The organism is Thermoplasmataceae archaeon, assembly GCA_038729425.1.
GTDB lineage: Archaea > Thermoplasmatota > Thermoplasmata > Thermoplasmatales > Thermoplasmataceae > B-DKE.
This window is the reverse complement of the sequence record JAVYSB010000002.1, coordinates 171,052-225,982: the sequence shown is the minus strand read 5'-3', so window position 1 is coordinate 225,982 and position 54,931 is coordinate 171,052. Positions and strand designations below refer to the sequence as shown.

Genomic DNA, 54,931 nt, shown 5'->3' with positions numbered 1-54,931 from the left:
AAACATGATAGCAGACGTTATATTAAATTGCATTCCGATCTGAATGTGCTCATACAACCTGTCCTATGAATCTTTGAGATTGAAAACAAGCAAGCATTGAGGGATAAGCATAAGATTAATTCGACATTGAGAAATCTGGCAATAGGTAGTATAATGAAGGTTATTGTCGACGGAGAGGAAAAGAACCTGTTTGCTGTATGGTATGAAAATGATACAGTAAGGCTTGTAGATCAGAGAAAACTCCCGGAAAAGATTGAAATTTTCGACGCCAAGAACACTGACGACATCGTCCATGCCATAAAAGATATGCTTGTTCGCGGTGCTCCCGCGATAGGTGTAACTGCCGCGTTTGGTTTGGCTATGGCAAAACACAATGAAGAAAACATGGACTCCGCAGTGGACAAGATCTCAAAGACAAGACCCACGGCGTTTGACCTTTTTAAGGCAATAAAATACATGAAAGAAAATAATTTCGATCTGAGCTCAGCCAGGAGATATTCAAACGAAATCTCCGGTAGAAGCAAGAGGATAGGTGAATTTGGAAACAATCTTATAAGGCAGGATGGTAGAATCCTCACTCACTGCAATGCTGGAGCACTCGCGGTTGTTGATTGGGGCACTGCACTTGCCCCCATCAGGATTGCAGCCAGGCAGGGAAAAAAGCCGTTCGTATTTGTGGACGAAACCCGGCCAAGGCTTCAGGGCGCCAAGCTCACGGCGTGGGAGCTTCAGCAGGAAGGCATAGACCACGCGATCATTGCGGACAACGCTGCCGGATATTTCATGAAGAAAGGCGAAGTTGACATTGTGATAGTTGGGGCTGATAGGATAGCCAGAAACGGAGACTTTGCCAACAAGATTGGAACGTACGAAAAAGCAGTGGTTGCCAAGGCTAACGGAATCCCGTTCTACGTGGCTGCTCCCGGCAGCACCTTTGATTTCTCAATCGAGACGGGGGATGACATTCCCATAGAAGAGAGAGGCCAGGAAGAAGTGCTTCTTGTTGGTGATACCCGCATCGGACCCTCCGGGAGCATGGCAAGAAATCCGGCTTTTGACGTTACCCCAAATGAGTACGTTTCCGGATTCATAACCGAATATGGCATTTTCCGCCCGTCGGAGCTTTCAAGAATGAGAAGCATGATGGCAAATGACCTGTTCATGAGATGAAGCCACGCCAATCACCCTCCACATTTTTCCACTCATCCCAGTAAAAAATTATAAGAAAATTACCAATCCCCGTTAATGCTTGAAGACTTATTCACCCCAGAGTCTATCGCCGTTATAGGTGCTTCTAAGGACGAAACCAAGATAGGCCATGTTATTCTCAAAAACCTCGTAACTACAGGATTTTCAGGTAAAATATACCCGGTGAATCCTTCCTCATCAGAAATACTTGGACTGCAATGTTATAAGTCTCTTACTGAAATTAAAAAGCCGGTAACGGTTGCAGTAATCATCCTTCCTGCTCGCCTTGTGCCTGGCACGGTTGAAGAATGCATAAGATCACGAGTGAGTTTCGTAATAATTATCAGTGGAGGCTTCGCCGAAACTGGAGAAGAAGGTAAAGAACTATCAGAAAGAATTTCCGGTATGTTGAAAGCTTCCGAGACCAGAGTTATAGGGCCAAATACCGTCGGCATCTACCTGCCCTATTCAAGAGTCAATACAACTCTGACGTCTTCGGACCGCGTTGCATTTCCTGGCCCGGGAAATGTAGGATTTATATCGCAGAGTGGGGCTCTTGGACTTCTGACCATGGATACGATCTCCGAATATGGCCTTGGGATATCGGCATTCATAAATCTCGGAAACCGTATTGACCTCACGGAAAGTGACTTTCTTGAACACTTCCTCTCTGACAGTAATACCAGAAGCATAGCCATATACATGGAAAGCGTGTCTTCCGGCAGATCATTTTATGAAATGGTGAAGCGAATCAACACATTGAAACCCATAGTTGTTCTAAAAGCAGGAAGAACCGAACAGTCAGCAAAGGCAGCTTCACTTCACACGGGCGCAATGGCCTCAAATGATTCAGTCTTTGATGGCATGCTCGCACAGGCTGGATGCGTGAGGGCGTTTGATGAAACAGAACTTATGGATTATGCTAAAGTGCTTGCATATTCCAAGTTAATGGGTGGAAACCGGATTGCCATCCTGACGACGGCTGGCGGTGTGGGTGTAATCTCTACAGATCAAATATCGGACCTGTCCCTGAGACCCTCATTGCAGATGGCAAAACTTGCTGAAGACACAAGGTCAGATGTCAGGGGGACAATTGTGGCATTCGGATCTGCTGAGAATCCTATTGATTTGACAGCTGACGGAAGCGTGGACGATTACGACAGGGTACTGAGCATTGTAACCAGAGATCCCGGAGTAGACGCCGTTCTTGTCTATGCATTACCCCAGACGCCAAAAATGGGGCCGGCGGTCGTGGATGTTGTGGAGAGGCATATGAAGTCCGGAAAACCAATAATTGTCGGTGTTCTTGGCTTCAAAATGGCGAAAGATTTGCTCAGGGAATTCGAACGCAGGCAGATACCTGCGTATCCTACCGTATCGAGAAGCGTGAAAGCTTTGAGAGCCCTATACGCATACAGCCGTTTCAGGGGTGACAGACTTTGAGTTCAGTCCTACTAGACAGTATTTTAAAGGGTCCTGATCCGGATGAATATACAGTAAAGAAACTTATCCGGGAATATGGAATACCCGCCCCCCGTTCCGTCCTCGCAGTTGAATCAACAGATTACTCGAAACTCAAATTTCCCGTTGTGATAAAGGTCTCAGATCCCAGAATACTCCACAAATCTGATGTTGGTGGGGTCGTGACTGGCATACAGAATATTGATCGCCTTATAGATGAAATACGTAAAATGCAGAAGAAATTTCCCAATTCAAGGATATTAGCGGAGGAAATGGCCTCTCCTGGATTGGAAATAATCATAGGACTAGTCAAGGACATAAATTTCGGCAACGTGATAATGCTCGGAATGGGCGGAATCTACACGGAACTTTACCATGACGTTGTGTTCAGGCTCACCCCAATAGACAGGAAGGATGCCGGAGACATGATTGATTCAACAAGCATTCGTATATTTGAAAAGAGTTTCAGAGGGATAACGGTGAACAGGAACTCTGTTATCGATGTTCTCATGAGCGTCTCCAGGTTGTCTGTAGACATAGGAGAGAGTCTGGAAATGCTAGACCTGAATCCTGTAATTGTGAATGCAGATATGGCAACGGCAGTTGACGCTAAGCTGATCTTGACGCGAAGAACTACTTCATAAAGTTCTTCCCTGTTGAATTCCATTCAGATCGTCCAATGGCATAGTAATATGCGGCATGAGACGAAATAGCACGACCTATAATTCAGGCTCTCATTTGAAATAGTTAAAAGTTATTTTAAATTGATTATCATGAACAAGTTTAAACAACTCCTCTCCGGTAAGCCGAGTGAAAAACTTTTCCTTCTTGGTAACGAAGCAATAGCTCGGGGAATAATTGAAGCCGGAGTCAAAACTGCAACTACCTATCCCGGAACCCCTTCTAGTGAAGTGGGGAACGTACTCTATGAAATTGCAAAGGAGGCGGGAATTTATTTTCAATACTCAATCAATGAAAAGATTGCGACCGAGGTGGCATTTTCATCAGCCATTTCCGGATTAAGGTCATTCGTATTCATGAAGCACGTCGGGATGAATGTGGCTGCTGATCCACTAATGAGCATTGCCTATACCGGGATAAGAGCTGGCATGGTCATAATGTCAGCCGATGACCCTTCCATGTTCTCGTCCCAGAACGAGCAGGACAACCGAAACTATGCAGAAATGGCTCATATCCCATTGGTAGAACCGTCAACATCGCAGGAAGCGAAAGACTTCCTGAAGTACGCCTTTGAAATATCAGAGAAAGAACTGGTTCCTGTTTTGTACCGCACCACGACAAGAGTAAGTCATCAGAGGGGTATGGTCGAACTGGGTGAAATCCCGCAAAACAAGACGAAAGGATATTTCCCGAATGAACCTGGAAGATATGTGGCATTGCCAGTCAATTCCATGGGTTTCAAGGAAAAACTTGTAAAAAAAATGGAGAGGCTCAAGTCCGTCTCAGAGACTTCTCCCCTTAACCGGATAGAAACCTATGGATCTGGTAAATATGGCATCATTACTTCAGGTGAAGCTTACAATGTTCTTATGGATGCCGTGAGAAAGTATAGACTTGACGTTTCAGTCTTGAAGCTCGGTTTCACAAATCCTCTACCAGAATCAATGATTACCAAATTTCTCAACGATCATGGGGATGTAATAATCGTGGAAGAACTGGATCCGTTCCTTGAAACAAAGGTAAGGATGATGGCCCAAATGCATTCCTTGAATACACGGATTTATGGAAAGATAGATGGTTTCTTCTCCATGAGCCATGAATATAATCCCGTTACTGTGGCGGCATCTCTATCCAAGATCATCAAATTTGAAACGGAGAAGCTGCCAGTAGAAATTGACATTTCAGAACTCCCTCCCCGCCCACCTGTACTGTGCCCGGGATGCCCGCACAGGGCAACCTACTATGCCGTCAAGCGTGCTGTGAAGATGTCGAACATAAAAGACCCCATTTATTCGTCTGACATAGGGTGTTACTCTCTCGGTGTATATGATCCATATGATGAAGCGGATATTATGATTGAAATGGGTTCATCCATTGGCGTAGGGGGAGGAATTTCAAAGGTTACTAATCAGAAAGTCATTGCCTTCATAGGAGATTCAACCTTTTTCCATTCCGGGCTTACTGGGTTGGCGAACGCGGTTCATAACGAATCCAATCTTCTCTTGATGGTCCTTGACAACAGGACAACTGCAATGACTGGACAACAACCACACCCCGGGATTGAACTCAATGGCATGGGGGAACCTGCTCCGGCTCTGTCAATAGAGGCTATTGCACAAAGCATGGGTGTAAAGTATATCAAAACTGTCGATCCATACGATCTTAAAAGTACCCTACTTGCCGTATCTGGAGCCCTAAAAAATGAGGGAGTTTCAGTGGTTATTGCTAGAAGGGAGTGTGCTATCCTTAGAGATAATGAAATGCGGGCAAAGAAAACCTGGAAGACCTATCAGGTAAACACTGAGAAATGCGGGCTCTGTATGAACTGTGTCGAGAATTTTTCATGCCCAGCGATTTCAATCAAAGGCGGCGTGATAAATATTGATCAGGACATATGTGACGGCTGCGGAGTCTGTGCCGAGACATACGTATGCCCATTCAGGGCGATAGAGGAGGTCCAGTGAAATGATAAAAAACGTGATAATAGCAGGGGTTGGCGGACAGGGTGTCGTTACGGCTGGCCTGTTAATGTCCGAGGCAGCTACCGAGAATGGAATAAATGTCGTAATGTCTGAGATACATGGACTTGCCCAGAGAGGTGGATCGGTTTCCGTGGATGTTAGAATGGGAGATGTTTATGGCTCCATAGTCCCGAAAGGAGGCGCGGATATCATTATTGGATTTGAGCCTATAGAGACCGTGAGGGCCCTTTCAAGGGCAGGTAGGGAAACTCTTGTTATAATGAATACAGAAAAAAAGACCCCGATTTCTTTAAGCATGCATGACAAGGAATATCCTCCAATGGAACAGCTCTTGAAAATAGCGCCAGATGGGATGGTAATCCATCAGATAGATGCAGTATCACTGGCAAAAGAGGCAGGAAATTATAGATCTGTCAACACTGTCATTTTAGGGGCGGCCCTGGCGCTCGGCGTACTTCCTTTCAGCAGGGAGAATGCAATGTCTGCGTTGAAAAGGAGATTTAGCGGGGGGCTTTATGAAGTCAACGCAAGGGCTCTTGACCTGGGAATAGAAGAAATCAAGGGGCAGAGGAATATCGCTTAAAAATAATATTTACAAGCCGCTTTAATAATAGCCTAATGGATAAAGTGCGGAATATCATTAACACAGAAACGTAGCCCAGCAGAAGTTTTTGAGTCTTTACACCGGCACCTTCAAAAATGAACATAAAATGTGACAGCGAATCGTATTTCCCATGCCCTCGCGGAACATAGTACATGTACGAAACACAGCGGGCTTTACCGTCGGGTTCGGGATGAGACCTGGTGTGACCCCACTGTTATGGCCGTCACGTTCCAGTTATTTCTATGTCATATATAATTATTTCATTGTCCTTGATCTTGCCCCTTTCTAGGTTGAATAATAATCATTTGTACTTACTAGATGGTATTTCCTACCCTCAAATATTAGGCAACGGATTTATCAATTATATTCAAATGCAAGATTATGCATATTGGATCTGGTATTCTTCAGATTCCTTCAAGAAATAAATCGATAATCATCGTTTCAGCACTGGTAATAATAATTGCAGTTTCACTGATCATGTTCAATGATTTTGTAACGTTCAATACTCCTGAAGATGATGAGGTAAAGCTCTATTCATTTGCACTCGTAGGTGTGACAATTTCCTTTGCAGTCCTTTTTCACTTCTGGCGGGTAGGTAGAGGATTATCAGAATCTAGAAATGAAAAAGTCGGGAACTTCCTCAGATTAAGCTTTGGATCACTTTGGGTACTAGATGGCATTCTTCAACTTCAGCCTGAAATGTCGAACGGGTTCATCTCCAATGTCGTTTTACCAGTCATAAACGGGTTTCCCGCTTTTCTGCGACCATATTTTAACTTTATAACAGTAACGTGGATGGCTCATCCAGTATTGTACGATTCATTTTCGGCAATTATCCAGATTGCAATAGGATCTGGAATGCTGATCTTCCGAGGAGGCCACAGGCTTAATGCGATACTTCTTTTATCCATAATCTGGGGAATTATAGTCTGGGTATTTGGAGAGGGGTTTGGAGGAGTAATCTCTCCTGGTGCTTCATTTCTTACGGGTTTTCCCGGATCAGCTTTGGTATACGTCATGGTATCCTTCGTGCTTCTTCTGAGACTAGAAGAACATTCGAAAACTAGGGTTATTTCCCTGTTCATGGTCATTGTTTTCTCGTTGTCAGCGCTGGAACAAGCCCTGCCCTCAAACGGTTTCTGGGCATATGGCGGAATCCCTCCTATACCGGGTGGAATGGCCTCCAATGTTCAGCCATTTCAGTTGCAGAACTTGCTTTACTGGTTTTCATCAGTGTTTTCTGGTAGCTTCACAATCTGGAATTCAGTTTTTGTGGCATTATTTGTGGCAATTGCAATATTCTGGCTTTTTAACCTCCGATTCGCTCCATACCTCACGATCCTTGCATCCATTTTTATCTGGTGCGTATTCCAGGATTTTGGGGTATTAGGGGGCTTTGGCACAGACCCTAACACCGCGCTACCCATGTTATTGTTGTCTCTTTCTGTGATCATTTCACAGCATCCGCCCAACGTTTATTTAACTCAGGAAAGGTACAAAAATACCCAATCTCAATGAATTCGTTATGTGAGAGATAGTTTGATAAGCCAAGCAAAACTTATTTTATTAAAACTGCACCACTTAAATAATATATCCTGATATATGTACATGGCTTATCTCATTGTCACAAGCCGCTCGCCCTTGAGCCACGATCGTATTAGTGGAAGAAATTTAACAAGAGACAACATTGGCGGAGTAGTTACTGCCATGAGACGGGTTATGCAGAACGAGGGCGGAATTTGGGTCTGCTGGGGTGATGGTAAACTAGACGAACAGTACAGGCACGAAGTGGTCGGGAACTACACCATTGAAAGGATTATGCTCTCCAAGGCAGAGAAAAGTGGATTTTATGACGACTTTTCAAACGGCACCCTCTGGCCCCTATTCCATTACTTCAGAGAAAGGATAAATTTCTCAGCATCCGGATACAATTTCTTCTTTGAAGTAAATAAAAAATTTGCAAATGCCGTGGTGAATAACCTCAAGGACGGCATGACAATCTGGATACATGATTATCAACTCAGCCTTGTCCCAGGCATTCTCAGGCAGATGGGAGTAAAAAACACAATAATATTCACCTGGCATATACCGTGGGTTGCAGCTGAATTCTTTGCGACCCTCCCAAAATCGGAAGAAATTGTAAGAAGCATAGGAAAGGCTGACGTTATAACCTTTCATAGTGAAACCTATGCAGATAATTTTATCTCCAGCTACATGTCAATGGAGGGCAGTTCAGGCGACATTCGACACAAAGTGCACTCCATTCCTCTTGGAATAGATACGTCGTATTACTCTGCATCAGACATTAAACCGTTAGGTGGGCATTCTTTCAACGGCAGAAAGGTCATTTTCTCAATAGACAGACTTGATTATACTAAAGGGCTTACGAAAAAGGTGTTGACAATAGAGAGTCTTTTGAGAACCCATCCGGAATACAACGGGAAATTTGTCTTCCTGATGATCGTCACGCCTAGCCGGGCAACCGTTCCGGAGTATGCCGCAATGAAAAGAGAGCTTGAAATGACAATTGGCCGAATCAACGGTGAATATGGGTCATTGAACTGGTACCCTATAATATACATTTATCGGAGAATAACGCAGAAGACACTGTTATCTTACTACGTTTCTGCTGATGTTGCTCTTATAACCCCCTTGATCGACGGGCTCAATCTTGTGAGTAAGGAATTTGTGAATGCAAATAGGAATGGCGTCCTTATTATTTCAAAATTCGCAGGTTCCTCAGCAGATCTGAAAGATGCAATAGTTGTGAATCCTAACGATCTTGGAGGTACAGCAGAGGCAATAGTCTACGCTTTGCGAATGAGTGACCAGGAGAAAACTGAAATGCTAAAGAAGCTGAAGAGAAACGTTGAAACGCGTGATATAAACTGGTGGGTCAGAAAAATCAAGGGGCTTTCCAGCAGAGTATCTATGTGATCATTATGGCATCTGCTTATGATGTTTATGACGCTTTCAGGAGTATATCGTCACTTAATCCCATGATTTTCCTTGATTATGATGGGACTCTCGTAGATATAGTCTTAAACCCGTGGGAAGCTGTTGCGGATCGAGATCTTCTTGAGCTGCTCAGCGATCTTTCGAATAGGTACGAAACATTCCTGGTGACTGGTCGTTCGCTCAGTGACATAGAAACTCTGGTTCCCATTGAAATAAACTTGATTGCGCTTCATGGTTCAGTTACGAAGGTTAAAGGAAAATCCCCCACATTTGTGCCGGGTTTCAACCGGTACGTGGCACTGTGCCGCCAGTTGATGGAAAAATATGAGGGGCTCCCTAAAATTTATCCTGGCCTCCGCATTTTTGACAAGGGAGGAGGCTTGCTTTTCCATACTGGCCTGATGGACAAGAAACTTGAGAAGGACTTGCATCTGAAGCTTTCAAATATGGCTTCAGAAGCTGGAATGATTCTTTATTCAGGGTATAACATTTTCGAGTTAAGAATCCCCAGAGTGTCCAAGGGAACCGCAATAAGAAAGCTTAGGGTTGGAAATAGGAACGCAATGATAGCTGGTGATGAGGGCACAGATGAGGAGGCATTTGAGCTCAATATTGACGCTCTAAAGGTGAAGGTTAGGGAGGGTAATACAATTGCAGACTTCACTCTCCATGACGTTAAGGAGATGAGAACTGCACTCAGCCTCATAGCGTATTCTTGATCTATCGTCCCTTGACGTCGTATATATCCAGGCGCCTGGCTTTCAATACAGGTACTTCACTGAGATACTTTTCGATTGTTGAGAGATCTATTTCATTGACAAGCACAGTTTCCTCTTCTCCCGCTTCAGCGACTACATCTCCATATGGAGATATTATCATCGAGTGACCTGTGAATTTCTCTCCACACTGCGCCGAAGCTACGATGTATATTCCGTTCTCAATTGCCCTTGATCTTAGAAGCGTACGCCACTGATCAAGCTTTCTTTCTCCCCTGAACCAGCCTGCCTGATATATGATAATTTTTGCACCTTGCACAGCCAGAAGTCTGGCTGCTTCCGGAAATCTGAGGTCATAGCATATCTGTGCACCAATAGAGAAATCTCCGAGGCTGAAAGGTACGGGAGGCGCAAAACCCATTGTATAAGCTGAACTCTCACTCTTTCCAAGCGCATCGAAAAGATGGAGCTTTCTGTATTTACCTGAAATATAGCCATCACTATTAATCAGTACGGAGGTATTATAGGGCCTGGGTACTCCAAACTCTGATTCCGCGATATTGCACAGTATGTTTACCCTGTTTTTTGAGGCGTACTTGATAAAAGATTCAACGAACTTACCATCGCATGATTCGGCGTTCTCACGTATATACTGCCATTTCGAATAGTCAGTAGAGATCATGTTATACTCTGGAAAGACAATAATATCTGGTTTTCTCAGTACTATCGAATCCATCAATCGAATACTTTTAGTTCCATTTTCTACCTTGTTTTCAGAGGATGACATTTGAACGACTGCAATACTGACCTTCTTCTCTTTCACCTTAGCCCACCTACCTCTGCAAGTTTTTCTGGCAAGTAAGTATCGGTAACATAATTGAGTCCGTACTTAGCAAGTGCCTGCTGCTCTGCTTTCTTGTTAATCTGCAGCATCGTCTCGATTTCAGATTTCCAGAAATCCGTCTGGAACCTTGGGTCCTTGAGTTCTGAATTCAATGCCGCTATATCCTTATCTGTCAGCTTATCAGTGGGAAGGTCATAGTTAAGAATATCAGAGGCTGTGACACCAATGAATTCCGCTGTCGGAACTGCAAGATACTCAGATATGTGTGCAGTCTTAATAGCCCCGTAGGCTATGGAGCTAAAAATCCTGAACGACCAGGGATCACCGTCGGTAAACACAAATATTGGGAGGCCCATCTCATTATTGAGCCTTTTCAGTACCCTCCTTGTACTTCTTGCGGGTTGCCCCTTAAGGTGGACAAGTACACAGTTGAACCTATCATCAAAACCGTTCTCCACGAGTCGATCAAACATTCCACCAGTTTCCAGCGCGAGAACGAATTTTGCATTTGTGGATTTTATCTTGAGTTTCTCGCTTTCCACGTTATTTGGTATTGTGTATCCGGCTTCACCCACATCATCCCGGCAGTTTATCTTTTTGAAGTCCCCCTTCCTGCTCTTCTCCTCAATGGTAAGGTCTCCGATGATACTAGCGCCGTTCTCCTCAGGCCTGAGCCTGAAATCTTCCCTCAGCAATGACGTGATGACCTCGAGGTCCTCGGCCATCATGTCGGATTCATCCTGCGTACCGAATTTACCCAGCCCCCACCCCTCGGAGATATAGTACATCTCCCTCAACGTGGAGGTTTTCCCATCTCTCAGCATTTCCAGTATAAAATCGATCATATAGATATTCTTCAGCATATAATTCGCGCCATCAGCAGTCTTGAGGGTTCTGGAAACAGTAGATGGCCCATACTTCCATACTGATGAAATCTGGTCAAACACTATGTTGTCCCTGTTTCTTGAGGACATCCTGATCTCCGGCACCTCTCCTTCAGAAAGAGAATTGTATATCCTGTTTACCATTGATTCCAGCACTTTCTTGACGTCATTGTTCATCTTCCTCTACCTCCTCCCTTATTGACCAGTCGCCAGGAAGTGGCTCGGCGCCGTGCACAAGCACCGGGTCTATCCCGGATGTGAAGTATTCAGTCCCGGAGTACCTTTCCGCTTCTGTTCTCACTCTGAATTTTATTTCCCGCACCGATGCCGGAGGTATGGATTCAATAGTCCATTTGGCCTCTCCCTCCACTTCTCCGTCAAAGGGTTCAGCGTAGAGATCAAACGATCTTTCCTCTGTGGTATAATTGAAAATCTTTGCCAGAACGTCAAAGCAGTTCTCATTCTTCGAATGTGTCTCGTTTATGAATACCGTATTTGCGATCCTGGAAATCACCATGTCTATCTTTGGCTCCTCCTTTCCGAGTATACTGGCACACTTCCTGCCTATGGAGGGAATTATGTTCATGACAAGGTCAAATTTTTCACTGGCCTTTTCCCGCCTCTCATTCTTGTTCATGAAGGATTTGAGCCCACGCGCGACGGATTTAAGGGCAAATTTGATTTCTTCCGAGATTTCCGGTACTGCGGCTATTGCCTCCTTTGATTCTGAAGTGTACGGAACCCTCGTACTGAACACATGGACCAGAATTATCATTGGTCCAAAGGGAATTCCTATGCCCTGTTTCTGGTCCATGCCATAGGGACGCCAGTCTACCTCTGATATTGCCTTCGTGATGGCACAGGCTCCGGCCTGATAGAGAAGTGGGACTTTGTTAGCGTACCTAATGATCTTGACCTGGTCATCGGCCTTGATTTCTCCGCCGTAAACTATGCCAACTTCTACTGAAAAGGGATTGCCGCTGTAAACTGAGACCGGTCTCATCACGGGCTTGGAATAAAAAGCCGGATGCATTTCTTCGTAAACTGTTCTCAACCCTCTCCTGATATACTCTTCCCCCAGCGGTGAAAGGCAGTCTACAGGCGGTGGCATAAGCTTAACTTTCCTGAATGCCTGTTGCAGTTTTATCGCACTCTCAGCCTTCAACGACTTTGGGTCTGCTTCCGGGCCCACTCCGGAAATTGTTAGTATCTCTTGCGCGACACGTTCACTGACCCTGTTGAATTCACCAGAAAGAAATAATTTCATGCTTTTTTCCGTTGATGTGGATGCAAGTCCAATGATTTCCCCTGGCTCAAGCCCCAGAGGGTGTGGTTTTATGGACACCGAGGGTTCGGGTAAGACTTCAGTACTCCGCTTGAATATGGTTTTCCTTCCATCAGGATCAACAAATGTGAGATTCATGTCGGGGTTGACGACCGCAGTTTCCTTTAAGTATTCAATTACGGATTGCTTTCCCACCTGGTATTTACCTTTGGCGGTTATGGTTATCTCGGTTCCATGATCATAGTTAACGATTACTGGCTTTTCTGAAATTACATTTCCCCTGTTTTCCCTGACATTTATCTGCAGAAATATCTCGAAGCCGACGTCAGAATCCGGCGTTCTTGTTACTATGCGCGAGGATTCCCCGGTTGTAATCTGGCCATAAAGGATTGCTGCTGTTATTCCTATACCCTGCTGTCCTCTTGACTGTCTTACAGAATGAAAGCGTGATCCGTAGAGCAGCTGGCCAAATACTTTTGGAATTTCGAGTCTCTCAATGCCCGGCCCGTTATCCCTTACCGTTATTGCGAATACATCCTCTGCTTTGCGTGAAATTTCAACGTATATTTCTGGCAGATATCTCCCTTCTTCACAGGCATCCAGAGAGTTATCCAGAGCTTCTTTCACGATCATGAAAACAGATTTCTGTGGAGAGTCAAAGCCGAGTATATGCCTGTTCTTCTCGAAAAATTCTGCTATGGATATCTCTTTATAATGTGAAGATGGTGGCTTGGAAACCATAGTATTCCTATGAGTCCCCTGCATATATTTTTTCGCCGGGAATTACTTTTTTTCTGACCACTCACAAAGGGCTTATCACTTGCAGGCGGGAACTCTCCTCGTCGAGTCATGGGGATTAAAGCGAGATAGAGATTTTTACTATAAATTAACATGCAATAACTATGTCTTACGGCCCGGATAAAGGCGCACATTCTGAATATTCGTTACAATATGACTTTATCCCGGATCTGAAATATCGAAATAATTTACTTACGAATCACACAACCGTCGATCTCCTCAAAATAAAGGTCAGAAGTAGCTCTGATACATAAGATGCAGAGATCAAGGGAATAGAATGTCATTAGGATCACTTCCACAAGCTTTTCAGGACCACACAAAGTCTAAACATTACGCAGTTCATCAACATGATCTAGACGATGACGTAAAGGAAATGCAGCAAGTGAGGTTGGTGAAAGATGATCTGAAGCTTTCGGATCGCATCTTTCATTGCAATGAGGCAGTCTAGAGATCAACAAGGGATCTCAACGCAGCCAACAGCGTTTACAAAAGGGGTATGAAAAAGAGGGAGGCACCCCCGAATTTATGCCTGCGAAGATCGTGGCTCTACCCGCACAATGGCTACTCCGGTCTCAGAGGCAGGAAGCCCCATCCCATAGGTGGGGAGGATGTCACCGGAAGTATCCCAGGTCTTCCTTCGGCTGGTTCTTGCCCTGAACCTCTTCCTGCATCTTCTCAGTAATCTGCTCGATCTGTTTGCTTCTTTCCTCTATATCGGAAAGATCAATTTCCACGTCAAGGATAGTGGAAAGGACCTTCAGCATTTCCCTTGCTCCTTTTGGATCTGCAAAATAGCCTGAAGTCTCCCCCATCAGGCAGGCTCCGTTTATTGAGAATATTTCCTTTGCGAGCCCCAGCATTACGCCGGCGGAGCCAACTATTCCACCACCCGGTTCACCCTTTGGAAACACGACCCCACTGTCCTGAAGTGGTTTCTTCAACTCTATATTGGTAACTGCTCCTAGTATTCTAGGAGATTCTATGATTTTTCCAATGCTGTATCCACCTAGGGTGTAAAGCATACTTACGTTGTTCTTCCTAGCTATCTCAAGTACAGTGTGTGACATTTCGTACTGCCCTTCCTGGGTTGTGCCCTGGAAATCCCCAACAAGAACCATAAGATCTTTCCTCCCCTTGAACTTCTTGTAATAGATTGAGTTCCTTACCAGGAATATAGTATTATCATCACCAATGAATACCTGTGGCGGAAGATACTCCGAGAAAATGTCGAGCATTTTCTGTAGCTTTAGCTTTTCGATCAAATATTCCGCTGCGATCTTCCCAATGTTACCTATGCCTGGAAGGCCCCCTATTAAAATTGGCGCATTCAATTTTGGCTTCTTAAATTGATTTATTATTATTTTTTCCATTTCTCTCGGCCTCCCTTAGTTTCAACCTGTATTTCTGAAACCTATCAGATGGAGAGTACTTTGGCGGTATAGCGAATTCTGTATGCGAACCGCATATTGGACACGTCTCCTTCATGGTGTAGTGCCCGTTTTCTGTGCATTTCCTAATTAATGAGTGCATAACGTTACTGTTTTCTAGTGAACTCAAAGTTCACGGAATCCCTTTTCGCAGCTTCGGTTATCGCCTGAATTGATTTCTTCAGTAAATCTTCGGCTGATTTATAATCCTTTTCAGTTACTACAAGCCGGTACCTTGGAGCCCCTGCATACTGTACATTGACGCCAGGTAGCATGCCCTGCGAGATTGTGTCTTTTACCATGTCAACCCCATTTCCGGCTGTGGAATAAGCCTCAATCATGCCATTTATCTTCACGAATGGAGTATTGATATTCTCCTTCGCGACTTTTATCATTGCACTCTTCCATTTAGCTTTGATATCTGGCAACCAGTCTTCATTTGATGCAGCATCATCAAATGCATTGTACAGGTTTCCATATGTTCGTCGAAGATCGTCTGCAAATTCAGTGTCACATTCTTCAACGGTCTTCTTAAGTGATTTTGCGACGATCTCCAGGAGTTTTTCTGACTTCTGTTCGTTCTTCCATTCAGATATTTTCTCTCTCCTCTGATGATCGTTTACACGCTTTAGAGAAAGGTCCACGTATCCTCTACTCTGATTAACGCCAAGAACTTTACAGACGGTTCTCTGTCCCTCCCTCAGAAAATCACGGATGTGCTTGACCCAGCCTGTTGCAACTTCTGCTATGTGTACGAAGCCCTCCTTCTCAGGATATTCATCAAGCTTGACACTGGCTCCGAAGTTTCTGACTTCCTTGATGGTTACGACTACAAGGTCACCAACATCTGGAAGCTCTTTTCGCATTATGCTTCTCCGCTGAATTCCCCGGAAACCGATATGGTTCCGCCCGTGGGCTTAGCTATTGTAGCACCGCAAATGTTACATATAACAGTTGATGAACCTTTGGAATAAGTAATCTGTTCACTTCCACAGTCCTTACATTTTATCTTTATGAATTTGTTTCCAATGCTTTTCAATTTGACAAATTTCTGCTCACTCATTTTTCACGCCTCCATAAGCTCAAATTTCTTTGCCCTCTGTGTAGGATGTGTCGATGCCCTCTTGCACGTTTGACACCTGAACCTTATGCTTACTCTTTTAGTTGGCTTCTCTCTTCCTTCAAACTTAGGCCTTGGAAAACCTCCAAAACCAGAGGTAACGCGCCTGAATCTTCTCTGTCCCGCCTTGAATTCACTGGCCTTCTTCTTCCTTACTCTTTCGACCTCATGCGGGGTATGCTTGTTGCAGAATCTGCAATACATCATCATTGTCTTTGGCATTTTCAACTATATCACCATCATACGATTTTAAGCATTATACCTGCTAGGCAAATCTCTGGTCCGCCACTGCTGGAGAGGTTACCATGCCGGGACAGTACCATTGAATCTTATGCTGTCGCTCCTTATTTCAAGCATGGATATAAGTCTTTTAGGATAAATCGTCATGCATGGCTGTAACTATTTGCACAATGACGGTATGTTACGTTATGGTAAACAGAAATCGTAATGTTGCCATAATGGGTGTCAGCGAAACTCTTGGGATTCCCCTAATCTCGAATTTCATAAGAAAGGGCTGGGATGTTTTCATTTCCTCCAGAAATGGTAACAAGCTTGAGAGCATTGCAAGTTCCTTAAAGCACATGGGAAACGTCTACTTTTTGGCTGGTGACCTGGCCAGCAAGGAGGATACAAGCAGAATTATTAACAAAGTTATGGATTCTCTTGGGTCCATTGATTGCCTGGTGATTCAGGTCGGTGGATATGGCGAGGATAATATTGATGAACCGAATCAGCTCTCACCAATGTTAACGTCGCATGTAAACATACCGGTGAACGTTTCCTCCACGGCATTAAGATTCATGAAGCCAGGTTCTTCCATAATTCTATTCAGCAGCGTGGAAACCTTCCGATACCCTGATCCGAAGAAATTATCCTATTCGCTGGCAAAAAGTGCCCTTAACAGCATCACAATGTCAATGGCAGCTTATCTGCTGAAGAAGGGCATTCGCGTCAATGCAGTGGCACCTTATTCAATCGGCGGTTCAGCGGATGATTACGTACTTGGAGGACCAAGAGACCCCCCAGAACTCATTTCTAACGCTGTAACATGGCTAGCAGACAGTGAATCACTACTGGTCGATGGAGTGGTCCTTCCAGTGGATGGTGGTACCCGTCTCAGGCACTGATTAGTATTACTAAGCTTCCGCAGCGGCTTTCTTTTTCGTTGGATCGGGCATGTGCACTTCTGTGTTTATAACTATCGACCTGACCTTCTTTTCATTATGAGACTTTATAATATATTCGATGGATTTTCCGGTATCATTGGCTATCTGGCATATTGCCCTCGATTCCTCCTCGCTTAAAACTTTCCAAGAATCGGCTGCATACTTGCCGGGTCCTTCAGCCGCAAATTGTATTGTAATCTTATGAATCTTTGAGCAGTCATACATAGATTTCTACCTTCTGATACGCAATTCTAGTGATACGTTAACTCTTTAAATCATTTATCCCTGATATAAAAGTCGTTTACTTGACATGTGAGCTTCTTGTGCCCTAGACTCTGCATTGAAGAAGACCTTCCGGTAGGAAAATCCCGACATCGAAAAAGAGCAGCACCTTCACTCAGGGCTAGTTTGGCAGAGTTGCTAATTTTAATCGAGTCATGAGGAGAACAGTTAATTTGCACGTTTGTTCTGTTGGGGAAATAGGGTTTAAATAATTTAAGCACTTATGAGATTGTGAGGAGAGCCTTTGAATTCTTCCCTAGCACATTAATGAGTATTCCGCTGCTTATCCTTGTAGAAATTGGGTCAAGCAAGTTACTTCAAATCATTTACCTACTCCCCATTATCTGGTCATCTCTTCTGGTTTCCTCTTATCTTGTTGTATGGCTACTGAGATACAGTATAAAGTCCAGAGCTGTTGTATTTCTGGTGTTATATCTTGTTGAGGGAAGCATAGCTACCCTAGTGTCAACGATCGCATATTTACCCTCCCTGCTGGAAAAACAAATCTTGGGAATTATAATCTTAACCGCCCTCTTATATTCGGCTTCATACTCCATTATCCGCTTTACGAAAAGAAAAGCAGATAATACGGTTCCGGGCGGGGTGTACAGTGCAAATCTGACAGAAATGGTCCACAGAACGCTTGGACGTGATGACGGCAATATTCCTTCTGTCTTCCTTTCGGAACTTATGGTACGCCCAGACAGGAAAATTTATACAGTACGCAGGGAAAAGAAGATATTTCTGCTTGATTCATTTGCAAAGATGCTTTCCCCAGAAGAAATGAAAGCTTTACTTGCCTATTCAATATACAAGTACTTTCATAATGAAGATGTCAAAATGATTTACTTGATCGCAACTTTCTTTGCCTTTGAAGCCGACATCTTTGCTTATGTAATGATGGGTGGTTTTCCAAACTTCGGTGTTATCATCCTTCCTGTAGTAGGCATTCTAATGTTTGTTGAGATCATATTCTCTCCTGTAATTGTCGGTATTATCGCTGTTAACCAAAAAGGGAGTGCAGACAGATACGCTGCAAAAGTAACAGGCGATCCGGCTGCAGTGGCTTCCCTATTACATAAACTTGAAGGGTCAGACATTCAAATTACTTCGATATCGGGAAGATCCGGAAAACTTTTGTCGTGGTTTATTCACAGGAGCAGGAACCGGAGATTATCCAATCTCTCGAAAAAACAGTAAACTGTTTACAGAGAGACTCGAAAATTAGTCAGGAAACAATAGTCTCCTTCTTTCAATTTCACGAACCGCAGGATTCCCATTCCCACGTCAGCAGGAAAACCTGGGTGAATTGAAAGATCCTAATGTGAAGTATCCCAGTATATCGCTATTTTTCAACTTCATGTGACAGAAAGAAGCCATATTAAAAATCGTTAATACTCCTGAGATAATAACAGCAAAGATATGCCAGAAGCAAAAACGGTTTTCTTCGACCTTGATGACACGCTAACAGATTATGCGTATGCCAGGATATACGCGTTTGTGGAATTGAAGAATCATTTTTCAGAGTTAATAAATGCACCGCTCTTTGAAATGGACCGTGTGTGGACAGAATCATGGTACAGATTTCTCCCGAGTACCCCGATCAAAACAGACAGTGAGATGATGCTGTTCAGGAGCAGGCGGCTGGGCATGGTATTTGAGCACTTCGGGATGAAACCACACAAGCAGGAGATTACTGATGCAGTAAGAATTTTCACTGATAGTTATGACTCAAGTTTGAGTCCCGTGCCCGGGGCAAAAAAACTACTTTACGAGCTCAAGAAGAAACACACGTTGATATGTGTCATAACCAACAACCCCACTGTAGGCCAGGCTAGGAAACTTGAATTGTGTGGCCTGAGTGATCTTGTAGATATTCTCGTTACCTCTGGAGAGGTTGGAGTTTCAAAGCCGGATTCAAGAATTTTTGAATTTGCGATGACCAAGGCAGACACTATACCGAGTGAAACCGTAATGGTTGGCGATACCTGGGAACAGGATATCGTTGGAGCTATTAATGCAGGCATACGTGCGGTTTGGCTCAACCGGTTTTCCGTAAAAATGCCGGTAGAGGTGGATCATGTCAGGGAAATCTCATCATATGTTCCGCTTGGTCCGGCAATTAATGCAATTCTCGGATAATTTTACCATTTGTCAGCTGAAATTTTTTTATGGAAACAGCCTCTTAACTCTTCCCTGTAAACTCTCAGTAAAAGAATCTAGATTTACATTTTCAAAAAATATATTTTTTATGCACAAATCATTACGAAAAGTATTCTTGTGCACGGATTAGACCAGTGTTACGTCTTCACTGTCCACTTGGCCCACGCCAGGAACGGCAGAAATGGCCTGCTCTACCCTGTCTATCTTTCCTTCTTCATCGGGAACAACAACCTGGACTTTCAGAGCCTTTATACCAAAGCCTATGTCTTCCACCCCTACCTTGTTGACTTCGCAAATTCCTTTTATCCTCTCAACAATCCTGCTTTCCAGCAACTCAATCTTCAGCTCCGAATCCTCCGGAAGCACCTTGAACACCACGCAAACGTCGCCCATCTGAATCCCCTAAGGTCCTTCGAATCCGCAAGAGCCGCAGACGTAATGCGTAGAGTGTTCCCTGCAGTCCTTGCATCTGCCAATAACTTCTTCTCCGCAGTTGGGGCAGTCGAATATCGAATACCCTACCTCAACAAGCCCAATCCCGCAAGATGTGCATGTATCCTTATACTTCATCTATCATCATTCCTGAAGCTCTCCCGCAATCCTGAATACGTATTTTATGAATAGCCTTTGGCAGATGCTCCGTTTTATCGGATATTAGAAAGATATTTAATCCTTGTCCAAGACTGACTTTCTCTAAGCAGGTCACGTTATACTATTCATAATCATGGCAGGTATTATCTATAGCAAGAAGATCCTTTCAGCATGGAAATCAGCGTTACATTTTATCTCGATGGAAAGGCCAATTCGGAAAAGTTAATCCACACATTCACTGCATCGGTTGAACCTCCATACCTTGGCGTAATTCTCAAGCCGGGAAGAGGCATTTGGGAATATATGAAGAATCATGATGACCTGGTCATAAACCTTAAGCAACGATCAGTAACTAGCGTCATAAAGTACAGAATTGACGTAGGCGAGAGTTCAATTTTCTTCCTAACCAGCGAGGATCAGTCCTTCAGGGAGATAGTGTGATCAGTATTAAAAGAACAGATACACGGCCATCGCAAGCGAAGATGCCGTGAAAATAAGATAATAGCTCATGTTCCACCTTATTACCTTTGACCCGTCCAGAGGAGGGAACGGTATCATGTTGAAGAACGAAAACCACACATTGATGGTTGCGGCGAAATAGAAAACATTTGACATAAGAGAACCAGGCAATGTAGCTGCTGCAATTCCGAGGAAGATAATACCCAGTATCAGGTTAGTCATTGGTCCCGCCAGTGCTATCTTCCCGACCTGGTCTTTTCCATATAACCCAGAAATGTTCACGGCTCCAGGAGCCGCAAATATGATCCCGATCACCGAAGTTATCAGTGCAAGTACTATGCCGAATGGCCACATTCTGAAGTACGCGGTACCTCCATATTTTCTGGCGAGATACCTATGTGATAATTCATGGAGAAGAAAAGCTGATGCCATCCCAACAACCGCCTCAAGCATATATTCGGCTGCATCATAAGCACTGAGCCGCGTCGGGCTGTGTATAGCATTGAGAATGAAGAAGGCCAGGGTAAGAGCACCAACTGAAATCAGGATATCGCGAGTCTCTTCTCTGCTGGACGGCCTGAAATAATCGTTAAACACTTCCAGCTCTCCCTCCAGTATTAACCGATGACACATAGCTCATCAGCGAAATAACTTCCATGGCCTCCGAGACACCAATATTGAGCCTACAGGCTACTCTGTATGGTTCTGGTCCGGTGTCCTGCTTGAGTGCAATCCGCAAAAGTTTTTGCAAATCCTGATCTTCAATCCTTGGTTTTCTTACTCTCGAAGTTTCTCTCTTGATATATGCGTAAATGTTTTTCGCTATTGTCACGTCGCGTCTGTCCATATTGTTGTAAATAACGCTTATGTTTAGATCGCCTATGTTACTTACCTTTGTCTTCTTGCATACTCTTTGTATGATGTCTCGGGATAGCATTTCATATTTTTCGTCGTTCATATCGGTGTATCCCTGGTCGCCGGTAAGGAATAAGAAGACATCTTCCACCTTTTCAAGAGGTATCGCAGCTCTTGAAACCGCGTCTTCAATAGAGAATTTCTTTCCAGCCTTGTATTCAAGTCTCAGCAGCCTGTCTGCATAGTTCATTATGTCCCGTAATTCCCTGGCTTTGCCGATCTCTTCCGTAAATTCCTGAAAAGTCTCGTTACTTACGATAGACCCGTGGTATTTTCCCACAAGAGATTCTGCAGAGTCATAGTCCCCAAGCTCAAGGTAGCTCCGCACGATGAAATGAATGTTTGTAGAATCTATCATATCACGGTTTGACTCGTAGAATTTCCTGATCTCTATGTACATTCTCTGGCCGTAATATATTCTCAGCAGGCTGTCTACGATCTTTGCCTTATTTTCAGTTTCCACGGCGATCTTAATCGCATGCTGCAAAACTTCAACGGCTTCCCTGTATTTCCCGATTTTTTCGTACGCACCTGAGAGCTTAAGGAGGTTGCCCACATCTTCCGGATAATTCTTTCGGATGTTTCTCATAACGTCTATAGCTCTCTCATACTCATTGGAATCCATGAGCCTGTCGGATATTATATGACCAAGGAACAGGAAACCTTCCTGTTCATATATCCCAATCAGGATGTCCCTGACCTCCCGGTTGATCCATAAAACTCTGGAGATGTATGAAATTCTCTCCTCGTCCTCCCTTGTCTCCACGCGGATATTCTTGAGGAGATCGATTATTTTCTGTATCTCCCCAGCTTTGTAATATAGCTTGAGTTGATCCATTCCACTTGGACTATTTGCCCCTATCAATTTTCTTGCTTCATCAAAATTCTTCGTCTCGATCAGTGTTTCGATATAATTAGAAATAGATTCCGGTTTGGCACCTCTTGAGATCGCTTTTGTATAAAATGCCAGCGCATCATTGAAATCCCCTTTTTCGAAATACCAGTCTCCGATCATGTTTTCGATAAAAATTGATCCTCCGCGTTCCTCCTGCTCAAGCAAGAATTCTATTACCGTATCTCCCAGTTCGAGATTTTCCAGGATATGAACATGAGCTTTAATATCTTCGTCCTTGACATCCTCCCCAGAAATGATGTTCCTCGAATACTTCTCGGCCGGCACGAAATTAGATGCAGCTATCTCTCGGTCTCTCAGTAACCTGTAGAACCATGGGTTTTCTATTCTGACATCAGAAAGTGCTTCAAGCAATCTGTTCCTGAATTCAAATGACCCGGTCCGGCCAACGTAAGCGTACAGTTCAGAAAAATCAATGAAATCTCCGCATCCTATGGCAAGGATAGTGTCAATATCGTTGAGTGCCGCTTTTTCCCGATTTTTTAGCAGGTTAATGCTGATTTCCAGATTAAAGAAGTCAACATTCGAAAGCATGGATATTGCCCTAGCTATGGATTTCTCCGACTGGGTTATGTCACCTTCTTTGAAAAGGAGCAATGCTTCGACATAGTCATAAAACGGATCCTTGTCCCTCTTGTCGACTAGGGAATTAAGCTGCTCCCTCGCCTTGTCCAGATAGCCTTTTCTTATCAGTGCCGTGATCGCCGGGAAACGCTCCTGCTGGAATATCATTATGTCTTTTGACACTCTTGACGAATTGATTTCAGATATTGTGTCTATAATTATCTGGATGTTCTTGTATTTTGGCTTAGATATTAGTTTTCTCAGGGCATCTGGAATCACTTCAGGAGTGTCATGAACATTGTCGAAGGTGACTATGGAGACAACTGAGACAGGAGATGAGTCGGTAACAATCTCAGGCAGGGAGTCCCTAACGATGACCTTCTTCCCCCTAACATTGTCCAGCACCATTTCAATGTAAGGGCTCTTTACACCGGTCAGCAGTACAGCATGCTGAATCTCGAGAATTTCTTCATCCTTGTCAACAACAGAATAGATAGCATCTATCAGGTATTCGCTCTGGATAACCGATGGGTTCACGGTTATTTTTTTTACAGCTTCCTCAAAATTTCCGAGGTAAAGGAGAGCGGCTACCACCTTGCTTTCATACATTGATCTGGTGTTTTCATTCTCTATCCTGGAAATTCTGTCGAGAAATCCCTCATAGTTGGACTTTTTGAACAGATCATCCAGTATATAGGTTGTAGCGGGTTCATCGCCGGGAGATAATTTGAGTATTTCCTCTGCCATGTTCAGAGAATCCGTTACCTTACCTAGCTTAATGTCGAGGTCAAAGAGCAACCTGCAGAAATCCAGATCCTTAACCGGAGAATTTTGTTCATTGATGTCCCTAAGCGCATCGTCGAACATTGAAAGCTCAATTTCTGCTCTAATCTTCTTCAACACTTCGTCCTTAGAGCAGACCAGCTCCGAACACAGGATATCAATCCATTCTATCATGTCCTTGAAGTCCCTTGTTTCTTCGCTGATGCTTATTAGTTTCCTAACGGCGTCATAATCGTCCTTGAAAAGATTGTGGATACCTGTGAATGTTTCACGAGCAGCATCATAATTCTTCGAAAGATATAATGAATCCCCGAGTGCCGAGAGAAGCTGGTGATCTTCCGGATACTCCGAAAGCGCATGCCTAGCTATTTCTGAAGCCAGAGGATAGTTCTCGGACGCGATGCTCTTCTTGATTAAGATCATGAAGCTGTCAACATCTCCTATTTCATCATAGTTGAGCTTGCTGATTGCTTTCGACATCTTTCCAAGTTCTCCGGCCTTCTGATATGAGTTTATCAGTTCCGTATCGTAAGCTATAGAGTGCTCCTTCTCCGTTACAACTTCCAGGAACCTGGATAGGTCACCATATTTCTCGCTCTTCTGGAAATTCTTGATGATTGTAGCACTAGTATCGTCATCAAGAGACTCCTGAAAGTATCTGGAGAACATCTTCTGATCGTATTTGCCACACATGGAGAAAAAGATCGCAGCCTTTGCAGGGTCGGATATATTATCATAAGATTCCATGAATCTTGATTCAGTATCTTCGTCACCGCAAAAATCGCTGTCCGAATACACATATTCAACAAATTCGTCAGGCTGTTCTTTTTTATATATAATAACAGAATAAAAATGCTTAATATCCAAGTTGTCAGGGAAAAATATCAGAAGTTCCGTCAGGAGAGGCTTAATCCTTGAGTGACTGATCTTCTTTACACTAGTTATTAATTTAGATATTTCGTGATTCAGGTCCAGCCCCTTGAATTTGCCCGGATCATTGTCAAAACCCTTAAGGTATGTGATGGTATCCGCCAGCTTTTCCTCTTTCTCTTGGCGGCTCTTCGCCAAATAAATATCTCGGATCAAAGCCCTGATATGATCCGGGTCACTAAGCTCTGAATCGGGATCTGGCATCTGAACCCTACATTCTTAATGATATTATATTATTGTCTGATCTCTCGACGGGATAATTAATCTGTATCATCTTACAAGTTCTGTAAGATCTTGAACATAGCGTGTGTGACATGCACTATCTCTGCACAAGAGCCCATAATTACTGAATCATGTCGGCATGGTTAAATAGGCTATAACAATTTGTCAGCAGAACTACTATGCCAAAACCCATCATTAATGCTATTAAACCGCTTGACGTGCTAAAAAACTCCATAGAGAAAAATGTGCTTGTAGATGTGAAAGGGAACAGAGGATACTCTGGCATACTGGAAGGATACGATGTTTACATGAATCTTGTGATCAGGGATGCTGGCGAAATAATCGGCGGTGAATCTAAGGGAGTTCACGAGAGGATCCTTGTAAGAGGAGACAATGTAATTTTCGTTTCGCCATCAAGGAGTGATTGAATATGAGTACTGGAACTAGCTCAATGGGGAAGATGAACAATAAGAAGGTTCATATTACTTGCAGGAGATGTGGGCATCACACTTACCACATCAGGCAAAAGAGGTGCTCTCACTGTGGATTTCCCGCAGCAAGAAGAAGATCTTATAACTGGGCAAAAACCAAATGATCATTGTGCGGTAGTAGGGGTGATATCCCCAGACCAAGCATATGGCTTTATATTAAGCTCGTTAAAGTCTCTCCAGCACAGAGGTCAGGAAAGCGCAGGGATAGCTGCATTTGATGGCTCCATGATGAAAGTAAAAAAAGGGATGGGGCTGGTAAACGATGTTTTTTCCGATAAAGATAATCCAATTTCTGGAAATGTGGGAATTGGCCATACAAGATATTCCACAATGGGAACGAAGACCATTGAAAATGCTGGCCCATTTGTAATTTCAAGCGCATCTGGATATCTCGCCATATCACATAACGGAGAAATTACTAATGCCGATCTGCTCAGCGAAGAGCTGAAAAGAAGGGGCGCTACATTTTCAACCTCTACTGATACTGAAGTAATGTTAATGGAATTTTCCAAGGAAATTGCTGATAATGGCCTTGTCAATGGCATGAAAATCGCAATGTCAAAACTTCGAGGGGCATATTCAGCCGCATTTATGATTGACGACAGGCTTTTTGCAATCAGAGATCCTTTGGGCATAAGGCCGCTTATACTTGGAAAAGCAGAAAATACCTACATAGTGGCTTCAGAAAGCTGCGCCATGGATGTTCTCGGAGGAGAGATCATCCGCGATGTTCTGCCTGGTGAGGTTGTAGAATTGACCCTGCTTGGCCCTAAACGCCTTTTCCTGGCGCCTTCTCACGATGAAGCACACTGTATGTTCGAATATGTTTACTTCGCGAGACCGGACAGTATAATAGATAATATAGAGGTCTTTGAAACGAGGATTAAACTGGGCAGGTTTCTCGCTGGAGAGAGCACCGTGGAGGCAGATGTTGTGATTCCTGTTCCAGATTCTGGCAGGGCGCAGGCACTGGGCTTTTCACAGCAATCAGGGATAGTTTACAGTGAGGGGTTGATCAAAAACAGGTACTCCGGAAGGACTTTCATCATGCCCTCACAGGCACAGAGAACCGCTTCTATAAAGATGAAGCTTAATGCGATCCGGTCGGTCGTGGATGGTAAACGTGTCGTGCTGGTCGATGACAGCATAGTCCGAGGGAATACCATGAAACATATCGTTTCCCTGTTGAGAAAGGCGGGTGCAACAGAAGTCCATGTGAGAATCGGTTCCCCTCAGATTGTTGCTCCGTGTTACTTCGGCGTTGACATGAAGACAAAGGATCAGTTTATTGCCAGGGGAAAAACAGTTGAAGAAATAAACAGGGAAATTGGTGCAGATTCCCTCGCGTATATCTCAATAGAGGGGCTTGTGAGATCCATAGGGATGGAAAGAAAGAGCCTCTGCCTTGGCTGCCTGACCGCTGAGTATCCAGTAAGCATACCAGGAGAGAAATATCTCTACCAGAGAGATCTCACCAACTACTGACCTGATTTTATCTGCTTGATTCTTTTATCCATCTGCTGTTTCATTAACTCTATATCGAGCTTAGTTCCAAGGTAATCTGCTCTCGTAGTGATAGCTATCTTGTTGGCTATCATGCGTGATACTTTTCCCCTCATTGATGACTTTAATGGGGAGACTTCAGGGTGTCGGAATATTACTCCATGTTTTGGAGGTGGACTTCCCGTTGTCATATGTTTGAAAAACGACTTTTCGGCTCCAAGAACCTGAATTGTACTGGACGGATATTTCACGAGCCTTTTCAGTCCACCGCCTGTTGATAAAATATCCAGGCTGAGATCCTCTCCCACCAACCCGGAAGTGTTATACATGATTTTTCTGACTTCTTTCTTGAGATACTCGGAAAGTGTTCTCCTGAAATCACAGAGGTCGATTCCTGTCTGCCACATCTCCCTCATAACTTCAGATCCCTCTTCGTTATCTGGAACCCTCTCAAGATTCCTAATGAAAAATAAACAGGGATCATCTTCCTGATAAGTAACTCCAGACAATGAGGCAAAGGATATGGCGCTCTCAAAATAGCTGTTTATCATCCTGTCCAGTTCTGCCTTTACTCCTTGAAGTTTAATCAGAACCTGGTCCTCAGCGAATTCTTCCCTTATTCTTCTTTTTCCGTAATTGATAAGGATTTCCCTTAAATCCGGTATTCCACCCTGGTTTTTCTCCCCCTGTGTTTCTGGGATTTTTCCTTTCCTCAAGTCGTCGAGTATCCCTTCTGGGTCTTGTTCCAAATCTTTGAACAGGTGGACGTCCCTGCCGCTTCTCTTGCCGTACCACAATATCTCTTTTCTGGATTTGCTCATTTTTGACAGCTACCTTAGTTCTTGGGGATATAAGGATTCTATCAAAGTCCACCACTTTCAGGTCTAGAATGTCATTGTACGAAACCATCATCTTGCCGGTGCCAACAACGTAGTTATCTTCTGATACAACACATACCCTTTCTCCCCTGGAGGGTGTGCCTATTATAGCCTTTATTCCTCCAGGGAAGAGATCAGATCCATGTGCTATATTCTCAAGTGAACTATTCTTAACTACTATCTTTGGGTATCCCCTGAACATGAATTCTACTGGGAGAAGAATTTCCGAATAACGTTTCCCTGAAGACGTGTCCTTGAGGTAAACGGCGTCCTTTAATTCCTGGAGAGTAACCATATGTTCCTCGTTGAACGGCCCGGTAGCTGTTCTTCTCAGTTCTGCCATCTGCGCACCGCATCCAAGCGCATACCCCATGTCTGTACAGAGTGTCCTGATATATGTTCCAGATTCACATTTGATCTTGAGAAGAGATAGTCTGCCAGCGTATTCCATGAGATCTATGGAATAAATCTTCCTGATACGCAGGTTTCTGGCAACGGCTGATCTCACCGGTGGAAGCTGGTAGATATCACCAGTGAACTCCTTGAGAACCTCTCTGATTCGATCCTCCGGAACATCGGCATACGTCCTCATTACACAGATATATTCCTTTGGCTCTTCATGTGCTATCTCTATGAGCTTCGTGGCACGCCCCATTGCCATCACCAGGACGCCGGAAACATTCGGATCAAGAGTTCCGATATGTCCTACCCTATCGCACCCCGTTATTTTCCTCACCCAGAAGTCCACCTGGTGGCTGGTCGGGCCCTTTGGCTTGTCTATTACAATAAACCCTTCAGGTTCACTTTCCGGAGACTGCCAAGACCCTATCATAAAGTTCATCCGCTATTTCTTCGGCACTCTTGCTTCCTGAATCCACGATCAGATCGTAAATGTCCTTTCTGGCATAGTCTATGTCATAATATGACATATATCTCTTCTTCTCAGATTCTTCCCTGTTAATTATCTCTTCCCTTACTTGTTCCTCAGGCTGGTTTTCCCTGTACATTACTCTTCTTACCCTTATCTCAAAGGGCGCTGTTACGAAGACCTTGATGGCATATATTCCATTCATAAAGCATAACCATCCTGAAAGCCTGGAATCCACTATCACGTTCTTCTTGGTCCCGAGCTCCTGCAGCAGGATCCTGTCTAATTCACGGTCTATGCTGTCATCTCGTTCGGCAAGTGTTCCGAACTCGACCAGTGTCATGCCACGCTTTTTAGCTTCCTGACGAAAAATGTCCCCTCCGGAGACATAAGCATAGCCAAGCCTAGCGGAAAGAAGATGTGCGACAGTAGATTTACCACTACCTATGTCGCCACTAATTGTTAATAGCATCTATCTCTCTCTTCTCATATTTCTTGAGCTTGAATGAGAAATCTACGTATTTTATGATCATCGTTGCGAAATAGCCTATCACCAGGCTTGCCACAAAATAGATTCCCATCCAGTATGGCGCAATCCACACATATGCCGTGGCGAGGTTTATATTCGGGTCCCAGGGCGTAGCAATGATCTGGTACGGAAGAGCCGGAACAAAAACGAAAAGCCAGTAATAGATCAGGAAAATGAAAAACGTCAATATCATGAGCGGTTTCATCGTATTCATGGATTGCTGCTGCTGTTCCATTGTGATGTCCATTCTCATCTTATTTAGTTTGGCGACCTTGTCTTTCTGATTCTGCCGGAATGCTTCCCTGTATACTTTGTTGAATGCTTTCATTCTGTTCTGGCTTCTACCCATGCTGATCCAGTCAGTGAAAAGATATCTCGGGATGGAAGTTATGAGGCCTATGAGTATACCTATGAGAAAGATTGTCATTAGAGGCATTGCGTAGCCGAAGCCGAAAACCGGGAAGAGGACAACGTTCATTGCAGAGCCGATGGTATTTCTTATGGACTGTTGCGAAAGAAGAACCAGCATGATAAGCATCATGAACATGTATATGAACTGAAAGCCCATAGTCTTCTTCATCGCATCCTGCGATGACATCGGTTTCTGTACGTTTGTATCACTCACCAGCTACCAACCTCTTGACTATATTATCTGCTGCTATTTCTGGTTTACCCTCAGGATTTTCTATGAAATTCACCGTCGCTCCTGAGAACACTGCATAAGAAAGTGCAAACATTCTGTTTACCTGCTGGTGTTCCCTGATGGATTCCACTGTATCTTCATCCCTCCTCCTTGTTCCATCCTTGTTTCTGCGGCTCTCTATTATTTTTTCATCAGCCTCAAGTAGGAAATACGAAGAGATCTTCAATTCACGTAAAACCCATTCAGGCAACCCCGGAAGATATCCTCTTGGGCTCTTTATGGCCATATGGGTGTCGATGATAACGTTGTCCATTCGGCCAATTGCATTTGAGGCTTTCTTCTGGAGGTTGACCTGCGTGTCCACATTCAGCTTGCGTAGTTGGTCCCTGTCTTCAACAAGGTGTATCTCCTTTGCCATCTCAAACATAAGCGTTCCATAGTTGATGATGTCATAGTGGGTCTTTTTGGACACTATTTCAAGAACTGTGGATTTTCCAACACCGGCTACCCCACAAATTACAACTCTCATGTCAATCATCCTCCCGCAAAGAACTGTCTTATTACAGGGTGCATTTCCATTAGTTGCTCTCTTCCCATCGCTTCATACGTCTGAATCACAATGCCCACAGCAAGTAATAGACCCGTACCACTGGTATCTCCTACAGTACCAATAAGGTTAGCCCCTGCTGCCAGCAAGCCAACGGTAGCCCCACTGAATACAGTAATTGCAGGAATGTACTTAGAAAGTACCCTTTCCATGACCTTTGGATCCCTTCTGAATCCGGGAATCTGCATCCCGCTAGATTGAATCTGTTTAGCCACAGAGCTTGCACCCATATTTGTTGTCTCGATCCAGAACTTAGCAAAAATAACAGATGCTATTACCATGAATGCAACAAAAACCAGTATATGCATTCCCTCCTGCCACGGTGCATGCCCTAACAATATGCTTGAATAGGATGAAGGCTGCAATATTGGGAACAACCAGTCTGACAACCCGTTGGGTGTGAACAGGTAGTATGCGAGACCTCCTGTAGGGGTAGTATTCTGCAACACGTTAGACCCGTATGAGGCTATCATTGCCGCTGACGGGTAAGACCCGAGCAGGCCGTTATGCCCAATTATCGGAATCTTACTCAAAACCGGACTGTTCCAGAAAAGCAAAGTCCACATTGAAACATTGGCAAGAAGTGCAGTAGCAAGTATGACCGGGATATTTGAGGCATAAAACAGCTGTATAGGATAACGGCCCCTTGCTCCCCTTACCCTCTCATGGGCTATTGGAAGTTCTATCTTACTGCTCTGGAAGTATGCTACTATGAAGAATATCAGCAACGTTCCCACAAGCGCAATCATGGGATTAGGCTGTTGAAAGAGTATCTGCACTGCTCCATTGCTGTACATATATCCTGATGAAGCATGGGTAATGATGAAAATCATCTTAGGAATAGCTCCAGCCGGCGTATTTCCCGTGGCGAGACTGAGGGGTGTTCCTACAACCTGAGGTAGCCAGTTGAAAGTACCGGTGAACAGTTGCTGCGAAACGCCTGCGGCAATGAACAGTGAGATACCTGATCCAATCCCATACTTTGAGACTACTTCGTCCATCAAGAAAACCAGATATGACCCCAAGAACAACTGCATTACTATTATTGCCTGTGAAAGGAACCCCCCGTAGCCAGGAACAACTGCATTGATCGAAGAGACCAGCGAAGCATCTGGAACAAGATATCCAAAAGCCTGTGGGATTGCCTCCACAAATATCATAATTATCACAAGTAGCTTCTGCATCCCCTGGTAAATAGCCTTGTCCTCGGAATTTTGCAGATCAAGATTGAAGATCTTTGCGCCAGCGAAAAGTTGCATGACTATGCTTGCCGTAACTATTGGGCCGATACCCAGATCCATCAGTGAACCGGAAGCTCCAGCAAATATTGCCCTGAACGAGGCAAAGACATCCACTGTCTGCGATGTGTTTAACCCATAGACATAGACATTAGTCAGTGCAAAATAGAGAATTACGATGATGGCAGTCCACATCAACTTGTACTTGAATTCTACGTGACCCTTCGCTTTCTTCACAGCCGGTAACTTGGCTGTTAGACCTTCAATTCCGTACAGCTTGCTCTTTTTGGGGCCCTTATAGCTTGCGATGAGATACGCGATATAGAATAAAGGCGCAATCAGCAGAGCAGCGATCAGAAGTTTAAAGCCCGTATAGCCGCTGAAGTAATAGAATCCCGCAAGAACGATCCCAAAAAGGATGATTATGGGAATTGCTATTCCCTTATTTCTCTGTATCTCCGCCGCCATTTACCTCTACCGTAGTTCCGAAAGTGGAAAGCTTGCTTATAGCCTTTTCCGTGGCTTTCTCGACTCTTATAATACCTTTCTTGTTGAATAGACCGGATCCAAGAAGTTTGGTATACCCGGCAGATGTCAGGTCTATCTCGTATTTTCCCTCTTCCCCTTTCACATATCCATTAGAGAGCAGTCTGGGAAATTCCTCATTCAGCTCGCTCAGTGTAATTGGAATGTCAGGGTTAGAGGGGTGGTGACTGGTGAAGCCTTTTCCGCCAAAATGGAGCGGATCGTTTATAAGGGTCCATACCCATCTGTGTTTGTGAAGACCGGCCATTCCGGAACCTCCACGTTTGCCCTTTCCTCTGCCAGCCTTCATTCCTCGACCGTAATGCCCTCCTCTAAGCTTCTTTGTCTTTGCTCTTACCATTAAGATCCACCCCCGGTTTTATCATTCTCCTGATAAGCTCGTTGATTTCCTTTCCTCTGTATCCTGCAGACCCTCCCTTCCTGTAATGCTTCCTGATTGCTTCGTATCCCCTATATGGTGGGTTCAGTCTGATCACCGGTACAATATCCTTTACGTCACTGTATCTGATCTTCCCCTTGAGAAGATCATCTGCCAATTTCTTGTATGATGCATATCCCGTTACATCCTTGAGACCATCTTCGGGAATCTTCTTTCTACCCTTAAAAAGGGCTTTCTCTCTGAGAACCTCTATAAGAGTTTCGCTGTCGATTTCTCCCCAGGTAACGTAATTCTCTACCCGACTTATCATGCCACGGTTGACATCGTTGTCCTCTATTACCACAAGGTGATTTATCTTGTGTAGTCTCAGAAGCTCCGTTGTCTTCTGCGCATCAGGCCTGATTCCTGTTTCTCCTCTAATTCTTATTACTGCTAACATTTGCAACACTACCCAGATAAATTGGTGTACTCAGCTTTATGGACTGGTTAATCTTGGTTCTGGAGGTCTCTACGAGGGCATTATAGACTGCAAGGGAATAATTCACTGTAGTCTTTGTGTGTCCCTTTGCGAATCCCCACGCATCGTCTATCCCCGCATGTTTTAGAATGATTTTCGCTACATCGCCAACAGCTCTTCCGACACCCTGCGGCGCGGGTTTGAGCGTCACGATTACTGATCCTGATTTCCCTGTGACTTCAAACGGTAGAGTATGGGCCCTTCCGCAACCGCATTCCCAAGATCCACAACCCCTTCTTATTTCAATGAGTTTAAGCTTTGCGTTGTTGACTGCTTTCCTTATGGCAGGTGCAGCTTCCTTCGCCTTGCCCATGCCCACTCCAACAAAACCGTCCTCGTTCCCCACGACAGCCGTAATGGAGTAATTCATCCTTCTGCCAGAGTCCGTCATTCTCTGCGCCCTTTCAATGTTCAGCACTTCATCTTTAAGGTTAGGTAAGAGATAATCAACAATCTGATACTCCTTTAGGGGAAGTTTTGTTCTCAGGGCTTCAGAAATTGTCTTAATTTGACCTGACGCAACAAGCTTTCCTAGTTGAGTCCTTGGCGTCCATTCTTCTTCAGCCATTATTTCACCTCAATCTTTGACATGAGTTCATCAAAGTTGCCAATCTTCAGTTTCGTCGATGAAAGATGGCTTCCCCTGATCCTCTCCTCTGATGGGAATATCTCGGGATCATGCGGTATTTCAATCCCTGAATCCACAAAACCCTTAAGTGCGGCAGCAAGTCTACCACCCTTTGTAAATCTGTACCTTCCCGTATCCAGAATAGCTTCTGTTTCCCCAAGTTTCTTGGCCTTCAGCCCAGCTGTGTAGCCCACCAAGTATGAAACAGGGGTGCTGTTACCGAATACGTCGAGACCCATCTTTTTCAGTGACCTGTCTGTGACTGTAACCAGGACGTTGTCACCTTCCGGTTTGTATTTAATGACCTGTACCATGACCCCCTTTCCTGATCTCCTGACTACGAACCGCGACTTGCCAGATCTTAGAATCTTGAGCCTCTTTCTATAATCCGTCAATCCTAATCTTTTTCTCTTGAATTCTGCCGGTGTTTTCATTTTCCTGCCTCTGTCATTAAGCCCATTGTTCTTATCTGGGAATTCAACTGTGCCCTGGATTTTATGGATCCGCCCTTTATAAGCCTGTAAAACTTCCTGTAAGTCTTTTGATCTATGGATTTCTGCTTCCTGAGTTTCACGAGCTCATCCCTGAGTGCTCGGACCGTTTTCACCCAGCGATCTTTTCTGGGGAACCTTGCGAATTTTGTGCCTCTTACCGAACCCTGTCCCCTCCTCCTTTCCTTGGAGAGCTGTGTAATTCTCTTCTTGTGCCTGAAGGTGGAGTTGCCTTTCTTCGGCTCTACCTGAATAACGTGCCTGTTTATGAGTTCCTTTATATCTGATCTTGTTGCTGATTCAAATACTTGGTCGAGGCTATTTGCGTCGATCCAGACCCTAGAAGTGCCTGACTTAAACCTGTCTGCTGCTACCCGTTTTGCCGTATCAACTCTCATTTACTCACCTTCGACCAATCTGTTCAGAACTCTAATATTGAGTTCATCTGCCTTTTCCTGCAACGCAAGTTTTTTCCTGGTTCCCACAGAGGATGCTATTCTGGCTGCCTGGACCTTCGGATCTATGGAAACTAGATCTTTCTCGTTATTTACAAGGACCTCCCTGAAACCGGAAGGATGGAGCCCCCTTACGATTCTAGGTGACCTGAAGCCAGCGTCAACCACGGGAGGCCTCCAGTCTAGATGTTCTCTTAGTTTGGAATGCTTGCCTCTTGGTTTCCTCCACGAATCGCTGAACCTGGCATACCTGAACCACTCCTGCCTTCTGAATGGAGTCCTTCTTCTTGCTCTCTCTATCTTATACTTCAGCAGTTTCTTCTGTTTCTTACCCAGTTGCGACTTTGGCTCTGCCATTTCAGTTCTCTCCCTTGAGGAGGTATACCCCGTCCTGGAATACCCTAGGGTCAAAGCCCTTGATCTTTGTAGCCCGCTCTATATTCGCAGCGGTTTCACCGACGTGCCTCTTATGTATTCCATTGATTATGACTCTGTCTCCCTTGATGCTGACCTTCGTATTGCCGATGATTTTAGCAAGTCTCGGTGACCGTTCCCCAAGAAAGTTTTCTATAAGGACATTGTCTCCTCTCACAGAGACCCTCGTAGGGAAGTGCGTGTAGTCGATCTTCATATGGTATTCATAGCCATCGATTACACCCTTCATCATGTTTCTGATCTCGGAAGCCCACGTACCAACTATGGCATTCGTCCTCTTATTTTCCTTGCTGGTGCTAATCAACAATTTTTCCTCATTCAGAGCTACTTTGACATAGTTGTCCCTGAAATCCATTTCAGATTCGCCAAGCTTCCCCTTCACCTTAACAACAGTGTCGTCCATGGTGACAGACGTGCCCGGAATTATGTCAACTTGCTCCTTTTCTTTCCATTTGATCATTTTGTTCACCTAATAAACGTAAGCCAGAAGTCTTCCTCCCAGGCCCTGTTTTCTGGCTTCCACATGGCTCATTACACCCTTTGTGGTGGAAATTATGAGGATGCCGAAATCCTGTGCAGGAAGGTACCTGGATTCATATTTCTCGAGGTTAACCAGTTTCACTGGCAGTCTGGGCTTTATTATTCCACAATTGTTAATCGTATCACTGAGGACGATCCTGAATCTGCCCCCCTTTGATTCATCCACTATCTCGAAGCTCTTCAGGTAATTGTAGTCCTGCATCACTTTGAGAATTCTGCCTATCAGCCTCGCAGCTGGTTCTGCTGTTACTTCTCTTTTACCTATTCTTGAAGCGTTCTTTATCGTATTTATTATGTCGTTTAACGGATCATGTCTCATATGTCTGCACCTCTAACTATATTTCCTGAATCCAATTGCCGGAGCGGTTTCCCTGAAACATTGTCTGCACATCATGAGACCATACCTTCTGACAATTCCCCTCTTCCGCCCGCATCTGACGCAACCATCCTTGTGCCCAAATTTTTTCTTAGGCTCCAGTTTTACCTGTGACATTTATTCACCTTACCACCGTAACATTAAAGGTTTCAGAAATGAACTTCATTGCTTCTTCTCTTGTAACCCTGATTTTCCTTGGCAATTTCTTCGTGCGTATCATTCTTCTTGAAAGCCTGAATCCTCCTCGCCTTTTAAGGACAATCGCAACATCCATACCAAAAATTCCAATTTCGGGATCGTACTTCATGCCCTTGAAATCAGTATAATCCGGTATTCCGAAGTAAGCATTGCCGTCCCTGTCAAAGGAATAGGCAGCAATCTTGTTGTCCTTAGCATAGAAACCCTTCTGGAGAAAGTCCACAGAGTCTGGGCCCCTCAGCGTCACCTTTGTTCCAATCTGTAACCCTTTTCTTATGTTGAAGTCTCTCACGGAACCCCTCGCAGACGTGAGCACCGCTTTATGATCCGTAAGCATTTCTAGCACCTTAGCTGCCTTGTTCAATCTTTCGCCAGCTTCCCCTACACCGATGTTCACCACGACTTTCTCAATAACAACTTCGTTCATTCCTTCAACCTTAGTTTGTCTCGGTGTCCTCTTCTTGGTCTTGGGTGCCTCTTCCTTTGGTTTTGCTGCCTGCTTCTTCCCCTTTGCCACTGCAGGTTTCTTTTCTGATGCCGGCGGAGGTGTCTTCGGCGCTTTTTTCTGCTTTACTGCCTGCTTGGGACTTTCCATATTCATCAGTTACCAACTCCCGTTGACGGTACATCAAAGGTGTACCGAGGTCCACTCACAGGGAAAGCGTAATCAGTAATAGTGGAAAAATCTTCCTGGAAGTGAATCAGATTTGCATGGGAAGATTCCTTGATTTCTATTTTCTTTACCGTTGCAATTGTGCCAACGTGACTCCCTCCGGTTAAGAAGACTTTATTGCCGGTCTGCATCTTTACCACTTCCTTTATCTCCTTTTCGGGAACCTTCACAATGAGAACGTCACCCGGCTTTATGCTGGCGTCTTGTGTAAGTATGTTCTGACCGTCGTGAAAAGAAAGCTGGATCTTCCCTCCCTTTGTCACAACCTTTTTCATGACCTTCATCGGCTTAAGTTCTCTGTTTTTATCGCTTTCTTCCCTGATTACAAGCCTGCCTTTGGTATCATAAATAACCCTGTAACTCTTCTTAATGGATGGGATGGATACTATGTCCATGAAGCCGACCGCAGTCCTTCTCTCCTTGACTACTTTGCCGTCTACCTTGACTTCACCAGCGGAAAGTATCCTGGTGATCTCGCGTTCTTTGTCCCCAAGTTTTGCATAGTCCCTAAGAACTGTAAGCAGCGCGATCGATGACTCCTTGTTATGTTTTCCGGTCTGTGGGGTTACCGACCAGAAATAGGTTTTTCTAGGTATCAGTACTGCTGGTGGAACCATCTGTCTCTTGGTTTTATTTATCATTCTTGTCTCCTCCTTCCGATGAATCTTCATCCACTTCTTCAACGTCAGAAACAGCCTCGTCGCCCAGGTCTGCATCTTCTGACATCGGTTTTTGATTGCTGGAATCTTCAGTCTCAGGCGTCTCTTCCGCGGTTTTTGCTTCGCTTTCAACGGGCTCTGGTTCCTCTTCTACTGTTATATTCTTTTTGGCTGCCAGGTTTCTGATCTTCTGGAGTCTTTCCTGCCTTGAAAGGTCGAGCCTGGTTATCTTTAAGTTGCTAGGGTCCACGAAAAAGGCTTTCTGTTTGTTATCTGCTTTACTCACCGTTATGCCTTCAATGGATATTCTTTCGCTTACATGGTCTACTTCGATCACCTTTCCGCCTTCTCCCTTTCTAGATCCAGCTTCTATGGTAACTATATCTCCCTTTGCTATTGGAAATGATCTTATTCCGTATCTCTTTCTCAGATCCTTGCTAAGAAATACCTTAAATGTATTTTTTATTGACATTCTATATCACTCATACTATGGATGATGCAACCGACGCTATCCTTGGCCATCTTTCGGCCGCTTCCCTCGACACAGATCCTTTGATCTCAGAACCCCTCACTTCACCTTCAGGAGTAACCAGTACTGCCGCATTATCCTCAAACCTCATCATGGTTCCATCAGGCCTCCGGTATGGGCGTTTCTGCCTAATAACCACTGCGTAAACGATCTTGCTTCTCATCTCTGGTGTGCCTTTCTTGACACTTGCAACAAACATGTCCCCAACGCCAGCCGCAGGTATTCTTCTCGCTACTCCGTGGTAAGCCTTTACATCTATCAGGCTAATGATCTTCGCACCACTGTTGTCCGCACATGGCATGGTAGCACCCAATGGCAAACCCCTTTGCTGCCTGCCCGCAATACCCTTCATTGGATCACCTTCTCCACTACCACAAAGGATATTGTCTTTGACAGTTTCCGGCACTCAGCAATCTTTACCATGTCACCCGGTTTTACGCTCAAGCATTCTGGCACATGGGCATGATATTTTGACGATCTTGAAATTTTTCTCTCGTACTTGCTCACTGGTCTCTTGTAGTCCCTGGTTATCACAGCGCTTCGTATCATTGAAGCTGATTTCACTTCACCTATGATGACCTGTCCCCTGATCTTCAAATCCCCATGAAATGGACATTTCGCATCATGGCATTCGCCTTCTGGCGACTTAACGTCCAACCCTATATTTCTGCTCATTAATTCCCCCCCTTTCTGATCAATCTTTCAATTTTTCTGTGTTCTTTTATTCTGTCCTCTGGCCTGAATAGAATGTTCTTGCCCGCTATTGTGATTTTCTTTTCACCGTATTGCATTTCAAATAAGCATATTTCCTTTGGAATGACCAGATCCCTGTTGCCATTATTTATGGTCAGGGTCTTCTTGGTTTCGTCAACTATGATACCGGACCTGTTTACCAGAGTCGGATTGCTTGACAATTTTACAGACGCCCGGACACCGATGAATTCACCTATATATGACATAATATTGGAAGCCATTTCATACTACCTCTGTCTTAAATCCCATTTCGTCGAGGAATTTTTTTGCGGCGTCCCGGTGGTCTCCCTGAAGCTCAACAGTCTTGCCATCCTTGACGGTGCCACCTGATGCTACCTTTTTCTTAAGTTCCTTCGCAATCTCGTAAATGTCTTCTGATTTAGGATCAATGCCTTCGATTATGGTCATATTTTTACCGTATCGTCTCTTATCAACGCTTATTTTTATTGACTGAGAGTCTCTTGTGAATCCTTCCCAAGGCTGCAATTCCTTTGGTATTCCGGTGAAACTCTTATCCTTCATTCCTTTGGTCCTCCGCTGAGAACTGTGTTAATTCTCGCTATCTCTCTCCTAATTGATCTTATCTTACCTGGATTTCTTGGTGCTCCGCCCATTGCAACTGAGGCTCTCTCCTTCAGTAAGGACTCTTCAAGTGATTTAAGTCTCTCCTGCACTTCTTCCGTCTTCATTTCCCTAATTTGCTTGGCCCTCAGTTCCATCAGGTTTCACCTCTTTTTTAATCTCTTGCACCGTCGTATCCGTAGCAGAAGCCCGTACAGTATTTATTGGCCCTATCTTGATTTCGTCCGGTAGTTTGTAGTTGTTATCTAGCATTCTTACTGTAACGCCAATTACGCCCTGTTTCAATTTTGCGACAGAGAATCCTGTTTGCATCCCGGATCTTGATGGGTCTCCAGAATACTTCACCGAGCCGTAAATGAACTTCTGCGTTCTGGCCCTTTCACCTGAAATCTTCCCACCAATGCGTATTATTACGCCTTTCGATTTGTTCTCAATGATCCTCCTTAGTGTGGTGTTTCCAGCCTTTCTGTATGCCCACCCTTTTTCCAGGGACAAGGCTATCTTTTTAGAAACCACCTGGGGGTTCAGGTCAGCGTTTTCTATCTCCTTTACCTCTATTTGAGGAGATTCAACATGATATTTGTGTTCTAGATTCTCAGTGATTTCCTGGACCTTCGATCCTCTCCTGCCTATTACCAGGCCAGGCTTGTTAACCATCAAGGTTATATTGGTTCCAAAGGGCGTTCTCTTCATTTCCATCCCCCCAAATCCAGCGTGATCGGTTTCTCTTCTTATGAATTCTGAGACAAGGAGCTTTTTGACAGCTTCACTTACAAATTTTCTCTCCTTCACTCTTCCACTTCCTGCAGTACTACCTCTATATTGATCAGATCCTTGAAGTTAGCTCCAGCCCTGCCGTATGCCTTCGGGGTGAATTTCTTGAGAACCCTGCCCTTGCTCGCGGCAACGTGCTTGACGACCATGTTCTCCGTATTGAGACTCTTAAAATCCGCATTTGCTTCCGCGTTTTGCAGTGCGGCCCTAAACTCTTTAAGCGCTTTGACCGGATATCTTCCCGGACCCATCCCCTTTCTGTGTGAAACTGAATCCAAATACCTGAAGTAAGGAACGGGAAGTTCCTTCCTGATTCCCTTCTCGATTACGTCCTTTGCTCTTTCAAGTGTCATCCCGCGTATGTAATGGGCTATGTTGACCGCATCTTTCAATGAAATATCCGTCTCCACGACCCTCGCAATTGCACTTTTTTCTCCAAATTCTGTTGTTGAATAACCTTTCATAAGATCACTTCAGGGGCATGAATTTCGACGATCTGGTAGCACCCACCCCAGGTCCCGAATGCTTGACTTCCTTTCTCGTCTGTGCGTATTCACCAAGATAATGCCCAAGCATTTCTGGCTTTATTTCAAACTTGACATACGAATTTCCGTTGTACACTTCCATGACCTTTCCCACGTATTTTGGAAGAATTATGAAATCCCTGACATGAGTTTTGATTTCCTTCTCTTCGCTGTTCATCTTAAGGTAAAGCTGCTTCTGCTCGTGGTTCATCTCCCTGGTAAGTGTTCTTCTGGCCCTTGATGGAAGTATCTTAATAAGGTCCTGATCACTCATATTTTTAAGCTCCTCAAGTGTGAAACCACGGTACATGAACTCCTTCGCCCTTCCCATGGTGACCTTCTGGGACTTTCGTGATCTTCTCTTAATGGATTTTACTGATGCCTGTTTTTTAACTACCATTAGGACTTCCTCCTCTTTGGTGACAGCCTTCCAACCTTTCTCCCTGGAGGCGTTCCCCTACCAACAGTGCTGGCTCTGCCTACATGCTGGTGGTTACCTCCACCGTGTGGATGGTTAACGGCATTCATTGCCACTCCTCTTACCGTGTATGGTCTCTTGGCTTTGCTCTGCAGATAATGAATGTGCCTTCCGGCCTTAAGTATTGGTATATCTCTTGCTCCTGATCCAGCAACAAGGCCAACCGTTGCTCTGCAGCGCGGGTTGAACTGCTTCATCTTGCCGGATGGGAGCTTCAGTGTGACAGCAGTGCCATGGCTCACCACAAGAGCGGAGGAACCTGCCGTTCTGCAGAATTTCCCGCCATCACCAGGCATGCTTTCGATATTGAATACTATGGATCCATCTGAGATATTCCCAAGCTGTACAGTGTTACCGGCCTCTAGGGGGGATTCTTTTCCAACTGCGACTACCTGACCAACATAAGCACCATTGAATGCTAGGGAATTGATCTTTTTACCAGACTTGGATTCGGAGACTATGACCGGTGCATTTCTGCCTGTTGCCTGAACAATGCCAGTAATCTTGTATTCCCCGTCATCAGGGTGCTTGAATACCTTGACGTGTCTGTGGCTCGGGCTCCTGTAGACTAACCCGCCATGACCCCTTCTTTGCGGAACTATATGTTTACCCATTTTATCACCTCAGAATACTCCTATCCTGCCGGCGATTTCATCCGCAGAATAACTTTCATCGAGTTCCACGATGGCCTTCTTTCCATTCTTTGTAATAACGGTGTTCACTTTCAGCACCTTGAGTTCGAATCTCTTCTCGACCTCTTCCTTTATCTGAGATTTGCTTGCTTTCTTTAGCACTAAAAATGTCAGCTTGTTTTCTTTTTCCATTGCAAGCATGGATTTTTCTGTGGCGATCGGACTGATAATAACATTGACCATTTACTGCACTTCTCCTATTTTCTTTATGGCAGCCTCTGTGAATACAACGAGTCTTCCACCAATGCCACCAGGAGCCAGCTTTCTTATGCTAAGGCTGTCTGGAGTTGCGGTTTCAACGCCCGGTAGGGATCTGAATATTCTTAGCTTGTCAGTTGAGGTACCTACAACAAGGACACTCTTTGGCTCCTTGTATCTTCTACCTCTCATTTTTCCCCTTCCTGCTCTGATCTTTTTACCCTCTTTTGCCCTTACAACATCATCGTAGATTCCAATGTTTTCAAACAGAGTTATTACTTCCTTAACTTTCTTGACATTGTTGACGGTGTCATTGATCACAATTGGAAGGCTTAGTTCCTGATCGAACCTGTGCCCCCTGCGCTTCACAGCTTCCTTGTCGGCTGTCATGGCGATTGCACTGAACTTTGCGATTTTTCTTTCCCTTTCGTTAATCTTCTTATAAAGAACTTTGTTTGATCTCGGAGAATGTGCGCTTCTCCCACCCACCATGCTGGCAAGTATGACTCCGCGTGAAGAACCGGACACTCTGGGCAGTCTGGCAATCCCATGGTTAGCTCCGCTGTTATGTCCTACCTGCCTCATACCGGCGCCTGGAGATGATCCGTATGGTTGTCTCAGCGTGAGAGTGATGGCTCTGAAGGCCTTGCCAAGTATATCTTCCCTTGGGACTGTGCTGAATACCTCAGGCAATTTGATTTTACCAGACTTGTTTCCTTCATTATCGTAAATATCTGTTTCCATTTTCAGTCACCCTGCTTGGATTCCTTTGAAATGTATGAAATTGTAATATTATCAAGATCAGGTGATTTCTGCCTTGCAGGAGATCTAAGTTTAATGAGTCTCTTGGAAGGGCCCGGAACCGAACCATGAACAAGAATGTAATCACTCCTTACCACACCGTATCCAGGAAATCCTCCCTTAACGTTTATATCGTCGTTTGAACCCTTTTTTGAGTACTTCAGAATCCTTATGTTTGAAGCCGTTCGCTGGTGTGTACCCATTTGCCCTGCCTGGGGAACTGTATTCCTCACCCAGTCGGGATGCCACGGACCAAGCGTGCCTATCATTCTCCTGTGTTTCCTGTTTTTATATGGAAGCAGCTTAACGCCGAACCTCTCCACATGTCCAGTGAAACCTTTTCCCTTGGTTATTGAAATTGCATCCACAAATTTCCCAGGCAGGGTGAAATCATCAAACGATATTTTCTTGCCCAGCTTCTCAGTGGCATAATTAATCTTTTCCTTCAGGTCTGAACCTCCAATTCTGATCTCAAACATTTCCGGAGTCTTGGACGGAACGCCAGTTACCTCGGATGGATTGGTACTTACCATCAGCCTGACATCAATAACTTCATTTACAGTTGGAGTTTCTGGCTTCTCTTTTCTCTCGGGCAATCTTCTGTAGATTTCCTTATCCAGATTTTCAGCCCATTGCTCCGCAACAACAAAAAGGCCGTTTTCATCTCGGTCATAATATCTCACCCCAACTACTGACAGTGGAGGAACTTCAATTATTGTCACAGCAGACATTATAGACTGCCCTGATGTTACACTGTTTTTTCTGTAATCCACCATCTCCACGTGTGTCATGCCGACCTTGTATCCAGCGAATGCCTGGATCTTGGGCTTTCCGTCTATTTCAGGCCAGCTACGAATGCTGCTTTGCATATGCTGAGCGCGTACCCTAGGGTAATACCCTTTCGACCCCCTTCTGGGGTGATGTGGCGTTGCCATTTATTTCACCTAAAAAACCGTTGCACTTCTCGACCAGGCTAAGAACATTAGACCCGACCATAAGGGTTGCCTGTGGCATTGCCCAATTAGTGTATGGTTTTTCTTAAACCGTTAGGTTATAACCATATTTAAACCTTTATTGGATGCAGTAATGCCAATTCAGCCAACCGATTCAATAGGGTTATGTTAAATGTCACAGACATCAGCCTTGTCCACAAAGCGTTTATACAGAAGTAGAAATTTTTAATGACATGGTGTATAAACCGCGCATGTCAGGCGATGAGGTAGAACTGAGAAAGCGTTGGCACGATGCCATTTACATAAAAATGGAGGATAGGAAACCCTCCCGAATGCAATATCTGAGACGGAGACTTTTTGTACCAAAGGAAGTCTCGCCCCCAGCATGGATGTCTAAGCTACTCGGAAAGACAATCTTGGAGGAAGTAGAAGAGAATGACTCTGTTCTTGACATGGGGACCGGAAGTGGTGTAAATGCAATTCTTGCAGCTTCAAAGTCCCACAACGTGGTAGCCGTCGACGTCAACCCATTCTGTGTAAAAACCGGAAGCAGAAACGCTGACATGAATTGCGTTTTGCCCAGAATAGAATTTCGGGAAAGCGATTTATTCAGCAATGTGACGGGGAAATTCGACCTGATAATCTTCGACCCCCCCCCTTCAGGTGGTTTCCCCCAAGAGACATAAGGGAAATGGCTGTAGCTGATGAAAATTTTAGAACCATGACACTGTTTTTTGATCAGGTAAAGAATTACATGAAACCCAAAGGCAGGTTACTTATGGAATACGGAGACTCAGGAGATATGGACTATTTCCAGAGCCTGATCGAAAAAGGGGGATTTCAGAAAACACTCATGAAAAAGAGGTATATCATACGAAATGGCCGGAAATGGAGATATTACGTTTGGAAACTGACTACCTGAACCACGTCTCTGGGCTCAAATTTTGAAAACCTTAAACGAACCGAAGCCGTGATCCCTCCATATTCCCCTTATGATTTTTAAAATCTTGCTTTTGGCCGGGTACATTAGAGCGCTCAGAAACATATATGGCCCGCAATTGAGGCTTCAATAGAATAGTTACAGTCCTCGAATGAGTCTTCTATTTCCAGGGAAGAACTTCTAAACATAGACTGCAGGTTCATTAAGTTCTCTGTACAATCACATCCGATTCTATAGAACAGAACAAAAAGATACCTCCAATGAAATGAGTTCCATATCACTTCACACAGGAATTTCTTATTTATCTTAAAGACAGTTCAATTTTGAATAAAGTTAAAATTATTTTACCATGTTTAAAATTGAATTTTCCAATTCCCCTGGTCCTCCCGGCCCAATATTTCATAGTCTTAATAATTAACTAAAAAAATAACATCTTCAGAATAATTGGGTAACAGTATCCCGATGATCTCATTCAATTCTGGGGAAAAGTATACATGTCAAAAAATGCCGGCAAGAAATTCATTCCTGCCGGTACTCCAAACTTTCAAAGTTTGCAGCTTTGTAAACCGCAAGGGAATCTCCTGTTTGGACATGCGCTTGTTAGGATAGTTGCCAATGGTTTCCAGTTCTATAAATTCAGCAAATTTTTTGATGAAGACGGTGGTGCAAATCTCGTATTGAAGATAAATTTCTTTCCCTCTCTGTTTGCGGTTAAGGGAATGATCGTGTGATGATTAAAAAGAAATTATGAAAGAATTCTAGTCTAAATACGAGAAAAGGAGCCTAATCCGGTTAAATATCCTGTAGCTTTGAAAATATGATGCTGAGCCTAATACCATTACAAAGGAGAATTTACCTATGTCCGTTACAATCGTTAGCTAATCGGTTCATGGTAATATAGAACACAGTTCAAGAATTCTCTATGTTGGGTTAAAGGTTGAAAATTGTTCTTAAGTGTATTTCAATAATAATTGATATCGAACATCTCAAAATTTGTTTCATTTTGCTTTCTAAATCCGAAAATATAAATCATACCGGAATATTTCCAAAGACTGGGTCCGTAGCTTAGCTAGGTAGAGCGATGGACTCTTAATCCATAGGTCGGGGGTCCAAACCCCCCCGGACCCGCCTAATCTTTATTTGCTTCTATGAGCATTTTCATAGCTGGTATTTATGTGAATATGAGGATGAAGTCCTTCGTTCAATTTTGGATGTGGGAGAACTTAGGATTAGACCAGTGAGAATGGAATATTTGTGTTAAAAAAGTAATTCTTACTCATTGGTTATGCCCAGGAAAATAACGGTTTGAATACTGGCCGGGTATTAATTCACAAGGCAAAAGAAAAGCCTGCGAATTAAGGAAAAACGGAACAGACGACCAACGTGAAAAAGCTAGGCAAAATAGTCGAGAAAATTTATAGAGTATAAAAATGTGAAAAGTGTATGGTGATAAATGTTGTCGCTTTTGGAATTGATGATAATGTATCCTACCTTATGATTAATTGATAAAATATAAGCTTGCCAGCAGCAAGGCGATACCTTGAGATGGATAATGCAGAATGGTATGTAGGCAGCCAAAAAAAACAGTGGATCAGAAAGAAAAAAATAAAGCCATTATCGAGAGATGGAAAGAAAAAGGAATTCCGGAACTGCCTAAAGACTTATCAGAAATTTCAATGAAGGACTGGGAGTGGAGTTAATTCCAATGATACCAACCTCATAATTCAATTTCTTAACAGCAGAGACACTAATCACGCATGAGGCACTGAAAAACCTAGACCGTGATGGTAAAATGGTCACATCAGCAGTGGCTGCTTTGGGGTTAAAATCCGTTCTTTCTGGGACAACAAGTCTATGCCTGGATGAAATAGAAACTTTTGTAGACTATTCACCTGAAATTAATATTAAAGTCCCGGAAGTAGACAAGTATAAAGTTATCAGCAATTCCAGTGAAATCGCTGTTAAGATAAGAATGAATACTTTAGAGGTATTGCACATTTTCGCTAGCTTGACACAAGAGACTGATGACTTTGTAACTTTTTACCCCCAAATTCGCAGAAAGGAAAAAAATAGCGAATATTGGGTCAAGAATTAAGTCTGGATAATAGAAAAGTTATAAGGTTCATGAACCCAATGAACCTTAAAATTTAGTCTTCTTGCCGAGAATATTGCAGGGTTATGAAAGAGCCATCTTTTCAGCCCTGAAATAACTCATTTTCTTAAACTCTTATTCAGGTAATTCTCAAGTTTCTTCATTATTGAGACAAACTGCCTGAACTCTTCTGGACTGAGTTCATCGAATAACATGTTCTGTATTTCCGTGTATACCATGTACCCTTTATGAACTGCGGCTTCACCCTCTTCTGTCAGCGCCACGTTAACAACCCTGCGATCTTTACTGCTCCGTTCCTTTGTAACGAAATTCCTTTTCTCAAGTTCATCAACTAGCCCCGTAATCCAAGGTCCGGTTACGTCAAGATCAGCAGACAGAGAGGTCATGGTGCTTGGACCCTCTTTGTGAAGGTAATGAAGCACCCGCATCTCCATGACCTTCATGTCCATCTTCTCCAGTTCCTGACTGAAGATCCTCCTACCATTTCTTGCCACGCTTGAAAAGACCTTCCACAGGTCGTCCTGAACTGGCGGTGCGTCACCACTTTCTACAGTCTCCCTGAATTCGTCCTTTTGATCCATCACTTTACTCCCCTGCTTCCTTGCGAATCAGGAATCTTTGCTTCTATCTGTCTCTCGACCAGAGGTCCAAGGGTTTTTGCACTTTCGTCTGTTGGTTTAGAAACTTCCGTCATTTTTAACGGTTCCGAAAATATGTACCGTTTTCCCCTGATCGCGGAGAGGAATGCAGCAACAGCAAAAATTATAGCCCCGAGATAGAATGACATTCTCAGGGATCCCATAAATGCACCTTCAAGAGCCATCGGAAACCACGTGGTTCCCTCAAGTATAGCCAGCGTTCCGCTGGAGAATAGGGAAGACGTGAAGCCTGCGGGGAATAAGCTGAGAATGGTCTGCACAGGGTTGTATCCCAGAAATGCTGAGAACAGTGCAGAGGTCGGAGGAATCTGATTGAAGAACGGTATAAGCTCGGGTGTTCCGGCTTGGCCAAGGGCCACGGAGAACGCTCCTGGAAGTTTTGTCGTCAGTGTTACGAGAACGATTGTGAAGAATATACCCATACTGGCTGTCTGCCCTGTGTTCTGCAGAGTTGCCCTCATTCCAGATGCAACTCCTCTTAGTTGTGGAGGCACAGAATTCATTATTGCTGTTACGTTTGGAGCAGCAAAAAGGCCCATTCCAGAACCCATCATGAAAAGCATGAGGGCAAAACCTGTATAGGTAAAGTTAAAGTTGAGTGTGGAAAGCAGTACAAAGGAGACCGCGGCTACTACCATGCCCACAGTAGAAATGACCCTTGCCCCGGTTCTATCAGAAATTGCGCCGCTTATCGGCCCAAAGACAACAAACCCCAACATCATAGGAATTGTGTAAACCCCTGCCCAGAATGGAACACTTGTATACGAGTACCCGTGTAGTGGCAACCAGACACCCTGGAGCAAAATTATGATCATGAACATTGCCCCTCCCATTCCCATTGACTGCAGCATTCCAGCGAAGCTACCCGTGGAAAATGCCTTATTCCTGAACAGGGACATGTTGAACATAGGCTGGTCTACGGACCTTTCAATGAACACGAAAGCCATCAGCATGATCATTCCAGCAATCATTGATATTATTACCCATGGATTACCCCAGCCCATGCTGGAGGATCCATACGGCATTAAACCGTAGGTTATGCCTATAAGAATAAGGGTTAGCCCAGCTGCAAAGGACAGGTTACCTAACACATCTACCTTCTGATCCTTGTGCCTGACAGAATGGTCCTTGAGTTTAGCATATGACCAAATTGTGCCAAGAAGCCCGACAGGTACGCTTACCAGGAATACGTATCTCCAGTTTATGGCAGCCAGTATTCCCCCAAGAATCAGTCCAATCAGGGAACCTGCCAGGCCAGCGACCTGATTAATGCCCATTGCCTTTCCTCTTTCTTCCGGGCCAAAGCTGTCAGTAATTATAGCCGCCGAATTTGCAAACAAGAATGAGGCGCCTATTGCCTGGACAATCCGGAACATGATTATCTCCTGTGCGCCAAGTGCTCCTTTGCTTGGTGTCACAGAGAGAAGTATTGACCCAACCGTAAATATAAGGAACCCAAGGTTGAAAAGTCTCACTCTCCCAAATATATCAGAGAGCCTGCCTACCGTCACGAGCATGACTGCTGTTACGATCATGTAGCCCATGAGTATCCAGAGAAGATAGACAAACGAGCTTGCCTGGAAAGGATCAATCTGAATACCGTTGAATATGGCTGGGAGGGATATCATCATAATTGTCCCGTTAATGGAAGACATCAGTACCCCTATCGTTGTATTCGACAGTGCAACCCACTTGTATTGGACCATATAATCTTGGAGGAATAGTTATCATGAATAAATACTTAATCACTTAACAAATAACTAGTAAAGTTCTTATATGGTCTAAGGATTGCCGGCACCATATGCCACTGTCTTCAAAAACAATAATAGTAGTTTCCGTTGTTATGCTTGTCGTGTTCAGTGCAATAACAGTGGAAACTATTAACAGCGCAGGATCCTCCATGGCAAACACATCATTGAAGGGATCGTCTTCGTCACTGACAGTGTATTCGCCGGCTAACAATTCCCAGATATTTATAAATTCGACAAGCAAATCGTTCAGCGTAAGCCTGAGCGTTACATCGAATGAATCCACCATTTATGTGTACGATCTTTCCCCCGTGAATATTACATCATTACAGAGCAAGTCTCAAGTGAAACTTTACTCACTGCCAAACCTAACACATTTTAATAGCACCCTGTATCCATACAATTATCTCAAAGAGCAGCTGACCCCGTATAAGAACACCACTTTTAATCTGACGCTTTACGTGAACTACACGCAATTCAGCAAGATGAACGCATCTGATCCCATTACGGATACATTTTATCCATACGTTGTTGAGATTCTCGTGGAAAGTTCCTCCGGAGCCAGCGGAATAGGCTTTACTCTGATGAGGATTCCAGCATAATGAAGACCTTTTCATTCACCAGATCAAATTGGCGAAATCTCATTTTATTTCTGGTGTTTTCTTAATAGTCAATGAAGTGAGTGCCTGTGTATGTAAATAAGTCCATCATTTTATCACATACAAAAATTTCGCTGCACAGTCCAAAGCGAAATTTTTCGATTTTCGTCAGAATGGCTATTTTCAAGGATATCTATTTAATTTAACCCATGCAGAACTCATGCGTTTAGGAAAAAGATTTATATTTATGTAGCTAATAGATGCAACATGTGCGACTGGCATCGAATCAGTAGAATATCTATTGAGGCGATAGTGTACATTAATAACCAGAGAGCGCAGTGAGGGTGATATCCGTGAACATTGATTCTTTAAAAACCGAAAAGTGCTTGCATCCTACACTTACGCCACCGTGCAACATGCCAGGGAAAACTGATCGAGGTCGCATATAAGAGGAAGAAAGGTATGGTCACAGTTGGAGTAGATTTGGGATACGGAGATACAAAGGTAGTTGGTGTGGATGGTCGCAGAGAGAAATTCCCATCGAGATGGGCCAGATATGATGCCAAACAGTGGGGATTCGGTGGTTCCATACTCTCGCTTGCAATGAATGACGATGAGCCTTTTATATTTGGAGAGAACGCTACTGGGGCAGGCGTGAGGGAACCTCTCGGAGATGGGAGGCTTTCCAGTGCAGATTCATTGCCTTTGCTAGGGGCGGCCCTGTGGCTCAGTGGCGCAGGAGATGGTGGCGCCCAGACAAGCGTGGTGCTTGGAAGCGGAACACCGCTGGGTACATTTGACCAGGAAGTAGCAGCCGCCAGGGAGTCTCTTGAAGGAAAGACCATAACCATAAAAGCAAACGATGGAAAGTCAAGACAAGTCCATATTGAGAAGCTTGTGATGAGACCTCAGGGAGTGGGGGCTGCATTATACCTCGTAGAAAAGGGTTTGGTCAAGAGCCAGCCTGGATACGGACTGGTGGTGGATATTGGATCAAGGACTACAGATGTCCTCACTATTAACCTTATGAACATGGAGCCCGTTGTGGAGATGTCTTTCTCCATTGAAGCGGGTATAGGCGATGCGGTTTCAAGTATTGCAAAGCTCATTGCCAGGCAAACAGGTTTCGTAGTCCCGACGGACGTAGCTAGGCAGGCACTCACCTCGCCTGTTATGTTCAAACAGAGGCAAGTTGGAGGTGCAGAAGTTGGTGCGCCGATACTCAAGGAGCTCTCAGACAGGATACTTGATAATCTCAGGGCAAATCTTAGGGGAGAACTTGACAGGGTCACTGCACTAATACCAGTAGGGGGTGGCGCAGCTCTAATAGGCCATACCCTAGATGTTCTGGCACCGGGTGCACTGGTGACTGCAGCTCCAGAAGACTTGCAGTTTGCTAACTGCCTTGGTTACAAGGACGCTGCAGAGCGAACGAAATAAACCAATTTTTCCTTTTTTATTAGATATTATTTCGCGCCCTATTAAAGAGGTATCTATAATATGCCGGCAAGGAAAAGGACAGTCAGGGAAACAAAGGAAGAAGAACCGTATAACAGCATGGTTCTTGATGGAGACGATTACCTGGTCCTTGAATTGCTCAAATGGCCCGGTGAAACTGATAAGGAAGCGATTCAGCGGGTTCTGCGTGAAGCCCTTGAGGTTCCCAAGCTCAAAGAATTTGTGGAAAAGCTTGCCGAACAGATAAACAAGATCCTTGGCGAGAGCAGAGACGTTGTTTCGATAGTTGGTATAGAGGACTCCTTGACCAGCTACAAGAAGGATGCCGTCGGCCGGAACCATATCTGGCATCCCAAAGACCAGTATGTACCGATTCTGCAGGAAAATGATGCAGATTCTGCCAAGGAAAGGGGGTCTGTTGTAAAGCATCATGTGCAGGATCCCCGACCTGCACCTGAGGAAATCAGGGCAGAAGACCCTATTTTAGAAATCCCGAAGATCAGCGGGGCGGTGAGTGAAACAACCAAGCCCGAGACTGTTAGAGAAGTGAAACCGAAAAATCGCCTGCCAAACATTCCGAGTGGAAACCCGAACCTGATAAGGGAACTTATGTCAAAACCGGTGTCTCTTAAAACCGGGAAGACCGAACGGATGCCGGTTAAGAGATACGCCAAAGGAACAAAGGAATACGAGGATGAAATCTTGCGCTTAAAGCAGGCTCTCGAGGGCCCATGGCACGGGTACTGAGTATCTCTGAACGGTTTCCCCATATTCGTAGATAATAGAATCAATGAATAATGAAATTAGGAAAATAATAATAAACTCATGAAATCCAGTGCCATGTCAGAATTTTTATATATGATTAACCTCAAACACTATTCAGAATCCACGGGTAAGAATGCAGAGAGAATGGCCAGAGAATTCTCAAACTTGAACAGTAAGATGAAAAGGAACCTGCGGATTGCACTCAGTACAGTGGATCTGCACATTTGTTCTGAAGTAAAGAACGCCGTATCATTCATGGCCCAACACGTTGACCCTGTAAGTTATGGGGCATATACAGGAAAAATATCCATGGAAAGCCTTATGGTCATGGGAATAAGTACATCTCTCCTTAATCATTCTGAGAACAGGCAATCCAGGGAAAACATTGTTGAAACCGTGAAAAGATCTAATAAAATAGATTTCGATATAGTGCTCTGCCTTGAATCCCTCAGAGAGGTTGAAGAGTATGTTGATCTACATCCAGCATATATAGCATATGAGCCTCCTGAGCTTATAGGTGGTGAAATCTCAGTATCATCCGCCCGTCCGGAAGTAATCGAGAAAGCGGCCAGAATATGTAATGCAAACGATGTCCCCCTTGTGGTTGGCGCCGGCATCAAGAATGCTCGAGATGTGGAAGAGTCATATTCACTCGGAGCCCGTGGTATACTTGTTGCGTCAGGTGTTGTCAAGGCAAACAATCCCTCTTTCGCGTTAAATTCATTAATGACTGTTCCATAGGGCAATACTCATGGCGAAACAGAAAGCAGAACCTATTTTTGAAGAACCAGAATTTGATGAGCGAGAATATCTGGAGGGTGAAAAGGAAAGGGCCAAGACTCTCGTCATAACCTTTATGATAGGTGCCATAATAGGGCTGTTTTCTGGATATATCTACATTCTCGGATACGGGTATCTGGATATACTGCTTATCATAGTTTTCCTTGTTTTCTTGAAGCAGATCCTTAATGCACTGAAATTGACCCTTCCGAAAAGAACATGGCACTGGATCCTAGTCGGCGGGGAATTCCTGCTAACCATTATCATATTCTGGACTATATTTATAAATCCCCCTATTACAACGGTTTCAAACATTCAGGTTTCTGGACTACAGTATCAGAATAATGGCCAATGGGTCTCGCCTCCTTCTTCTAATGGTCAGTATCAGTTGAGTCCAGCTCAGAGCGATTTTTCTTTCAGAGTCTATGTTAACTACATTTCTCCAATTACAAACATTTCTTTAAGTTCATCGGCATTAATTAACAGTAGTTACAGCAGCTCAAGCCATTACGAGTATTTCAACGTGACATTACCGCCGTTCGGCAGCTCGGTCACTGTCACACTGACAGCTAATGCTTCCGGGAGATCCATCACTGAAAATTTTATTCTGACGCGCATATCATAATGTGCCAATTATCAAAATGCTGCAAACTTATTTAATTACAGAAATAATCAGGTTGGGCTTTAGCAGGTGTAGTGTAGACTGGTCTAGCACGAGAGCCTTCCAAGCTTTCGACCCGGGTCCAAATCCCGGCACCTGCATTCCCTCAGCGATTATTCCGGCCTTTTATCACTTTTCAAGACCTAGCCTTTATTTCAATTCACATAACTCAAGGAATTTTTATTCTGACCGTGTAAGCGGCAAAGATATGGAAACGAACTTAGAATTGATTTAAGGGCGAACTTCCCAAGAGTTGCATGGAAACCCCAGTTTTTTATCGTCTTCCAGCTATTTTGCGACTCTACTATCTTTATTAATATTATTCTCACAACTTGCAGCGAGGCATGATTCGTAATTACTAGAGCGTTCGGGGCTAATCTTTCTTCTTCTCCTTTAAAGACCGTTCCATTAGAATCTCTCTGACTATTTCCACGATATCGTCTTCTCCAAAACCTCTGGCAATAGCATCATTGATCAGTTCACGTTGCCTGGTTCTCAGGCTTGACTCCGCGTTCTCATCCCTGTTCCCGGAGGAAATTATGTATCTTCTGTTCCTGGAAAGCGATATCACTCCATTGTCTCTCAGAAGTCGGTATGCCTTATTCACTGTGTGAAAGTTCACATCGAGGGTACTTGCCATCTCACGAGAGGGGGGGATTGCATCGCCAGTTTGAAGCTTGCCTGTGAAAACGTGGGAAACGATCTGGTCATATATCTGTTTGTAGGCAGGGTCCCTGGAATTATGGTCTACACTGATTGTAATCATATGTCTTTAATTCTATATGATCTATAATCGATTAATCTTTCCGTAACCTATCTTATAAGGCCGATTCTGGTCTAATCTCAAGTAACTATTTAGATTCTGTACACATACTGAAAATGTATGATAGTACTGGATGGAGAAAACCTCTCGGTGGACGACCTATACAGGATAGCAGTTCTGGAAGCTGAAGTCTCTATTTCTAAGGAAGCCCTGTCAAGAATTAAAAAATCCAGGGACATACTTGAAAAAAAAGTGAAAGATGGTTCCACAATTTATGGAGTCAATACTGGCTTTGGCAGCCTTCTAAACGTAAAGATCAACAGTTCAGATATTTCAGAATTGCAGAAAAATCTCATTAGATCCCATTCATCAGGAGTTGGTACCCCGCTCCCAGACGAGTACGTGAGATCGATGATAGCCATAAGACTAAACAGCTTCTGCAAGGGTTTCTCAGGCGTGTCTTCAGATCTTATCAGCGCTGCCCTGACATTCCTAAACAAAGGTATAACCCCGGAGGTTCCCAGGTACGGTTCCGTAGGAGCCAGCGGAGATCTGGCGCCTCTGGCGCATA

The 54,931-nt window shown here is 44.2% G+C and carries 70 protein-coding genes, 2 tRNA genes and 1 rRNA gene; 26 read left to right on the top strand and 47 right to left on the bottom strand.

Features of this window, described 5'->3' with window-relative positions; genetic code table 11:
* The first annotated feature begins 153 nt into the window (after positions 1-153).
* The 5 genes from mtnA to QW597_03005 all read left to right on the top strand — a co-directional run bounded on the left by mtnA (position 154) and on the right by QW597_03005 (position 5,895).
* Positions 154-1,170: an S-methyl-5-thioribose-1-phosphate isomerase gene (gene mtnA / locus QW597_03025; protein MEM0155561.1), complete on the top strand. Its 1,017-nt coding sequence runs from the start codon at positions 154-156 to the stop codon at positions 1,168-1,170.
* A 75-nt stretch (positions 1,171-1,245) separates the two neighbouring features.
* Positions 1,246-2,631 (top strand): CoA-binding protein, encoded by a 1,386-nt coding sequence (locus QW597_03020; GenBank protein MEM0155560.1) that lies wholly within the window; start codon positions 1,246-1,248, stop codon positions 2,629-2,631.
* On the top strand, positions 2,628-3,293 hold the full coding sequence (locus QW597_03015) for an acetate--CoA ligase family protein (protein MEM0155559.1): 666 nt from the start codon (positions 2,628-2,630) through the stop codon (positions 3,291-3,293). The genes QW597_03020 and QW597_03015 overlap by 4 nt, the downstream gene beginning before the upstream one ends.
* Positions 3,294-3,422: 129 nt before the next feature.
* A complete protein-coding gene (gene iorA, locus QW597_03010; GenBank protein MEM0155558.1) occupies positions 3,423-5,294 on the top strand; it encodes an indolepyruvate ferredoxin oxidoreductase subunit alpha in 1,872 nt (623 codons plus the stop codon).
* A 1-nt stretch (position 5,295) separates the two neighbouring features.
* Positions 5,296-5,895: an indolepyruvate oxidoreductase subunit beta gene (locus tag QW597_03005; GenBank protein ID MEM0155557.1), complete on the top strand. Its 600-nt coding sequence runs from the start codon at positions 5,296-5,298 to the stop codon at positions 5,893-5,895.
* A gap of 127 nt (positions 5,896-6,022) precedes the next feature.
* On the opposite strand, the gene rrf is transcribed toward QW597_03005, so the two are convergent.
* Positions 6,023-6,144: ribosomal RNA gene (gene rrf / locus QW597_03000) — 5S ribosomal RNA — on the bottom strand.
* Between the two features lie 153 nt (positions 6,145-6,297).
* Here rrf and QW597_02995 point away from each other — a divergent pair.
* The 3 genes from QW597_02995 (at position 6,298) to QW597_02985 (ending at position 9,593) form a co-directional block, all read left to right on the top strand.
* On the top strand, positions 6,298-7,434 hold the full coding sequence (locus QW597_02995; GenBank protein MEM0155556.1) for a hypothetical protein: 1,137 nt from the start codon (positions 6,298-6,300) through the stop codon (positions 7,432-7,434).
* A gap of 90 nt (positions 7,435-7,524) precedes the next feature.
* Positions 7,525-8,853 (top strand): trehalose-6-phosphate synthase, encoded by a 1,329-nt coding sequence (locus tag QW597_02990; GenBank protein ID MEM0155555.1) that lies wholly within the window; start codon positions 7,525-7,527, stop codon positions 8,851-8,853.
* A gap of 5 nt (positions 8,854-8,858) precedes the next feature.
* Positions 8,859-9,593, top strand: a complete 735-nt coding sequence (locus QW597_02985) for an HAD-IIB family hydrolase (GenBank protein MEM0155554.1) — start codon at positions 8,859-8,861, stop codon at positions 9,591-9,593.
* A 1-nt stretch (position 9,594) separates the two neighbouring features.
* On the opposite strand, the gene QW597_02980 is transcribed toward QW597_02985, so the two are convergent.
* From QW597_02980 to QW597_02945, 8 genes are all read right to left on the bottom strand, one after another.
* Complete coding sequence (locus tag QW597_02980) at positions 9,595-10,413, bottom strand: carbon-nitrogen hydrolase family protein (protein MEM0155553.1); 819 nt, start codon at positions 10,411-10,413, stop codon at positions 9,595-9,597.
* Positions 10,410-11,495, bottom strand: coding sequence for a DNA topoisomerase IV subunit A (locus tag QW597_02975; protein MEM0155552.1), 1,086 nt, complete (start codon positions 11,493-11,495; stop codon positions 10,410-10,412). Before QW597_02975 ends, QW597_02980 begins: the two co-directional genes overlap by 4 nt.
* Entirely contained in the window at positions 11,485-13,344 is a 1,860-nt protein-coding gene (locus QW597_02970) for a DNA topoisomerase VI subunit B (GenBank protein MEM0155551.1), read from the bottom strand. The genes QW597_02975 and QW597_02970 overlap by 11 nt, the downstream gene beginning before the upstream one ends.
* 668 nt (positions 13,345-14,012) lie before the next feature.
* Complete coding sequence (locus tag QW597_02965) at positions 14,013-14,771, bottom strand: proteasome assembly chaperone family protein (protein MEM0155550.1); 759 nt, start codon at positions 14,769-14,771, stop codon at positions 14,013-14,015.
* On the bottom strand, positions 14,743-14,931 hold the full coding sequence (locus tag QW597_02960; GenBank protein ID MEM0155549.1) for an RNA-protein complex protein Nop10: 189 nt from the start codon (positions 14,929-14,931) through the stop codon (positions 14,743-14,745). Before QW597_02960 ends, QW597_02965 begins: the two co-directional genes overlap by 29 nt.
* 4 nt (positions 14,932-14,935) lie before the next feature.
* Positions 14,936-15,694 carry a translation initiation factor IF-2 subunit alpha gene (locus tag QW597_02955; GenBank protein ID MEM0155548.1) on the bottom strand — a complete coding sequence of 253 codons (759 nt, stop codon included), beginning with the start codon at positions 15,692-15,694 and terminating at the stop codon, positions 14,936-14,938.
* Complete coding sequence (locus QW597_02950) at positions 15,694-15,891, bottom strand: 30S ribosomal protein S27e (GenBank protein MEM0155547.1); 198 nt, start codon at positions 15,889-15,891, stop codon at positions 15,694-15,696. Before QW597_02950 ends, QW597_02955 begins: the two co-directional genes overlap by 1 nt.
* A gap of 3 nt (positions 15,892-15,894) precedes the next feature.
* Complete coding sequence (locus tag QW597_02945; protein ID MEM0155546.1) at positions 15,895-16,170, bottom strand: 50S ribosomal protein L44e; 276 nt, start codon at positions 16,168-16,170, stop codon at positions 15,895-15,897.
* Positions 16,171-16,337: 167 nt separating this feature from the next.
* On the opposite strand from QW597_02945, the gene QW597_02940 reads away from it, so the two are divergent.
* Positions 16,338-17,075, top strand: coding sequence for an SDR family oxidoreductase (locus QW597_02940; protein MEM0155545.1), 738 nt, complete (start codon positions 16,338-16,340; stop codon positions 17,073-17,075).
* Between the two features lie 9 nt (positions 17,076-17,084).
* Here the strand turns inward: QW597_02940 and QW597_02935 are convergent, their stop codons facing one another.
* Entirely contained in the window at positions 17,085-17,339 is a 255-nt protein-coding gene (locus tag QW597_02935) for a hypothetical protein (GenBank protein ID MEM0155544.1), read from the bottom strand.
* A gap of 324 nt (positions 17,340-17,663) precedes the next feature.
* Between QW597_02935 and QW597_02930 the strand changes: the two genes are divergently transcribed.
* Both QW597_02930 and QW597_02925 read left to right on the top strand, forming a co-directional pair.
* On the top strand, positions 17,664-18,596 hold the full coding sequence (locus QW597_02930) for a hypothetical protein (GenBank protein ID MEM0155543.1): 933 nt from the start codon (positions 17,664-17,666) through the stop codon (positions 18,594-18,596).
* A 222-nt stretch (positions 18,597-18,818) separates the two neighbouring features.
* Positions 18,819-19,538 (top strand): HAD family hydrolase, encoded by a 720-nt coding sequence (locus QW597_02925; protein MEM0155542.1) that lies wholly within the window; start codon positions 18,819-18,821, stop codon positions 19,536-19,538.
* A 147-nt stretch (positions 19,539-19,685) separates the two neighbouring features.
* On the opposite strand, the gene QW597_02920 is transcribed toward QW597_02925, so the two are convergent.
* Positions 19,686-19,952: an elongation factor 1-beta gene (locus QW597_02920; GenBank protein MEM0155541.1), complete on the bottom strand. Its 267-nt coding sequence runs from the start codon at positions 19,950-19,952 to the stop codon at positions 19,686-19,688.
* 9 nt (positions 19,953-19,961) lie between these two features.
* On the bottom strand, positions 19,962-20,129 hold the full coding sequence (locus tag QW597_02915) for a zinc finger domain-containing protein (GenBank protein MEM0155540.1): 168 nt from the start codon (positions 20,127-20,129) through the stop codon (positions 19,962-19,964).
* Between the two features lie 192 nt (positions 20,130-20,321).
* Here QW597_02915 and QW597_02910 point away from each other — a divergent pair, with 192 nt between their 5' ends.
* Positions 20,322-20,591, top strand: a complete 270-nt coding sequence (locus QW597_02910) for a hypothetical protein (protein MEM0155539.1) — start codon at positions 20,322-20,324, stop codon at positions 20,589-20,591.
* 6 nt (positions 20,592-20,597) lie between these two features.
* Here QW597_02910 and QW597_02905 read toward each other — a convergent pair whose 3' ends face one another.
* Together QW597_02905 and QW597_02900 are read right to left on the bottom strand one after the other, a co-directional pair.
* Complete coding sequence (locus QW597_02905; protein ID MEM0155538.1) at positions 20,598-21,206, bottom strand: site-2 protease family protein; 609 nt, start codon at positions 21,204-21,206, stop codon at positions 20,598-20,600.
* On the bottom strand, positions 21,199-24,918 hold the full coding sequence (locus QW597_02900) for a hypothetical protein (GenBank protein ID MEM0155537.1): 3,720 nt from the start codon (positions 24,916-24,918) through the stop codon (positions 21,199-21,201). Before QW597_02900 ends, QW597_02905 begins: the two co-directional genes overlap by 8 nt.
* Positions 24,919-25,115: 197 nt before the next feature.
* On the opposite strand from QW597_02900, the gene QW597_02895 reads away from it, so the two are divergent.
* Genes QW597_02895 through purF form a run of 3 tightly spaced genes read left to right on the top strand, consistent with a single transcriptional unit; the run spans position 25,116 to position 26,912 of the window.
* Positions 25,116-25,364, top strand: coding sequence for an LSM domain-containing protein (locus QW597_02895; GenBank protein ID MEM0155536.1), 249 nt, complete (start codon positions 25,116-25,118; stop codon positions 25,362-25,364).
* A 2-nt stretch (positions 25,365-25,366) separates the two neighbouring features.
* Positions 25,367-25,531: a 50S ribosomal protein L37e gene (locus QW597_02890; GenBank protein MEM0155535.1), complete on the top strand. Its 165-nt coding sequence runs from the start codon at positions 25,367-25,369 to the stop codon at positions 25,529-25,531.
* The gene (purF, locus tag QW597_02885) at positions 25,479-26,912 is read left to right on the top strand and encodes an amidophosphoribosyltransferase (GenBank protein ID MEM0155534.1); all 1,434 of its coding nucleotides are present in this window, start codon (positions 25,479-25,481) and stop codon (positions 26,910-26,912) included. The genes QW597_02890 and purF overlap by 53 nt, the downstream gene beginning before the upstream one ends.
* Here the strand turns inward: purF and QW597_02880 are convergent.
* Genes QW597_02880 through rpl3p form a run of 30 tightly spaced genes read right to left on the bottom strand, consistent with a single transcriptional unit; the run spans position 26,906 to position 43,856 of the window.
* Positions 26,906-27,481 (bottom strand): ribosomal biogenesis protein, encoded by a 576-nt coding sequence (locus QW597_02880; protein ID MEM0155533.1) that lies wholly within the window; start codon positions 27,479-27,481, stop codon positions 26,906-26,908. The genes purF and QW597_02880 overlap by 7 nt on opposite strands.
* Positions 27,482-27,530: 49 nt before the next feature.
* Positions 27,531-28,640 carry an RNA-guided pseudouridylation complex pseudouridine synthase subunit Cbf5 gene (locus tag QW597_02875; GenBank protein ID MEM0155532.1) on the bottom strand — a complete coding sequence of 370 codons (1,110 nt, stop codon included), beginning with the start codon at positions 28,638-28,640 and terminating at the stop codon, positions 27,531-27,533.
* Positions 28,609-29,148 (bottom strand): AAA family ATPase, encoded by a 540-nt coding sequence (locus QW597_02870; protein ID MEM0155531.1) that lies wholly within the window; start codon positions 29,146-29,148, stop codon positions 28,609-28,611. Before QW597_02870 ends, QW597_02875 begins: the two co-directional genes overlap by 32 nt.
* A complete protein-coding gene (locus QW597_02865) occupies positions 29,132-29,830 on the bottom strand; it encodes an EMC3/TMCO1 family protein (protein MEM0155530.1) in 699 nt (232 codons plus the stop codon). Before QW597_02865 ends, QW597_02870 begins: the two co-directional genes overlap by 17 nt.
* Positions 29,823-30,377 (bottom strand): adenylate kinase, encoded by a 555-nt coding sequence (locus QW597_02860; protein ID MEM0155529.1) that lies wholly within the window; start codon positions 30,375-30,377, stop codon positions 29,823-29,825. The genes QW597_02865 and QW597_02860 overlap by 8 nt, the downstream gene beginning before the upstream one ends.
* 5 nt (positions 30,378-30,382) lie before the next feature.
* Complete coding sequence (gene secY / locus QW597_02855) at positions 30,383-32,161, bottom strand: preprotein translocase subunit SecY (GenBank protein ID MEM0155528.1); 1,779 nt, start codon at positions 32,159-32,161, stop codon at positions 30,383-30,385.
* On the bottom strand, positions 32,136-32,579 hold the full coding sequence (locus QW597_02850; protein MEM0155527.1) for an uL15 family ribosomal protein: 444 nt from the start codon (positions 32,577-32,579) through the stop codon (positions 32,136-32,138). Before QW597_02850 ends, secY begins: the two co-directional genes overlap by 26 nt.
* Entirely contained in the window at positions 32,551-33,057 is a 507-nt protein-coding gene (locus QW597_02845; protein ID MEM0155526.1) for a 50S ribosomal protein L30, read from the bottom strand. Before QW597_02845 ends, QW597_02850 begins: the two co-directional genes overlap by 29 nt.
* On the bottom strand, positions 33,035-33,703 hold the full coding sequence (locus tag QW597_02840) for a 30S ribosomal protein S5 (GenBank protein ID MEM0155525.1): 669 nt from the start codon (positions 33,701-33,703) through the stop codon (positions 33,035-33,037). Before QW597_02840 ends, QW597_02845 begins: the two co-directional genes overlap by 23 nt.
* On the bottom strand, positions 33,703-34,197 hold the full coding sequence (locus QW597_02835; GenBank protein ID MEM0155524.1) for a 50S ribosomal protein L18: 495 nt from the start codon (positions 34,195-34,197) through the stop codon (positions 33,703-33,705). The genes QW597_02840 and QW597_02835 overlap by 1 nt, the downstream gene beginning before the upstream one ends.
* The gene (locus tag QW597_02830) at positions 34,194-34,652 is read right to left on the bottom strand and encodes a 50S ribosomal protein L19e (GenBank protein MEM0155523.1); all 459 of its coding nucleotides are present in this window, start codon (positions 34,650-34,652) and stop codon (positions 34,194-34,196) included. Before QW597_02830 ends, QW597_02835 begins: the two co-directional genes overlap by 4 nt.
* Positions 34,653-35,066 carry a 50S ribosomal protein L32e gene (locus QW597_02825; protein ID MEM0155522.1) on the bottom strand — a complete coding sequence of 138 codons (414 nt, stop codon included), beginning with the start codon at positions 35,064-35,066 and terminating at the stop codon, positions 34,653-34,655.
* Between the two features lies 1 nt (position 35,067).
* Positions 35,068-35,604 (bottom strand): 50S ribosomal protein L6, encoded by a 537-nt coding sequence (locus QW597_02820; GenBank protein MEM0155521.1) that lies wholly within the window; start codon positions 35,602-35,604, stop codon positions 35,068-35,070.
* 9 nt (positions 35,605-35,613) lie between these two features.
* Positions 35,614-36,003: a 30S ribosomal protein S8 gene (locus QW597_02815; GenBank protein ID MEM0155520.1), complete on the bottom strand. Its 390-nt coding sequence runs from the start codon at positions 36,001-36,003 to the stop codon at positions 35,614-35,616.
* Positions 36,004-36,015: 12 nt separating this feature from the next.
* On the bottom strand, positions 36,016-36,177 hold the full coding sequence (locus QW597_02810) for a 30S ribosomal protein S14 (GenBank protein MEM0155519.1): 162 nt from the start codon (positions 36,175-36,177) through the stop codon (positions 36,016-36,018).
* Between the two features lie 4 nt (positions 36,178-36,181).
* Positions 36,182-36,859 carry a 50S ribosomal protein L5 gene (locus QW597_02805; GenBank protein ID MEM0155518.1) on the bottom strand — a complete coding sequence of 226 codons (678 nt, stop codon included), beginning with the start codon at positions 36,857-36,859 and terminating at the stop codon, positions 36,182-36,184.
* Complete coding sequence (locus QW597_02800) at positions 36,859-37,572, bottom strand: 30S ribosomal protein S4e (GenBank protein MEM0155517.1); 714 nt, start codon at positions 37,570-37,572, stop codon at positions 36,859-36,861. The genes QW597_02805 and QW597_02800 overlap by 1 nt, the downstream gene beginning before the upstream one ends.
* A complete protein-coding gene (rplX, locus tag QW597_02795; protein ID MEM0155516.1) occupies positions 37,562-38,062 on the bottom strand; it encodes a 50S ribosomal protein L24 in 501 nt (166 codons plus the stop codon). Before rplX ends, QW597_02800 begins: the two co-directional genes overlap by 11 nt.
* 10 nt (positions 38,063-38,072) lie before the next feature.
* Positions 38,073-38,471 (bottom strand): 50S ribosomal protein L14, encoded by a 399-nt coding sequence (locus QW597_02790; GenBank protein ID MEM0155515.1) that lies wholly within the window; start codon positions 38,469-38,471, stop codon positions 38,073-38,075.
* Positions 38,468-38,794 carry a 30S ribosomal protein S17 gene (locus QW597_02785; protein MEM0155514.1) on the bottom strand — a complete coding sequence of 109 codons (327 nt, stop codon included), beginning with the start codon at positions 38,792-38,794 and terminating at the stop codon, positions 38,468-38,470. Before QW597_02785 ends, QW597_02790 begins: the two co-directional genes overlap by 4 nt.
* Positions 38,794-39,093, bottom strand: coding sequence for a ribonuclease P protein subunit (locus tag QW597_02780; protein MEM0155513.1), 300 nt, complete (start codon positions 39,091-39,093; stop codon positions 38,794-38,796). Before QW597_02780 ends, QW597_02785 begins: the two co-directional genes overlap by 1 nt.
* Before the next feature lies 1 nt (position 39,094).
* Positions 39,095-39,394, bottom strand: a complete 300-nt coding sequence (locus QW597_02775; protein ID MEM0155512.1) for a translation initiation factor — start codon at positions 39,392-39,394, stop codon at positions 39,095-39,097.
* Positions 39,391-39,591, bottom strand: coding sequence for a 50S ribosomal protein L29 (gene rpmC / locus QW597_02770; GenBank protein MEM0155511.1), 201 nt, complete (start codon positions 39,589-39,591; stop codon positions 39,391-39,393). The genes QW597_02775 and rpmC overlap by 4 nt, the downstream gene beginning before the upstream one ends.
* Entirely contained in the window at positions 39,566-40,246 is a 681-nt protein-coding gene (locus QW597_02765) for a 30S ribosomal protein S3 (protein MEM0155510.1), read from the bottom strand. The genes rpmC and QW597_02765 overlap by 26 nt, the downstream gene beginning before the upstream one ends.
* A complete protein-coding gene (locus QW597_02760) occupies positions 40,243-40,692 on the bottom strand; it encodes a 50S ribosomal protein L22 (protein ID MEM0155509.1) in 450 nt (149 codons plus the stop codon). The genes QW597_02765 and QW597_02760 overlap by 4 nt, the downstream gene beginning before the upstream one ends.
* A 4-nt stretch (positions 40,693-40,696) precedes the next feature.
* Positions 40,697-41,152 (bottom strand): 30S ribosomal protein S19, encoded by a 456-nt coding sequence (locus QW597_02755; protein MEM0155508.1) that lies wholly within the window; start codon positions 41,150-41,152, stop codon positions 40,697-40,699.
* Positions 41,152-41,844 (bottom strand): 50S ribosomal protein L2, encoded by a 693-nt coding sequence (locus tag QW597_02750; GenBank protein ID MEM0155507.1) that lies wholly within the window; start codon positions 41,842-41,844, stop codon positions 41,152-41,154. The genes QW597_02755 and QW597_02750 overlap by 1 nt, the downstream gene beginning before the upstream one ends.
* Before the next feature lie 9 nt (positions 41,845-41,853).
* Positions 41,854-42,105, bottom strand: coding sequence for a 50S ribosomal protein L23 (locus QW597_02745; protein ID MEM0155506.1), 252 nt, complete (start codon positions 42,103-42,105; stop codon positions 41,854-41,856).
* Positions 42,106-42,864 carry a 50S ribosomal protein L4 gene (gene rpl4p / locus QW597_02740; GenBank protein MEM0155505.1) on the bottom strand — a complete coding sequence of 253 codons (759 nt, stop codon included), beginning with the start codon at positions 42,862-42,864 and terminating at the stop codon, positions 42,106-42,108. It lies immediately after the preceding gene.
* A gap of 2 nt (positions 42,865-42,866) precedes the next feature.
* Entirely contained in the window at positions 42,867-43,856 is a 990-nt protein-coding gene (gene rpl3p / locus QW597_02735; protein ID MEM0155504.1) for a 50S ribosomal protein L3, read from the bottom strand.
* 269 nt (positions 43,857-44,125) lie between these two features.
* Between rpl3p and QW597_02730 the strand changes: the two genes are divergently transcribed.
* From QW597_02730 to QW597_02715, 4 genes are all read left to right on the top strand, one after another.
* A complete protein-coding gene (locus QW597_02730) occupies positions 44,126-44,560 on the top strand; it encodes a methyltransferase (protein ID MEM0155503.1) in 435 nt (144 codons plus the stop codon).
* 5 nt (positions 44,561-44,565) lie between these two features.
* Positions 44,566-44,796: a hypothetical protein gene (locus QW597_02725; GenBank protein ID MEM0155502.1), complete on the top strand. Its 231-nt coding sequence runs from the start codon at positions 44,566-44,568 to the stop codon at positions 44,794-44,796.
* Positions 44,797-45,308: 512 nt separating this feature from the next.
* On the top strand, positions 45,309-45,545 hold the full coding sequence (locus QW597_02720; GenBank protein ID MEM0155501.1) for a hypothetical protein: 237 nt from the start codon (positions 45,309-45,311) through the stop codon (positions 45,543-45,545).
* Between the two features lie 323 nt (positions 45,546-45,868).
* Positions 45,869-45,942: transfer RNA gene (locus tag QW597_02715), tRNA-Lys, on the top strand.
* 1,083 nt (positions 45,943-47,025) lie between these two features.
* On the opposite strand, the gene QW597_02710 is transcribed toward QW597_02715, so the two are convergent.
* Both QW597_02710 and QW597_02705 read right to left on the bottom strand, forming a co-directional pair.
* A complete protein-coding gene (locus tag QW597_02710; GenBank protein MEM0155500.1) occupies positions 47,026-47,508 on the bottom strand; it encodes a MarR family winged helix-turn-helix transcriptional regulator in 483 nt (160 codons plus the stop codon).
* Positions 47,508-49,292 carry an MFS transporter gene (locus QW597_02705; GenBank protein MEM0155499.1) on the bottom strand — a complete coding sequence of 595 codons (1,785 nt, stop codon included), beginning with the start codon at positions 49,290-49,292 and terminating at the stop codon, positions 47,508-47,510. The genes QW597_02710 and QW597_02705 overlap by 1 nt, the downstream gene beginning before the upstream one ends.
* Positions 49,293-49,387: 95 nt before the next feature.
* Here QW597_02705 and QW597_02700 point away from each other — a divergent pair, with 95 nt between their 5' ends.
* From QW597_02700 to QW597_02675, 6 genes are all read left to right on the top strand, one after another.
* Positions 49,388-49,936 (top strand): hypothetical protein, encoded by a 549-nt coding sequence (locus tag QW597_02700; GenBank protein ID MEM0155498.1) that lies wholly within the window; start codon positions 49,388-49,390, stop codon positions 49,934-49,936.
* 459 nt (positions 49,937-50,395) lie between these two features.
* Positions 50,396-51,373, top strand: a complete 978-nt coding sequence (locus tag QW597_02695; GenBank protein MEM0155497.1) for a ParM/StbA family protein — start codon at positions 50,396-50,398, stop codon at positions 51,371-51,373.
* 60 nt (positions 51,374-51,433) lie between these two features.
* Complete coding sequence (locus QW597_02690) at positions 51,434-52,138, top strand: hypothetical protein (protein MEM0155496.1); 705 nt, start codon at positions 51,434-51,436, stop codon at positions 52,136-52,138.
* 93 nt (positions 52,139-52,231) lie between these two features.
* The gene (locus QW597_02685) at positions 52,232-52,897 is read left to right on the top strand and encodes a triose-phosphate isomerase (GenBank protein ID MEM0155495.1); all 666 of its coding nucleotides are present in this window, start codon (positions 52,232-52,234) and stop codon (positions 52,895-52,897) included.
* A 10-nt stretch (positions 52,898-52,907) separates the two neighbouring features.
* The gene (locus QW597_02680) at positions 52,908-53,561 is read left to right on the top strand and encodes a hypothetical protein (protein ID MEM0155494.1); all 654 of its coding nucleotides are present in this window, start codon (positions 52,908-52,910) and stop codon (positions 53,559-53,561) included.
* A gap of 62 nt (positions 53,562-53,623) precedes the next feature.
* A tRNA-Gly gene (locus QW597_02675) sits at positions 53,624-53,698 on the top strand.
* Between the two features lie 272 nt (positions 53,699-53,970).
* On the opposite strand, the gene QW597_02670 is transcribed toward QW597_02675, so the two are convergent.
* Positions 53,971-54,363 (bottom strand): GntR family transcriptional regulator, encoded by a 393-nt coding sequence (locus QW597_02670; protein ID MEM0155493.1) that lies wholly within the window; start codon positions 54,361-54,363, stop codon positions 53,971-53,973.
* A gap of 117 nt (positions 54,364-54,480) precedes the next feature.
* On the opposite strand from QW597_02670, the gene QW597_02665 reads away from it, so the two are divergent.
* Positions 54,481-54,931 (top strand): aromatic amino acid lyase (locus QW597_02665; protein ID MEM0155492.1); only part of this gene is annotated, 451 nt, incomplete at its 3' end.

Excerpts from the sequence above, each read along its gene's own strand:
- mtnA (MEM0155561.1), top strand. The coding sequence starts at position 154 with ATGAAGGTTATTGTCGACGGAGAGGAAAAGAACCTGTTTGCTGTATGG.
- QW597_03020 (MEM0155560.1), top strand. The coding sequence starts at position 1,246 with ATGCTTGAAGACTTATTCACCCCAGAGTCTATCGCCGTTATAGGTGCT.
- iorA (MEM0155558.1), top strand. The coding sequence starts at position 3,423 with ATGAACAAGTTTAAACAACTCCTCTCCGGTAAGCCGAGTGAAAAACTT.
- QW597_03005 (MEM0155557.1), top strand. The coding sequence starts at position 5,296 with ATGATAAAAAACGTGATAATAGCAGGGGTTGGCGGACAGGGTGTCGTT.
- QW597_02995 (MEM0155556.1), top strand. The coding sequence starts at position 6,298 with ATGCATATTGGATCTGGTATTCTTCAGATTCCTTCAAGAAATAAATCG.
- QW597_02990 (MEM0155555.1), top strand. The coding sequence starts at position 7,525 with ATGGCTTATCTCATTGTCACAAGCCGCTCGCCCTTGAGCCACGATCGT.
- QW597_02985 (MEM0155554.1), top strand. The coding sequence starts at position 8,859 with ATGGCATCTGCTTATGATGTTTATGACGCTTTCAGGAGTATATCGTCA.
- QW597_02975 (MEM0155552.1), bottom strand. The coding sequence starts at position 11,495 with ATGAACAATGACGTCAAGAAAGTGCTGGAATCAATGGTAAACAGGATA.
- QW597_02970 (MEM0155551.1), bottom strand. The coding sequence starts at position 13,344 with ATGGTTTCCAAGCCACCATCTTCACATTATAAAGAGATATCCATAGCA.
- QW597_02965 (MEM0155550.1), bottom strand. The coding sequence starts at position 14,771 with ATGGAAAAAATAATAATAAATCAATTTAAGAAGCCAAAATTGAATGCG.
- QW597_02960 (MEM0155549.1), bottom strand. The coding sequence starts at position 14,931 with ATGCACTCATTAATTAGGAAATGCACAGAAAACGGGCACTACACCATG.
- QW597_02955 (MEM0155548.1), bottom strand. The coding sequence starts at position 15,694 with ATGCGAAAAGAGCTTCCAGATGTTGGTGACCTTGTAGTCGTAACCATC.
- QW597_02950 (MEM0155547.1), bottom strand. The coding sequence starts at position 15,891 with ATGAGTGAGCAGAAATTTGTCAAATTGAAAAGCATTGGAAACAAATTC.
- QW597_02945 (MEM0155546.1), bottom strand. The coding sequence starts at position 16,170 with ATGCCAAAGACAATGATGATGTATTGCAGATTCTGCAACAAGCATACC.
- QW597_02940 (MEM0155545.1), top strand. The coding sequence starts at position 16,338 with ATGGCTGTAACTATTTGCACAATGACGGTATGTTACGTTATGGTAAAC.
- QW597_02935 (MEM0155544.1), bottom strand. The coding sequence starts at position 17,339 with ATGTATGACTGCTCAAAGATTCATAAGATTACAATACAATTTGCGGCT.
- QW597_02930 (MEM0155543.1), top strand. The coding sequence starts at position 17,664 with ATGAGTATTCCGCTGCTTATCCTTGTAGAAATTGGGTCAAGCAAGTTA.
- QW597_02925 (MEM0155542.1), top strand. The coding sequence starts at position 18,819 with ATGCCAGAAGCAAAAACGGTTTTCTTCGACCTTGATGACACGCTAACA.
- QW597_02920 (MEM0155541.1), bottom strand. The coding sequence starts at position 19,952 with ATGGGCGACGTTTGCGTGGTGTTCAAGGTGCTTCCGGAGGATTCGGAG.
- QW597_02915 (MEM0155540.1), bottom strand. The coding sequence starts at position 20,129 with ATGAAGTATAAGGATACATGCACATCTTGCGGGATTGGGCTTGTTGAG.
- QW597_02910 (MEM0155539.1), top strand. The coding sequence starts at position 20,322 with ATGGAAATCAGCGTTACATTTTATCTCGATGGAAAGGCCAATTCGGAA.
- QW597_02900 (MEM0155537.1), bottom strand. The coding sequence starts at position 24,918 with ATGCCAGATCCCGATTCAGAGCTTAGTGACCCGGATCATATCAGGGCT.
- QW597_02895 (MEM0155536.1), top strand. The coding sequence starts at position 25,116 with ATGCCAAAACCCATCATTAATGCTATTAAACCGCTTGACGTGCTAAAA.
- QW597_02890 (MEM0155535.1), top strand. The coding sequence starts at position 25,367 with ATGAGTACTGGAACTAGCTCAATGGGGAAGATGAACAATAAGAAGGTT.
- QW597_02880 (MEM0155533.1), bottom strand. The coding sequence starts at position 27,481 with ATGATAAACAGCTATTTTGAGAGCGCCATATCCTTTGCCTCATTGTCT.
- QW597_02875 (MEM0155532.1), bottom strand. The coding sequence starts at position 28,640 with ATGATAGGGTCTTGGCAGTCTCCGGAAAGTGAACCTGAAGGGTTTATT.
- QW597_02870 (MEM0155531.1), bottom strand. The coding sequence starts at position 29,148 with ATGCTATTAACAATTAGTGGCGACATAGGTAGTGGTAAATCTACTGTC.
- QW597_02860 (MEM0155529.1), bottom strand. The coding sequence starts at position 30,377 with ATGAGAGTTGTAATTTGTGGGGTAGCCGGTGTTGGAAAATCCACAGTT.
- secY (MEM0155528.1), bottom strand. The coding sequence starts at position 32,161 with ATGGCGGCGGAGATACAGAGAAATAAGGGAATAGCAATTCCCATAATC.
- QW597_02850 (MEM0155527.1), bottom strand. The coding sequence starts at position 32,579 with ATGGTAAGAGCAAAGACAAAGAAGCTTAGAGGAGGGCATTACGGTCGA.
- QW597_02845 (MEM0155526.1), bottom strand. The coding sequence starts at position 33,057 with ATGTTAGCAGTAATAAGAATTAGAGGAGAAACAGGAATCAGGCCTGAT.
- QW597_02840 (MEM0155525.1), bottom strand. The coding sequence starts at position 33,703 with ATGGCTGAAGAAGAATGGACGCCAAGGACTCAACTAGGAAAGCTTGTT.
- QW597_02835 (MEM0155524.1), bottom strand. The coding sequence starts at position 34,197 with ATGAAAACACCGGCAGAATTCAAGAGAAAAAGATTAGGATTGACGGAT.
- QW597_02830 (MEM0155523.1), bottom strand. The coding sequence starts at position 34,652 with ATGAGAGTTGATACGGCAAAACGGGTAGCAGCAGACAGGTTTAAGTCA.
- QW597_02825 (MEM0155522.1), bottom strand. The coding sequence starts at position 35,066 with ATGGCAGAGCCAAAGTCGCAACTGGGTAAGAAACAGAAGAAACTGCTG.
- QW597_02820 (MEM0155521.1), bottom strand. The coding sequence starts at position 35,604 with ATGATCAAATGGAAAGAAAAGGAGCAAGTTGACATAATTCCGGGCACG.
- QW597_02815 (MEM0155520.1), bottom strand. The coding sequence starts at position 36,003 with ATGAGACATGATCCGTTAAACGACATAATAAATACGATAAAGAACGCT.
- QW597_02810 (MEM0155519.1), bottom strand. The coding sequence starts at position 36,177 with ATGTCACAGGTAAAACTGGAGCCTAAGAAAAAATTTGGGCACAAGGAT.
- QW597_02805 (MEM0155518.1), bottom strand. The coding sequence starts at position 36,859 with ATGAATATGGAAAGTCCCAAGCAGGCAGTAAAGCAGAAAAAAGCGCCG.
- QW597_02800 (MEM0155517.1), bottom strand. The coding sequence starts at position 37,572 with ATGATAAATAAAACCAAGAGACAGATGGTTCCACCAGCAGTACTGATA.
- rplX (MEM0155516.1), bottom strand. The coding sequence starts at position 38,062 with ATGTCAATAAAAAATACATTTAAGGTATTTCTTAGCAAGGATCTGAGA.
- QW597_02790 (MEM0155515.1), bottom strand. The coding sequence starts at position 38,471 with ATGAAGGGTATTGCGGGCAGGCAGCAAAGGGGTTTGCCATTGGGTGCT.
- QW597_02785 (MEM0155514.1), bottom strand. The coding sequence starts at position 38,794 with ATGAGCAGAAATATAGGGTTGGACGTTAAGTCGCCAGAAGGCGAATGC.
- QW597_02780 (MEM0155513.1), bottom strand. The coding sequence starts at position 39,093 with ATGGCTTCCAATATTATGTCATATATAGGTGAATTCATCGGTGTCCGG.
- QW597_02775 (MEM0155512.1), bottom strand. The coding sequence starts at position 39,394 with ATGAAGGATAAGAGTTTCACCGGAATACCAAAGGAATTGCAGCCTTGG.
- rpmC (MEM0155511.1), bottom strand. The coding sequence starts at position 39,591 with ATGGAACTGAGGGCCAAGCAAATTAGGGAAATGAAGACGGAAGAAGTG.
- QW597_02760 (MEM0155509.1), bottom strand. The coding sequence starts at position 40,692 with ATGAAAGGTTATTCAACAACAGAATTTGGAGAAAAAAGTGCAATTGCG.
- QW597_02755 (MEM0155508.1), bottom strand. The coding sequence starts at position 41,152 with ATGGTAGTTAAAAAACAGGCATCAGTAAAATCCATTAAGAGAAGATCA.
- QW597_02750 (MEM0155507.1), bottom strand. The coding sequence starts at position 41,844 with ATGGGTAAACATATAGTTCCGCAAAGAAGGGGTCATGGCGGGTTAGTC.
- QW597_02745 (MEM0155506.1), bottom strand. The coding sequence starts at position 42,105 with ATGGTCAATGTTATTATCAGTCCGATCGCCACAGAAAAATCCATGCTT.
- rpl4p (MEM0155505.1), bottom strand. The coding sequence starts at position 42,864 with ATGGAAACAGATATTTACGATAATGAAGGAAACAAGTCTGGTAAAATC.
- rpl3p (MEM0155504.1), bottom strand. The coding sequence starts at position 43,856 with ATGGCAACGCCACATCACCCCAGAAGGGGGTCGAAAGGGTATTACCCT.
- QW597_02730 (MEM0155503.1), top strand. The coding sequence starts at position 44,126 with ATGTCAGGCGATGAGGTAGAACTGAGAAAGCGTTGGCACGATGCCATT.
- QW597_02725 (MEM0155502.1), top strand. The coding sequence starts at position 44,566 with ATGGCTGTAGCTGATGAAAATTTTAGAACCATGACACTGTTTTTTGAT.
- QW597_02720 (MEM0155501.1), top strand. The coding sequence starts at position 45,309 with ATGTCAAAAAATGCCGGCAAGAAATTCATTCCTGCCGGTACTCCAAAC.
- QW597_02710 (MEM0155500.1), bottom strand. The coding sequence starts at position 47,508 with ATGGATCAAAAGGACGAATTCAGGGAGACTGTAGAAAGTGGTGACGCA.
- QW597_02705 (MEM0155499.1), bottom strand. The coding sequence starts at position 49,292 with ATGGTCCAATACAAGTGGGTTGCACTGTCGAATACAACGATAGGGGTA.
- QW597_02700 (MEM0155498.1), top strand. The coding sequence starts at position 49,388 with ATGCCACTGTCTTCAAAAACAATAATAGTAGTTTCCGTTGTTATGCTT.
- QW597_02695 (MEM0155497.1), top strand. The coding sequence starts at position 50,396 with ATGGTCACAGTTGGAGTAGATTTGGGATACGGAGATACAAAGGTAGTT.
- QW597_02690 (MEM0155496.1), top strand. The coding sequence starts at position 51,434 with ATGCCGGCAAGGAAAAGGACAGTCAGGGAAACAAAGGAAGAAGAACCG.
- QW597_02685 (MEM0155495.1), top strand. The coding sequence starts at position 52,232 with ATGTCAGAATTTTTATATATGATTAACCTCAAACACTATTCAGAATCC.
- QW597_02680 (MEM0155494.1), top strand. The coding sequence starts at position 52,908 with ATGGCGAAACAGAAAGCAGAACCTATTTTTGAAGAACCAGAATTTGAT.
- QW597_02670 (MEM0155493.1), bottom strand. The coding sequence starts at position 54,363 with ATGATTACAATCAGTGTAGACCATAATTCCAGGGACCCTGCCTACAAA.